At 70.3% G+C, this 57,671-nt stretch carries 46 protein-coding genes, 2 tRNA genes and 1 pseudogene (1 of these 49 running past the window's edge); 26 read left to right on the top strand and 23 right to left on the bottom strand.

Annotated elements, in window-relative coordinates; genetic code table 11:
• From D7318_RS29195 to D7318_RS29185, 3 genes are all read left to right on the top strand, one after another.
• On the top strand, positions 1 to 158 hold the 3' end of the coding sequence (locus D7318_RS29195; protein ID WP_120700244.1) for a hypothetical protein. The gene continues 799 nt to the left of window position 1, outside the view; 158 of the gene's 957 nt are visible here — the last part of the coding sequence; its start codon lies off the left edge, out of view; it ends in the stop codon at positions 156 to 158.
• Between the two features lie 58 nt (positions 159 to 216).
• On the top strand, positions 217 to 1,086 hold the full coding sequence (locus D7318_RS29190) for an NAD-dependent epimerase/dehydratase family protein (protein WP_120700257.1): 870 nt from the start codon (positions 217 to 219) through the stop codon (positions 1,084 to 1,086).
• A 119-nt stretch (positions 1,087 to 1,205) separates the two neighbouring features.
• Entirely contained in the window at positions 1,206 to 3,383 is a 2,178-nt protein-coding gene (locus D7318_RS29185) for an NACHT domain-containing protein (RefSeq protein ID WP_120700243.1), read from the top strand.
• A 52-nt stretch (positions 3,384 to 3,435) separates the two neighbouring features.
• On the opposite strand, the gene D7318_RS33125 is transcribed toward D7318_RS29185, so the two are convergent.
• Genes D7318_RS33125 through D7318_RS29170 form a run of 3 tightly spaced genes read right to left on the bottom strand, consistent with a single transcriptional unit; the run spans position 3,436 to position 4,785 of the window.
• Complete coding sequence (locus D7318_RS33125; RefSeq protein WP_230424203.1) at positions 3,436 to 3,753, bottom strand: TetR-like C-terminal domain-containing protein; 318 nt, start codon at positions 3,751 to 3,753, stop codon at positions 3,436 to 3,438.
• A 20-nt stretch (positions 3,754 to 3,773) separates the two neighbouring features.
• Positions 3,774 to 4,154 carry a VOC family protein gene (locus D7318_RS29175; protein WP_120700241.1) on the bottom strand — a complete coding sequence of 127 codons (381 nt, stop codon included), beginning with the start codon at positions 4,152 to 4,154 and terminating at the stop codon, positions 3,774 to 3,776.
• A gap of 10 nt (positions 4,155 to 4,164) precedes the next feature.
• Positions 4,165 to 4,785, bottom strand: coding sequence for a TetR/AcrR family transcriptional regulator (locus D7318_RS29170; protein WP_120700240.1), 621 nt, complete (start codon positions 4,783 to 4,785; stop codon positions 4,165 to 4,167).
• 78 nt (positions 4,786 to 4,863) lie between these two features.
• On the opposite strand from D7318_RS29170, the gene D7318_RS29165 reads away from it, so the two are divergent.
• Together D7318_RS29165 and D7318_RS29160 are read left to right on the top strand one after the other, a co-directional pair.
• Positions 4,864 to 5,757, top strand: a complete 894-nt coding sequence (locus D7318_RS29165; protein WP_120700239.1) for an SDR family NAD(P)-dependent oxidoreductase — start codon at positions 4,864 to 4,866, stop codon at positions 5,755 to 5,757.
• A gap of 116 nt (positions 5,758 to 5,873) precedes the next feature.
• Positions 5,874 to 6,818 (top strand): serine hydrolase domain-containing protein, encoded by a 945-nt coding sequence (locus D7318_RS29160; RefSeq protein ID WP_120700238.1) that lies wholly within the window; start codon positions 5,874 to 5,876, stop codon positions 6,816 to 6,818.
• Positions 6,819 to 6,952: 134 nt separating this feature from the next.
• Here D7318_RS29160 and D7318_RS29155 read toward each other — a convergent pair whose 3' ends face one another.
• The 8 genes from D7318_RS29155 to galU all read right to left on the bottom strand — a co-directional run bounded on the left by D7318_RS29155 (position 6,953) and on the right by galU (position 12,367).
• The gene (locus tag D7318_RS29155; RefSeq protein WP_147437868.1) at positions 6,953 to 7,207 is read right to left on the bottom strand and encodes a hypothetical protein; all 255 of its coding nucleotides are present in this window, start codon (positions 7,205 to 7,207) and stop codon (positions 6,953 to 6,955) included.
• Between the two features lie 201 nt (positions 7,208 to 7,408).
• Positions 7,409 to 7,482, bottom strand: a tRNA-Ala gene (locus D7318_RS29150).
• 55 nt (positions 7,483 to 7,537) lie between these two features.
• Positions 7,538 to 8,470, bottom strand: coding sequence for a divisome protein SepX/GlpR (gene sepX, locus D7318_RS29145; protein WP_120700256.1), 933 nt, complete (start codon positions 8,468 to 8,470; stop codon positions 7,538 to 7,540).
• A gap of 117 nt (positions 8,471 to 8,587) precedes the next feature.
• Positions 8,588 to 9,208: a GNAT family N-acetyltransferase gene (locus D7318_RS29140; RefSeq protein WP_408055553.1), complete on the bottom strand. Its 621-nt coding sequence runs from the start codon at positions 9,206 to 9,208 to the stop codon at positions 8,588 to 8,590.
• Positions 9,205 to 9,696: a MogA/MoaB family molybdenum cofactor biosynthesis protein gene (locus D7318_RS29135; protein WP_120700236.1), complete on the bottom strand. Its 492-nt coding sequence runs from the start codon at positions 9,694 to 9,696 to the stop codon at positions 9,205 to 9,207. Before D7318_RS29135 ends, D7318_RS29140 begins: the two co-directional genes overlap by 4 nt.
• Positions 9,693 to 10,175, bottom strand: a complete 483-nt coding sequence (moaC, locus tag D7318_RS29130; protein ID WP_120700235.1) for a cyclic pyranopterin monophosphate synthase MoaC — start codon at positions 10,173 to 10,175, stop codon at positions 9,693 to 9,695. The genes D7318_RS29135 and moaC overlap by 4 nt, the downstream gene beginning before the upstream one ends.
• Before the next feature lie 22 nt (positions 10,176 to 10,197).
• Entirely contained in the window at positions 10,198 to 11,463 is a 1,266-nt protein-coding gene (glp, locus tag D7318_RS29125) for a molybdotransferase-like divisome protein Glp (protein ID WP_120700234.1), read from the bottom strand.
• On the bottom strand, positions 11,456 to 12,367 hold the full coding sequence (gene galU, locus D7318_RS29120; RefSeq protein WP_113687714.1) for a UTP--glucose-1-phosphate uridylyltransferase GalU: 912 nt from the start codon (positions 12,365 to 12,367) through the stop codon (positions 11,456 to 11,458). The genes glp and galU overlap by 8 nt, the downstream gene beginning before the upstream one ends.
• A gap of 128 nt (positions 12,368 to 12,495) precedes the next feature.
• On the opposite strand from galU, the gene D7318_RS29115 reads away from it, so the two are divergent.
• Entirely contained in the window at positions 12,496 to 13,140 is a 645-nt protein-coding gene (locus D7318_RS29115; protein WP_268987369.1) for a 5-formyltetrahydrofolate cyclo-ligase, read from the top strand.
• 1 nt (position 13,141) lies between these two features.
• On the opposite strand, the gene D7318_RS29110 is transcribed toward D7318_RS29115, so the two are convergent.
• Complete coding sequence (locus tag D7318_RS29110) at positions 13,142 to 15,934, bottom strand: penicillin acylase family protein (RefSeq protein WP_120700233.1); 2,793 nt, start codon at positions 15,932 to 15,934, stop codon at positions 13,142 to 13,144.
• Positions 15,935 to 16,153: 219 nt separating this feature from the next.
• Between D7318_RS29110 and D7318_RS29105 the strand changes: the two genes are divergently transcribed.
• From D7318_RS29105 to mscL, 5 genes are all read left to right on the top strand, one after another.
• Positions 16,154 to 17,668 (top strand): potassium/proton antiporter, encoded by a 1,515-nt coding sequence (locus D7318_RS29105; protein ID WP_230424200.1) that lies wholly within the window; start codon positions 16,154 to 16,156, stop codon positions 17,666 to 17,668.
• A gap of 114 nt (positions 17,669 to 17,782) precedes the next feature.
• Positions 17,783 to 18,193, top strand: a complete 411-nt coding sequence (locus tag D7318_RS29100) for an FmdB family zinc ribbon protein (RefSeq protein WP_120700231.1) — start codon at positions 17,783 to 17,785, stop codon at positions 18,191 to 18,193.
• Entirely contained in the window at positions 18,190 to 19,038 is an 849-nt protein-coding gene (locus D7318_RS29095; RefSeq protein WP_120700230.1) for an S-methyl-5'-thioadenosine phosphorylase, read from the top strand. The genes D7318_RS29100 and D7318_RS29095 overlap by 4 nt, the downstream gene beginning before the upstream one ends.
• A gap of 246 nt (positions 19,039 to 19,284) precedes the next feature.
• Positions 19,285 to 19,842, top strand: coding sequence for an RcpC/CpaB family pilus assembly protein (locus tag D7318_RS29090; RefSeq protein WP_120700229.1), 558 nt, complete (start codon positions 19,285 to 19,287; stop codon positions 19,840 to 19,842).
• A gap of 138 nt (positions 19,843 to 19,980) precedes the next feature.
• Complete coding sequence (gene mscL / locus D7318_RS29085; RefSeq protein ID WP_230424194.1) at positions 19,981 to 20,496, top strand: large conductance mechanosensitive channel protein MscL; 516 nt, start codon at positions 19,981 to 19,983, stop codon at positions 20,494 to 20,496.
• Positions 20,497 to 20,552: 56 nt separating this feature from the next.
• Here the strand turns inward: mscL and D7318_RS29080 are convergent, their stop codons facing one another.
• Positions 20,553 to 21,224 (bottom strand): AMP-binding protein, encoded by a 672-nt coding sequence (locus tag D7318_RS29080; protein WP_120700252.1) that lies wholly within the window; start codon positions 21,222 to 21,224, stop codon positions 20,553 to 20,555.
• Positions 21,225 to 21,313: 89 nt separating this feature from the next.
• Here D7318_RS29080 and D7318_RS29075 point away from each other — a divergent pair, with 89 nt between their 5' ends.
• Positions 21,314 to 22,390, top strand: coding sequence for a P1 family peptidase (locus tag D7318_RS29075; RefSeq protein WP_120700228.1), 1,077 nt, complete (start codon positions 21,314 to 21,316; stop codon positions 22,388 to 22,390).
• Positions 22,391 to 22,525: 135 nt separating this feature from the next.
• On the opposite strand, the gene D7318_RS29070 is transcribed toward D7318_RS29075, so the two are convergent.
• The 3 genes from D7318_RS29070 to D7318_RS29060 form a co-directional block, all read right to left on the bottom strand.
• The gene (locus D7318_RS29070) at positions 22,526 to 24,052 is read right to left on the bottom strand and encodes an MFS transporter (protein WP_120700227.1); all 1,527 of its coding nucleotides are present in this window, start codon (positions 24,050 to 24,052) and stop codon (positions 22,526 to 22,528) included.
• A 148-nt stretch (positions 24,053 to 24,200) separates the two neighbouring features.
• A complete protein-coding gene (locus D7318_RS29065; RefSeq protein WP_120700251.1) occupies positions 24,201 to 24,848 on the bottom strand; it encodes a TetR/AcrR family transcriptional regulator in 648 nt (215 codons plus the stop codon).
• A 310-nt stretch (positions 24,849 to 25,158) separates the two neighbouring features.
• A complete protein-coding gene (locus D7318_RS29060; protein WP_120700226.1) occupies positions 25,159 to 26,172 on the bottom strand; it encodes a sigma-70 family RNA polymerase sigma factor in 1,014 nt (337 codons plus the stop codon).
• 451 nt (positions 26,173 to 26,623) lie between these two features.
• Here D7318_RS29060 and D7318_RS29055 point away from each other — a divergent pair, with 451 nt between their 5' ends.
• The 7 genes from D7318_RS29055 to D7318_RS29025 all read left to right on the top strand — a co-directional run bounded on the left by D7318_RS29055 (position 26,624) and on the right by D7318_RS29025 (position 34,131).
• Positions 26,624 to 28,081 (top strand): FtsW/RodA/SpoVE family cell cycle protein, encoded by a 1,458-nt coding sequence (locus tag D7318_RS29055; protein ID WP_120700225.1) that lies wholly within the window; start codon positions 26,624 to 26,626, stop codon positions 28,079 to 28,081.
• A gap of 57 nt (positions 28,082 to 28,138) precedes the next feature.
• Positions 28,139 to 29,356 carry a M20 metallopeptidase family protein gene (locus D7318_RS29050; RefSeq protein ID WP_120700224.1) on the top strand — a complete coding sequence of 406 codons (1,218 nt, stop codon included), beginning with the start codon at positions 28,139 to 28,141 and terminating at the stop codon, positions 29,354 to 29,356.
• 204 nt (positions 29,357 to 29,560) lie between these two features.
• Entirely contained in the window at positions 29,561 to 30,961 is a 1,401-nt protein-coding gene (egtA, locus tag D7318_RS29045; protein ID WP_120700223.1) for an ergothioneine biosynthesis glutamate--cysteine ligase EgtA, read from the top strand.
• Positions 30,958 to 32,277: an ergothioneine biosynthesis protein EgtB gene (gene egtB, locus D7318_RS29040; RefSeq protein ID WP_120700222.1), complete on the top strand. Its 1,320-nt coding sequence runs from the start codon at positions 30,958 to 30,960 to the stop codon at positions 32,275 to 32,277. The genes egtA and egtB overlap by 4 nt, the downstream gene beginning before the upstream one ends.
• Positions 32,277 to 33,029 carry an ergothioneine biosynthesis protein EgtC gene (egtC, locus tag D7318_RS29035; protein ID WP_120700221.1) on the top strand — a complete coding sequence of 251 codons (753 nt, stop codon included), beginning with the start codon at positions 32,277 to 32,279 and terminating at the stop codon, positions 33,027 to 33,029. The genes egtB and egtC overlap by 1 nt, the downstream gene beginning before the upstream one ends.
• Positions 33,030 to 33,061: 32 nt before the next feature.
• On the top strand, positions 33,062 to 34,030 hold the full coding sequence (egtD, locus tag D7318_RS29030) for an L-histidine N(alpha)-methyltransferase (protein ID WP_120700220.1): 969 nt from the start codon (positions 33,062 to 33,064) through the stop codon (positions 34,028 to 34,030).
• A gap of 28 nt (positions 34,031 to 34,058) precedes the next feature.
• Positions 34,059 to 34,131, top strand: a tRNA-Arg gene (locus D7318_RS29025).
• 372 nt (positions 34,132 to 34,503) lie between these two features.
• On the opposite strand, the gene D7318_RS29020 is transcribed toward D7318_RS29025, so the two are convergent.
• The 6 genes and pseudogenes from D7318_RS29020 to D7318_RS35070 all read right to left on the bottom strand — a co-directional run.
• The gene (locus D7318_RS29020; protein WP_120700219.1) at positions 34,504 to 35,613 is read right to left on the bottom strand and encodes a hypothetical protein; all 1,110 of its coding nucleotides are present in this window, start codon (positions 35,611 to 35,613) and stop codon (positions 34,504 to 34,506) included.
• Between the two features lie 89 nt (positions 35,614 to 35,702).
• Positions 35,703 to 37,784, bottom strand: coding sequence for a methyltransferase, FxLD system (gene fxlM, locus D7318_RS29015; RefSeq protein ID WP_120700218.1), 2,082 nt, complete (start codon positions 37,782 to 37,784; stop codon positions 35,703 to 35,705).
• A gap of 26 nt (positions 37,785 to 37,810) precedes the next feature.
• Positions 37,811 to 39,073 (bottom strand): lanthionine synthetase C family protein, encoded by a 1,263-nt coding sequence (locus D7318_RS29010; RefSeq protein WP_120700250.1) that lies wholly within the window; start codon positions 39,071 to 39,073, stop codon positions 37,811 to 37,813.
• A complete protein-coding gene (locus tag D7318_RS29005) occupies positions 39,070 to 42,141 on the bottom strand; it encodes a lantibiotic dehydratase (protein WP_120700217.1) in 3,072 nt (1,023 codons plus the stop codon). Before D7318_RS29005 ends, D7318_RS29010 begins: the two co-directional genes overlap by 4 nt.
• An 85-nt stretch (positions 42,142 to 42,226) precedes the next feature.
• Positions 42,227 to 42,406, bottom strand: a complete 180-nt coding sequence (locus D7318_RS29000) for an FxLD family lanthipeptide (RefSeq protein ID WP_120700216.1) — start codon at positions 42,404 to 42,406, stop codon at positions 42,227 to 42,229.
• A gap of 73 nt (positions 42,407 to 42,479) precedes the next feature.
• A pseudogene (locus tag D7318_RS35070) lies at positions 42,480 to 42,590 on the bottom strand (ATP-binding protein); the annotation flags it as partial.
• Positions 42,591 to 42,823: 233 nt separating this feature from the next.
• Between D7318_RS35070 and D7318_RS28990 the strand changes: the two are divergent.
• Positions 42,824 to 44,107: an XRE family transcriptional regulator gene (locus D7318_RS28990; protein ID WP_120700215.1), complete on the top strand. Its 1,284-nt coding sequence runs from the start codon at positions 42,824 to 42,826 to the stop codon at positions 44,105 to 44,107.
• Positions 44,104 to 44,643, top strand: coding sequence for a GNAT family N-acetyltransferase (locus D7318_RS28985; protein WP_183091659.1), 540 nt, complete (start codon positions 44,104 to 44,106; stop codon positions 44,641 to 44,643). Before D7318_RS28990 ends, D7318_RS28985 begins: the two co-directional genes overlap by 4 nt.
• A 106-nt stretch (positions 44,644 to 44,749) precedes the next feature.
• Here the strand turns inward: D7318_RS28985 and D7318_RS28980 are convergent, their stop codons facing one another.
• Entirely contained in the window at positions 44,750 to 45,943 is a 1,194-nt protein-coding gene (locus tag D7318_RS28980) for a DNA cytosine methyltransferase (RefSeq protein ID WP_183091660.1), read from the bottom strand.
• 236 nt (positions 45,944 to 46,179) lie between these two features.
• Between D7318_RS28980 and D7318_RS28975 the strand changes: the two genes are divergently transcribed.
• The 5 genes from D7318_RS28975 to D7318_RS32515 all read left to right on the top strand — a co-directional run bounded on the left by D7318_RS28975 (position 46,180) and on the right by D7318_RS32515 (position 57,235).
• The gene (locus D7318_RS28975) at positions 46,180 to 48,261 is read left to right on the top strand and encodes a hypothetical protein (RefSeq protein WP_147437866.1); all 2,082 of its coding nucleotides are present in this window, start codon (positions 46,180 to 46,182) and stop codon (positions 48,259 to 48,261) included.
• Positions 48,262 to 49,242 carry a hypothetical protein gene (locus D7318_RS28970; protein ID WP_120700212.1) on the top strand — a complete coding sequence of 327 codons (981 nt, stop codon included), beginning with the start codon at positions 48,262 to 48,264 and terminating at the stop codon, positions 49,240 to 49,242.
• Between the two features lie 23 nt (positions 49,243 to 49,265).
• A complete protein-coding gene (locus D7318_RS28965; RefSeq protein WP_147437864.1) occupies positions 49,266 to 54,713 on the top strand; it encodes a DEAD/DEAH box helicase in 5,448 nt (1,815 codons plus the stop codon).
• Between the two features lie 126 nt (positions 54,714 to 54,839).
• Positions 54,840 to 56,387, top strand: coding sequence for an AAA family ATPase (locus tag D7318_RS28960; protein ID WP_120700210.1), 1,548 nt, complete (start codon positions 54,840 to 54,842; stop codon positions 56,385 to 56,387).
• Positions 56,388 to 56,479: 92 nt separating this feature from the next.
• On the top strand, positions 56,480 to 57,235 hold the full coding sequence (locus tag D7318_RS32515) for an HNH endonuclease (protein ID WP_147437862.1): 756 nt from the start codon (positions 56,480 to 56,482) through the stop codon (positions 57,233 to 57,235).
• Positions 57,236 to 57,671 lie beyond the last annotated feature (436 nt).

The raw sequence follows: 57,671 nt of genomic DNA, 5'->3' as shown, positions 1-57,671 counted from the left end.
ACGCCCTGATCGCCCCCGCGGCGAACGACGGCTGGGAGGAGTACTGCGCGCTGAACCTCACGAAGATCGACGAGGCCCTGACCCTGGCCGCCCGCCTGGGCTTCGGGTTCTGCGAGGCGACGGAGATATACAGCGGCTTCTCCGGCACGCTCAACTGACCGGTGTGTGGTTGGGTGGCACCTGCTCGAACCACTGCTCGTGAAGGTGCGTGATCGCATGTCCCGCGTTGCTGTCACCGGGGGGAGCGGCAAGCTCGGCCGCGCTGTCGTCAAGGAGTTGCTCGACCACGGCTGGGACGTGGTCATCCTCGACCGGGTCGCCCCGGCCGAGCGGCTCTGCCCGTTCGTCCGCGTCGACCTCACCGACTACGGCCAGACCGTCGGCGCGCTGACCGGCGTCGACGACCGCTACGACCGCGTGGACGCCGTGGCCCACCTCGCCGCCGTGCCCGCGCCCGGGCTCGTGCCCAACACCGCCGTGTTCGGCAACAACATCCTGGCCACCCACCACGTCTTCTCCGCCGCCCGCGTCGCCGGCATCCGGAACATCGTGTGGGCGTCCAGCGAAACGGTCCTCGGCCTGCCCTTCGACACGCCCCCGCCCTACCTCCCGGTCGACGAGGAGTACCCGGGCCGCCCCGAGAGCAACTACTCGCTGGCCAAGCACCTGGAGGAGCACCTCGCCGACCAGCTCTGCCGCTGGGACCCTGAGTTGAAGATGATCGGCCTGCGGTTCTCCAACGTGATGGAGGTGGCCGACTACGCCGCCTTCCCCGCGTTCGACGCCGACCCCCGCCTGCGCCGCTGGAACCTCTGGTCGTACATCGACGCGCGGGACGGCGCCCAGGCCGTGCGGAAGGGCCTGGAGTACGAGGGCACCGGACGTGAGGTCTTCGTCATCGCCAGCCCCGACACGGTGATGTCCACCCCGTCCACCGAGCTGGCCGCCGCCGAGTTCCCCGGCGTCGAGATCCGCGGCACGCTGGGCACCCACGAGTCCCTGATGTCGACGGCGAAGGCCCGCCGCGTCCTCGGCTACGCCCCGACCCACACATGGCGCGCCCACGTGGACGACGCGACGGCCTGAGCCCCGGCCCCCTGCCCACCGGCGGCCCACCGGCCCACCGGCCCGATCGAGGGTGCCCGGGGCGATACCGACGGGCGATGGGGAATCATGGAAGGCATCGCGTCCGGAGGGGGGACGAGGTGGGGAAGCCGCCCGCGCGGAATCTGGTCTCGGGCCACGTGCGCAACGTCGTCCAGGCCGATCAGATCCATGGTTCGATCCACTTCTCCGACCGGCTCCGCGGCGCCGCGCGGGAGCGGTCCCGGCGATCAGCCGAGTCGGTGTCAGCGGCCGACGCGCTGGCGGACGCGGTGGCGAAGGAGTGGGACGACGCCGTGCGCGACCGACGGCTCTATCCCTCGGTCGACGTGCGTTGGAGCTGGCGCCGCCGCCCGGCGCGAGGCCCCGCAGTCGGCGCCCCCTTCGAGCCGTTACCCTTCGCCGACCTGCCCGCGAGGCCCACCTGGGAGAAGGGCGGAGGGCTCGCCGATCTCCTCCCCGTCTTCGCCGACCTGCGCTCCGGCCGCCTTGTCGTCCTCGGCGACGAGGGAAGCGGCAAGTCCACTGCCGCCATCCTGACCGTGCGCCAAGCGCTCGCCGAACGTCGCAAGTTGACCGATCCCGACCGGCGCCTGAGCTTCCCCGTGCCGGTCCTGCTGTCCTTCACAGGGTGGGAGCGTGACCGTCGGCATCTGAACGACTGGCTGGTCGGGCAGTTGGAGACGCGATACCCGTTCCTTCGCCGCCGCGCTTTCGGGCGTGAGGCGGCCCGCCGGTTGGTCGACGACGGCAGGATCGCGCTCTTCCTGGACGGATTCGACGAGATGGCGCCCGAGCTGGGCAAGGCAGCCCTGGAGGCGATCGACCGAAGCGCGACGTACCGGGTGGCGATCTTCTCCCGTACCGAGAAGTTCGAGGCCATCCGCGCCGGACATCTGCGGGGAGCCGCGGAGCTGGGCATGCTGCCGGTGCGCCCCGAGGACGCGGTCGCCTATCTCAGCCACTGCCACGGCGGCCAAGGCCCCGAGCCATGGAAACGGCTGCTCTCCCACCTGGCCGAAGCGCCCCACGGCGATCTCGCCCGAGCCCTCGACTCGCCGCTGATGGTGGCGTTGGTCTGCGAGTCCTTCCCCGACCCCACCGTTCCCGACCTGCTCACCCGTGGCCGATTCACCGGGCGTGAGCGCGTCCTTGACGATCTGCTGAGACGGCGAGTGGACATGGCGTACCGGCCGCGCCCTGGCCCGTCCCTCGTGCGGCACGAATCGGCGAAGGCACGACGCTGGCTGAGCCACATGGCCGCGGAGATGACGCGGCGGGGCACCTACAGCCTGGACTGGCGGCGCCTGCACTGGTGGACGTCGCCACTTCCCCGCATCGCCGTCGTCGCGGCCATCGGCGCGTGCGTCTCCGCGCCATGCGGCGCGTTGATCTTCGGCCCGGGCGACTACAGGGCCATGGGCCACACCGGTCCTGGCTTCGGCGCCGGGTACGTGGGAGCGCTCGGCCTGGTGTTCGGCCTGCTGGTGGCAGCCGCGTCCGAGTCCCGCGACCCCCGCTCCGCCCGGCTCGGACGCTTCCTCACCCGCGGCACACCGCGACGGAGAACCAACCCGGTGGTGGGACTGCTGATCGGCCTCGCGGTGGCGATCGCGGTCGGCAACCAGAGCCTCTACCCCTGGGGCCTCGCGGCCGGGCTCGCGGTCGGCACCCTGGCCGCGTTCGACGCCGCGCGCGTCCACCCCGACCCCGGCAGGACGGTGTGGTCGCGGCTCAGGGCCCTGTGTTCGCGCGTCGCGCTGCGCACCGGATGCGCGGCGGGCATGGCGATCGGCCTCGCGTACGGGTTCACCAAGCACCTCGGCTACGGCCTCACGGCGGGGATCGTCGGCGGGTTCGCGTTCGGGGCCATCGTCGGGGCCGCCCGGCTCTCCCTCCGCGCGAGCACACCCGCGGACCCCGGCACCTCGTGGACCCGTGATCTGCGGAGCTCCATCGCGTTCGGCGCGGTGGCCGGGCTCTGCCTCGGGCTGGCCTTCGGCTACGGCAACGCCCGTGTCGCCGGCTGGGAGGCGGGAGTCATCTCGGCCATCGGCCACGCGATCCCCATCGGCCTCGCCAGCATGACCGCCGTGTCCGACACCGTGCGGACCATCCTGGTCTTCTTCCAACTGCGTGCCCGCGGCCTCTTCCCGATCCGGGGGATGCGCTTCCTCAGGGACGCCCACGAGCGTGGCATCCTCCGCGCGGAGGGAACCACCTACCAGTTCCGCCATGCCCGCCTCCAGGACCGGCTGGCGGCGGACGACGCGGACTGACGCACCGCGCGAACGGAGCTGGCCCGTCCGGCCGTTCAGGCCGTCCCGTCGTTCAAGCCGTCCCGTCGTTCAGGTGGGCGAGCGCGGTGATGATGCGCTCGGCGGTGTCCTCGGGCCAGGGAAAGGCGACGCTGATGGCCCGTTGGTGGGCGAATCCGTGCAGCCCCAGCCACAGCGCGATCGCGTCGCGTGACAGGTCGGTGCTGGTCGCCTGTCCCGCGGCGACGCAGTCGCCCAAGGCCTCGCTGACGATCGAGAGGCTCGCCGTGCCGAGCCCGGTCAGGTCCTCCTCCGATCCCGACCCGGCGAGCGACCGAGCGCAGCGTGATGGCGCGTTCGTCCCCGGCCTCGTCGAACACCGCCGCCTCACCACCCGGTGAGCCCTCCGTGTCAGGGCCAGACGTTGGCCCGTTCCCTGAAGTCCTCGGGGTCGGTCTCCACGGGCAGCACACACAGCAGGTGACCGCCGGGTGCGCGAAGCACCTGGCACTCCTGCCACCGCGAGACACGTTCGGCGCCCAACGCGACCAGCCGCTCGGTCTCCGCCTCGAGGTCGTCGGTCTCGATGTCCAGGTGCATCCGGGGCGCGTCGTCGACCGCCTGCACGGCGGCGACAAGACCCGGCAGGGCCTGATGAAGCGTGGTGAACTGCGGCTCCGGGGCAAACGTTTCGGCCCTGACCCCCAGAGCCGCCGACCAGAAGGCGACCGACCGCTCGGCCTCGGCCTCGGGCGCGTCGATGAGAACGGCGTACACACGGCTCCTGTGCATGCCAGGCAACCTACCCGGACACGTCGCCTTCCATGGCTGGCGGGTCGGCCCGCATCGCGCGCGCCGCGGCGTCCAGATAGCCGATGAGGTCGTCGACGAGCTGTTCCGGGCTCGCATGGCCCTTGCCGTCCGACGCGAGGTGCCCGGCGGAGGCGAGGTCGGCCGCTCCGTGGGCGAGGGCCCGCACGAGCGAGGCCAGCCGAACGGGATCGCCCGCGGGAAGGGCACCCGCCTCCTGCGCGGCGGAGACGATGCCGGTCAACAGGTCCTGGGCCGCTTCCGCGGCGACCCCGAGCTCCGCCGAGCCGACCGACCACCTGCCGAACACCAGCTTGAAGCGCGCCGGATGGTCGCGCGCCCAGGCGATGTACACGTGCATCGCCGCGCGGAGCAGGGCCCGCGGCGAACGCGTGCGCTCCGCGGCGGCCGCCAGCAGCGCGGCCTGGCGTTCCAGCTCGCGGGCGGCGACCGCGGCGAGGAGCACCTCCTTGCTGGCGAAGTGCTTGTACGGGGCGTTGTGCGAGACCCCGGTCCTGCGGCCGACCTCGCGCAGCGTCACCGACTCGACACCCCCCTCGTCGAGCAGCGCGGCAGCCGTGTCGACCAACGCCTCGCGCGTGCCTGATGCCATGAGGCCATGCTAAGCGCGGTTGACGTTGTCAACCTCCTCCCTTAGGTTGACAACGTCAACCTAAGGGAGGCATCGATCATGCGACAGCAGAACCCCGTGCGGCAGCGGGCGGTGGTCACGGGCGCGACCAGCGGCATCGGCGAGGCGATCGTCCGCCGCCTCGCGGAGGGCGGCGCGACCGTCGTGATGGTCGGCCGCAGCGAGGAACGGCTCGACCAGGCCAGGCAACGCGTCCACGCCGCCGTCCCGCACGCCGACCTGACAACGGAACGCGCGGATCTCTCGCTCCTCAGCGACGTCCGCGCTCTGGCCAAGCGCCTCGACGAGCAGGAGCCGCCGACCATCGTGATCAGCAACGCGGCCGTCATCGCGCCCGTGGCGGAGGTCACTTCGGAAGGTCTCCAGCGGATCCTGGTCACCAACCACCTCGCCCCGTACCTGCTGCTGCGCTCGCTCGTCGCGACGGTCGGCGAGCGGCCCGCGAGGTTCGTCGTCGTGGGAGCCTCGCCGAGCGTGCTCACCAGGGCGCCGGTGGACCTCGACGACCTGTCGTGCACGACGGGCCGCGGCCTCGGCCCCATCCCGAGCTTCCGGCCGTTCGTCAGCTACGGCCGGACCAAGAACATGAACGCGATGTTCGTCTACGCCCTCGCCGAGCGCCTTGCGGGCACGCGCATCACCGTCAACGGCGTTCATCCGGGCATCATCAAGGGCACGCGGCTCGGCCTTGACGCCCAGCGGGGTACGTTGCGGCTCATGACCCTCGCGGTCCGCCCCTTCTCCGGCAGCCTGGAGGCCGGAGCCGACACCCCCGTCTGGCTGGCGACCTCCCCCGAGGTCGAGGACGTGAGCGGCCGCTTCTTCGTCAAGCGCGCCCAGGTCGCCACCGCCCCCCACACCACCGACCCGGCCCGCCTCGACCGCCTGTGGGAGGAGAGCGCCCACCTCACAGGGCTCCCGACGGGCCTGTGACGGGTGAACCTCCGTTCCACCGTTGCCCGCGAGAAGGAGCCGGGCGCGGCTCCCCTTGGCTTTTCCTCGCCGCCGCGGCGGGTCAGCGGCACGTGGGAGCCGCTTACCGTTGCCGCATGGAAACGATTGACGGCCTTTCCGGTGTTGTTCTGGTGACCCGTGGCGGAACGACTGTCCTGCGGGCCGCCGCCGGTGCCGCGAACGCCGACACCGGGACGGCGTGTACGCCGGACACCCGGTTCCAGATCGCCTCGGTGAGCAAGCAGTTCACCGCCGCGGCGGCGATGCTCCTGGTCGAGGAGGGAGAGATCGGCCTCGACGAGCCGATCTCCCGGCGGCTGGCCGACTGCCCCGAGCGCTGGCGCGGGCTGACCCTGCATCAACTCCTCACCCACACCTCGGCCATCGGCCACTGGAGCGACCTCCCGGGCTTCGACGTCGACCGGCCGGGCGACACCCGCGACATCCTCGACCGGTTCTCGAGCCTGCCGCTGCGCGGCACACCCGGCAGCACCTGGCACTACAGCTCGCCCGGGTACCTGCTGACGGGGTGGATCATCGAGCGGGTCAGCGGGCAGGGCTACGCCGACTTCCTCACCGAGCGGGTCCTGCGGCCCCTCGGCATGACGTCGACGAGTGTCGGCGAGGCCCCGTCCGAGGGGGCGGCTCACGGCTACCGGCGCGGTCGACGCGTGGACGCGCCGGAGTTCGCCGCCCTACCGGGGCCCGGCGACCTCTGGTCGACGGTCGACGACCTGGCCCTGTACACCGCCGCCTTCAACGCCGGGCATCTCCTCACCACCCGCTCGCGCGAGACGATGATCGCCCCGCACGTGCCCATGGACGGCGCGATGGCCGCGAGCGGCTGCGGCTACGGATACTTCCTCGGCACACTCGCCGGCCACCCGGCACGCTTCCACGCCGGCGACAACCCGGGATACCAGTCCTTCCTCGCCTGGCTGCCCCACCTCGACACGACGGTCGCGCTCCTGTGCAACGACGAGGAGACCGACATCGAAGCCCTCCTGCGCCAGCTCATACCAGCGGCGATGCACGGCTGACGCCCGCGCCCCGAGTGACACCCCGCACGCGGCCGCCGAGCCATCCAGCCCGGGGCCAACGCCGCGCGGGCCGAGGACCGTGGCGGTCGCGGTACTTCCCGCTGTACGGCATGGCCCGCTCGGGCAGGGGGGCGTCAACGCTCGACGTCGGGGGAGGGCTCGATGACGTCAGCCCAGACACGGCCGCTCCAGGGGTTCCCGCCGACTCCCAGATGTGCTGCGACGACATCGTTGAGCGACTTCGCACGATCGATGTCGACGGTGTCTTCGAGCCACCACAGAGAGTCGCACTCGACGCAGAGCAGGAAGGAGGACACACCGTTGGACGTGAAGCGATACGACCGCAGCCACTCCTGCCCGCAACACGGGCAGACCAGTCGTGATGACACACCACCCACGCTACCGGGGTGCCGCACAGCCCTTCCCGCCCTTTCCCCCGAGCGGCAGGCCCGGGCAGGCACGTCGACGACGCAGCGGCAGCACTGGCGAACGTCCGACCGGCTCAACGGACCGGGGACCGGCGGCTGACCCCACCCACACAAAAGCCCCCGCCGACCGGAGTCAGCGGGGGCTCACAAGGTGCCAGGCGGTGGACCTGAGGGGATTTGAACCCCTGACCCCCTCGTTGCGAACGAGATGCGCTACCAGGCTGCGCTACAGGCCCTTGCGACTGACGAAACTGTAGCACCCGGTGCGCCGCGGGCCGAAATCTGTTCCCGTCACTCCCCCGCGGCCCTGCGGCGGTCCTCCTCGGCGTACTGGTCGAAGAGTGGCGTGCGCTGTGGGGCCTTCGGGTCGGCGCGCGGGGTGGGCGGGGCGGGGGGGCCGCCCGCGGTGGTGGAGCGGGCCGCGCTCCACGTGTCCGGGGCGTCCAGGTCCACGCCGCGGGTGGTGCGGGGGGCGACGGGGGCGCTCACATATGTCGGGAGCGGCACCGGGGCCGGGTCCCAGCTCTCCGGCTCCTCCGTGACCGCGGCCGGGGCGCGGCGGCGCTCGTGGTCGACCCACTCCGCGTGGTCGGTCTGCTCGACGATCCGCGCCGATGGCTGCTCAGGAACGGCCGACGCGCTCTTCTGTGTGCGCTCGCGCAGGCGGCGGGCGGCCTCCTCGGCGCGGCGGCGGTCGAGGGCCACGGCGTAGCGGCGGCGCTCCTGGCGGCGGACGTGCACCACGTACGCGATGAGCAGCGCCGCGGGGATCGCGGGGAGCCACAGGAAGCCGGGTCCCGTGGAGAGTGTGAAGATCCCGCCCAGCGTGAACGCCAGCAGGAGCGCCATGGTGGTGCGCCGACGGCGCACAAGGACCTTGGTGCGCGGGGTACGGAGGTTCGGGGTGGCGGCGGGCTTCGGCGCGGTGACGGGCTTGGCGAACGCGCGGACATCGGCGCTCGGCCGCCCGGCCCCGCCCTCGTCGACGCCGGGGTCGCCCGGCGTGCTGTCGTCGTGCTCGTCGCGGGGCGCGTCGAGGTCGTCCTGGGCGGTGGCCTCGGCCTCCTGCGCGCGTCTGCCGCGCGTCAGCAGGCGGATGGCCGTGCTGAAGCGCTCCGTCGGGCGGGCCTCGTTGAGCTCGTCCTGTCGGCGGAGCCACATCGGCACGAGATAGGCGGCCCAGGCCCCGACGATGACTGCGAAGATGAGGCCACTGCTGCTCACGCTGACACCGTAGAGGGATCCGCGTGAGTCCATCTGCCAAATTGGGCGGTGTGTCGCACGATCAGGCCGTCATCCCGGGTATTTCTTCGTATTGTTATCTAAAATCGAACACGCATTTTATTTCTGGGCGGCGTTGTCCCTGACCCAGCGGGCCAGCAGCCCCTGCGGGACCTCCTCCGCCGTCAGCGCGAAGACGAGGTGGTCGCGCCACGCGCCGTCGATATGGAGATAACGCGGGCGCACACCCTCTTCACGGAATCCCAGTTTCTCCACGACGCGGCGGCTCGGGCCGTTCTCCGGGCGAATGCAGATCTCCACGCGGTGCAGCCCGAGGGCGCCGAAACAGTGGTCCGTCGCCAGCGCCACCGCCGTCGGGATCAGGCCGCGCCCGGCCACCGCGCGGTCGACCCAGTATCCGATGTGCGCCGAGCACATCGAGCCCCAGGTGATCCCCGCCACCGTCAACTGCCCCACCAGGCGCCCCCGGTGCTCCACCACGAACGGCAGCATCCGGCCCGCCTGCGCCTCGCCCCGCAGGTGCCGCACCATCTGCCGGAACGTCGGCCTGCGCGCCGCCAGATGACCGGCGGGCGGCGGGGGGATGGTGGCCTCCCAGGGGCGCAGCCAGTCGCGATTGCGCTGGTTGACCTCGCGCCAGGCGCGGTGGTCGCGCTGCCTGATGGGGCGGAGCGTGACCTCGCCGTACCCCAGCTCCACGGACCACGGGTGCGCGTTCACGGCCGGTGATCGCCGCCGTTCATCTGGTCAACGGCGTGCCGCAGGAGCGGGCGCAGCACCGCGAGGCCGTCCTTCACGCCGCCGGTGGAGCCCGGCAGGTTGACGATCAGGGTGCGGCCGGCGACCCCGGCGAGTCCCCGTGAGAGGGCGGCCGTCGGCACCTTGGCCAGGCCCGCCGCGCGGATCGCCTCGGCGATGCCCGGGATCTCGAAGTCCAGGACGCGGCGCGTCATCTCGGGCGTGCGGTCGGTCGGCGAGATGCCGGTGCCGCCGGTGGTCAGCACCACGTCGTAGCCCTCCTGGAGCGCCGCGCGCAGCGCCTTCTCGACGGGCTCGCCGTCGGGGACCACGCGCGGCCCGTCGGCCGCGAAGCCCAACTCCCCGAGCGCGGCGACGAGAAGAGGCCCCGTGGTGTCGGCGTAGACGCCCGACGAGGCTCGGTTGGACGCGGTGATCGCCAGGCCGCGGTACGGGGGAGGGCCGCTCATGAGGAACGGCTCCAGTCCCCCGACCTGCCGCCCGACTTCTCCTCGACCCGCACCTCCGTGATGACGGCGGCCTTGTCGACCGCCTTCACCATGTCCACGACCGTCAACGCGGCCACGCCGACCGCCGTCAGCGCCTCCATCTCGACCCCGGTGCGCCCGGTGGTCCGCACCGTCGCGGCGATCTCGACGGCGTCGTCGGCGACGTTCAGGTCCACCGTGACGCCGGTGATCTCCAGGGGGTGGCAGAGCGGGACCAGCTCGGGCGTCCGCTTGGCGCCCATGATCCCGGCGATGCGCGCGGTCGCGAGCACGTCGCCCTTGGGCAGCCCCTCGCCGCGCAGCAGCGCGACCACGCGGGGGGCGACCAGGACCCGGCCGGTGGCTCTCGCGGTGCGGGCGGTGATGTCCTTGCCCGACACATCGACCATCCGGGCGGCGCCGGAGTCGTCGAGATGTGTGAGGTGCGGGGTGCTGCTCATGAGCAGTAACGGTACCCCTCGCTCAGCCCAGCAGCACCACCGTCAGGACGGCCCCTGGCTCGGCCGCGGTGGCCGCCTCGGGGATCTCGATCAACGCGTCGGCGCGGGCGAGCGACGCCACCAGGTACGAGCCGGAGCCGCCGACCGGCGCGACGGTGCCCTCCTCGGCGGAGTAGGTGCCGCGCAGGTACTGGCGGCGCCCCGGCGGCGAGGTCAGCGGCGCCTCGCACACCAGGCGCGCGGTGACCCGTGGCCGGTCGAGCGCCTCGGGCGCGTGCCCCGCGAGGGCGCGCAGCGCCGGGCGCACGAACAGCTCGAACGAGACGTACGCGCTCACGGGGTTGCCCGGCAGGCCGAGGAGCGGGACGCGGTCGGGGCCGAGCAGGCCGAACGCCTGGGGCTTGCCCGGCTGCATGGCCACCCGGCGGAAGTCCACCTCGCCGGCGAGTGCCTCCTTGACCACGTCGAACGCGCCGACGCTCACGCCGCCGCTGGTGACCACGAGGTCGGCGCGCACCAACTGCTCGTCGAGGGCGGCGCGCAGCGAGGGCGCGTCGTCGGCGACGGCCGCGACCCTGTAGGCCACCGCCCCGGCGGCCTGGGCGGCCGAGGTGAGCATGAACCCGTTCGAATCATGGATCTGGCCTGGGCCGAGTGGCCGCCCAGGGGCGGTCAGCTCGCTGCCGGTCGAGAGGACGACGACCCGGGGGCGCGGGCGGACGAGCGCGGTGGCGTGGCCGAGGGCGGCGAGCAGGCCGAGTTGGGGAGGGCCGATGACCGTGCCCGCGGTGAGCGCGATGGCGCCGGTGGCCGCGTCGCTGCCGCGGCCGTTGATGAAGGCGCGGGCCGGTGCGCCGCGGTGGACGCGCACCTCGGGGCCGTGCTCGCGCCGCCCGTTCATGCCGGTGGCGGGCCCGCCTCCCGTGCCGCCGTCGGTCCACTCGACGGGGACGACGGCCTGCGCGCCCGGGGGGATCGGCGCGCCGGTCATGATGCGCGCCGCCTCGCCGGGGCCGACGGTGGGCAACGTGTCGCTCCCCGCCGCGATGTCGCCGACGACGCGGAGCACCGCGGGGTACTCATCGGTGGCCGTCTCGACGTCGGCGGTGCGCACGGCGTAGCCGTCCATGGAGCTGTTGTCGAACGGCGGGAGCGGGGCGGTGACCACCACGTCGTCCACCAGGACGCAGCCCGCGGCGTCAAGGAGCGGCAGCTCGATGGGCTCGAGGGGGCGCATGGCCCCGAGGATGTCGTCGCGGTGCTCCTCAACCGACCAGGTGTCATTCAACGTGCGGCATCTCCTCGCTGACGTACTGCCGCAGCCAGGAGCGGAACTCCGGGCCGAGGTCGGGGCGTTCACAGGCCAGCCTGACGATGGACCGCAGATAGTCGGCGCGGTCGCCGGTGTCGTAGCGGCGGCCCTTGAAGACCACACCGTAGACCGGAGCGCCCGCCGCGGGGTCGCTCGCCATGGCCTGGAGCGCGTCGGTCAGCTGGATCTCGCCGCCGCGCCCCGGCGGGGTCTTGTCGAGCACCTCGAAGACGCTGGGGTCGAGGACGTAGCGGCCGATGATCGCGAGGTTCGACGGGGCGTCCGCGGGGTCGGGCTTCTCGACCAGACCCGTCACGCGCATGACACCGTCGGCGACGGGGTCGACGGAGGCGGCGCCGTAGAGGTTGATCTGGGAGGGGTCGACCTCCATGAGCGCGATGACGCTGCCGCCGTGCTCGGCCTGGGCCTCGATCATGCGGGTCAGCAGCGGGTCGCGGGGGTCGATCAGGTCGTCGCCGAGGAGGACGGCGAACGGCTGGTCGCCGACGTGCGGCTCGGCGCACATCACGGCGTGGCCCAGGCCCTTGGGGTCACCCTGGCGGACGTAGTGGATGGTGGCCAGGGCCGTGGACTGCTGGACGCGGCGGAGGCGTTCCTCGTCGCCCTTGCGGCGGAGCGCGTCCTCCAACTCGTAGTTCCGGTCGAAGTGGTCCTCGACGGGACGCTTGTTGCGGCCGGTGATCATGAGCACGTCGGTGAGCCCTGCGGCCGTCGCCTCTTCCACCACGTACTGGATCGCGGGTTGGTCGACGACCGGCAGCATCTCCTTGGGGGTGGCCTTCGTGGCGGGCAGAAACCGTGTGCCGAGCCCGGCGGCGGGAATGACAGCCTTGCTGATCCGGGGGCGTGGTGACGTCATGCCGGTCACTTTATCCATCTAGTGTGCGGGCACCGGGCAAGCCAGGGTATGCGCCGTGTTACGGGCGCGTCGGCCCAGGTCGGACGGGCGATCGGGGCCGGGGATCGGGAAGGGAGCGGGCGCGGAACGTGGATGACGTCGCGACATGGAAACGGTCGGTCAGGCGGGATCTGCTCGCGGTGCGGGCGGCGATGGCGGACGACGAGGTGCGGCAGGCGGCCCAGGCGCTGGCGGCGCGCGCCCTCGAACTGCCCGAGCTGGCCGCGTTGATGGGTGGGGGCGCGGGTGAGGGCGAGGGCGGCGGCGGCACGGTCGCCGCGTATGTCTCGGTGGGGAGTGAGCCGGGCACGCTCGCGCTGTTGAACGCGCTGCGCGAGCGGGGCGTGCGCGTCCTGCTTCCGGTGCTTCTCGCCGACGACGACCTGGACTGGGCGGAGTACGAGGGCGCGGGGCGGCTCGTGGAGGCCGAGCACGCCGGGCGCATCCGGCTGTTGCAGCCGAGCGGGCGGCGGCTCGGCCCGGGGGCGGTGACCGAGGCCGCGGTGGTGCTGCTGCCGGGGCTCGCCGTGGACCGGCGCGGGGTGCGGATGGGGCGGGGCGGCGGCAGCTACGACCGGGCGCTGGCGCGCCTGGCCGAGGCGGAGGCGCGGCCCGCGCTCGTCGCCGTCGTCTACGGGCACGAGGTGGTCGACGAGCTGCCGCACGAGCCGCACGACAGGCCGGTGCACGCGGCGCTCACTCCGGAGCGCGTGCACCGGTTCGCGCCGGCGTGAATCACTCCTGCTCGGCCGCCGCCGGGGTGAGCGTCAGGGTGTGCTCGGCGCTCTCCTCGACGGCGTCGCGGCCGTAGGCCCACGGAAGGTACTCGCCGTCCGCCCAGAGGTCGGTCTGGTCGGTGTAGTTGTCGTGGTAGGCGTGGCCCGACGCGCCGGTGAGGTTGATCCACAGCGACTCGTCGAAGTTGTCGAGGCTGACGACCATGCGCATCGAAGGGACCCAGGTGATGTCGTAGCCGCCCGCGGCGTTCCAGCCGCTCGCGTCGACGGCGTCGGCGCCGCCCGAGAGGTTCCAGGGGCCTCGGTTGAGGAGCCACTGGACGGGCCCTGGGCCCTCGGTGCCCAGCGTCTGGTTGTTGAGCATCAGGCGGTGCAGGCGGCCCCAGCTCCAGGTGTCCATGTCCTTGCCCAGCTCGGCCGTCAGCTCGTAGCGGGCGTCGCGCATGGCGCGGGCGAGAAGGTCGTCGCGGTTGTCGACGGCGGGCTGGGTGGTGGTGCCCTGCGCCTGCCACCACACGTTGTCCGGGTCCTCGATGATGCCGCGGACCACCTCGAACCACCGGTCGCCACCGTCCGGTTGCGCGGTGTCGCGGGAACGCTCGCCGCACTCGGTGATCAGCCGCTCGCCGCCGTCGAGGTTCTCCAGGGGCTGGGACTCGTCGGCGGGCGGGACGCGCAGGCACTGGCCCTCGACGCGCAGCTCCTTGGGGAGCTTGTTGCCGAACGCCAGCTGGAGGACGTTGCGCCACACGGCGTTGTAGTAGGCGGCGGCGGCCGAGTCGGCGTCCTGGGTGAAGTCCCAGCCCTCGAGGAGCTGCTGGGCCTCCCTGACGTACTCGTCGCCGATCTCGACGTCGAGCAGGTAGGGGACCAGCGTCTCGGCCATCTCGTTGCTGTTGTCGAGCTGGATGGACTGCATGTCGCCCATCGAGATCTTGCCGCCGTCCTCGATGGTCGCCAGGAGCAGCTCCTCGATGCGCTGGCTGCGCGTGCCGTAGCTCCAGTCCTCCGTCAGCGCGTAGTCGTACGTGTCGGGGTCGACGACGGCCTGGTTGGCGGTGACGATGTAGCCGCGCTCGGGGTTGAACTCGCGGGGCAGCTCGTCCTGCGGGATGAAGTCGACCCAGTCATAGGCCGAGTCCCAGCCGGGGGAGGGGTAGCGCCCTTCGCCCTCGCCCCTGATGGGGATCAGGCCGGGGGCCTGGTAGCCGATGTTGCCCTCGGTGTCGGCGTAGACGAGGTTCTGGGAGGGGACGGCGAAGTCCTGGGCTGCCGCGCGGAACTCATCCCAGTTGGTCGCGGTGTTGAGGGAGAAGACGGCGTTCATCGTGCCGGTCGGCTGGAGCGCGGTCCACGTCAGCGACACGGCGTAGCCCTCGCCGCGGTCGGGCGCCGATGAGTCGACGGGCGCGCTGTCACCCACATCGGCGAATTCCTCGCCGCGATCGGAGATGATCGGGCCGTTCTCGGTCTCACGCACGGTGATCTCGCGCGGCTCGCCGCCCGCGACCGCGATCACCTCGGTGCGCGTGTCATAAGGGATCTGCTCACCGTCGTGCAGATAGTTGCCGTCCTCGAGCTTTTCGAGTCGCAGGTCGCTCACGTCCGCGCCGAGGTTGGTCAGGCCCCAGGAGATGTCCTGGTTGTGGCCGATGATCACGCCGGGCATGCCGGAGAAGGAGAAGCCCGAGACGTCGAACGGGCACTCGGCGCTGACCTCGGAGCAGTGCAGCCCCATCTGGTACCAGATGCCGGGCAACGAGGGCGACAGGTGCGGGTCGTTGGCCAGCAGCGGGGAGCCGGTGGTCGTGTAATCCCCGGACACCACCCAGGAGTTGGAGCCGATGCCGCTGCCGTTGGTGCCCAGCAGGGCGGGGATCTCGTCCAGCGTCTCGGAGACGGACGCCAGCTGCGTCGCGGCGCCGCCGAGCGCGTCGTCGGGGCTCTCGTAGCCGATCTCGCTGCCCACGCCCTCGGGGTCCTCGCCGATCCCGTCCCCGAGCCCCTCGCCCGGCAGGCCCGAGCCCGGGGGGGGCGTTCCGATGCCGTCGCCCTCCAGGCCGTCGGTCCCGTCCGCGTCGTTCTCGGTCACGATCGGTCGGTTCCGGTCGTACGGGTACTCGGGGTAGAGCTGCTCGATCTCCTCGGGGCTGAGCCGTTCGGCCAGCAGGGAGCGGTCGATCTCCTCCTGCATGTTCCCGCGGAGGTCCCAGGCCATCGCCTTGAGCCAGGCCACCGAGTCGACCGGGTCCCACGGCTCGGGCGCGTAGTCGTTGACGAAGCCGAGCGCCGCGTACTCGACGGACAGCTCGGGGCCGTCGCGCTCGGCGAGGTAGGCGTTGACGCCGTCCGCGTAGGCCTGGAGATACGCCTTGGTCTCGTCGGTCAGGAGCGTGTCGTACTCCTCCTGCGCGACCTGGCGCCACCCGAGGGTGCGCAGGAAGGCGTCGGTCTCGACCTGCCCGTCGCCGAACATCTCCGAGAGCCGCCCCGAGGTCATGTGGCGGCGGACGTCCATCTCCCAGAAACGGTCCTGCGCGTGCACGTACCCCTGCGCGAGGAAGAGGTCGTCGGCGCTGTCGGCGTACAGCTGCGGGATGCCGTTGCCGTCCCGGGTGACGGTCACGGGCGCGGACAGGCCCTCGATCGCGATCTCTCCCGAGACCTGCGGAAAGGACGCCCGCACGGTACTCACGCTCCAGTAAGCGCCGTAGCCGATTCCGGCCAGGAGCAGCACGACGAGAGCGATCACGGTCAGACGACCGCGTCGCCTGGGCTTCTTGGCGGGCATCTCTGTCCTTCAGAGGGCAGCTGAGCGGTAGGAAGCAACCATAGACATACGGCCACTGGGGTGAGCCTACGGGGAGTCACACGAGCAGGCCGCTGCGTTCATATGATGGTAAATTCGGTGCAAACGGCGTGAATTGCCGTACCTGTACGCTGCGTCCGGCCCCTCGGCCACCTCACGTTCACCCGGTTCACCCGGCCGCACCGGCGAGAGGATCCGCCCCTGACTGTCGACCGCCTCAACGAACTCCTGTTCGCCGGCGCCCTGATCCTGCTCCTCGCCGTCGCGGCGGTGCGGCTGACCTCCCGCACCGGGCTGCCCTCGCTGCTCCTCTACCTCGCCATCGGCATCGCGCTCGGCGAGGGAGGGTTCGGGGTCGACTTCAGCGACGCGGAGCTGACCCAGGTCATCGGATACGCGGCGCTCGTCGTCATCCTCGCCGAGGGCGGCCTCTCCACCCGCTGGCGCGACATCAGGCCCGCCATCCCGTCCGCCGCCGTGCTCGCCACGCTCGGCGTCGGCGTCAGCGTAGGGGTCACCGCGGCCGCGGCCCACTTCCTGGTCGGGCTCGCCTGGACGCCCGCGCTGCTGATGGGCGCGGTCGTCTCGTCGACCGACGCCGCGGCCGTCTTCTCGGTGCTGCGCCGCGTCCCGCTGCCGAGGCGGCTGACGGGCACGCTCGAGGCCGAGTCCGGCTTCAACGACGCCCCGGTGATCATCCTCGTCGTCGCCTTCTCCGACCCGCACCACACCACCACGTGGTACGTCCTGCTCGGCGTGATGGCCCTTGAGCTGGCCATCGGCCTGGTGATCGGCCTCCTCGTCGGCCGCGTCGGCGCGCTGGCGCTGCGGCATGTGGCGCTGCCCGCGTCGGGGCTCTACCCCATCGCCGTGCTCGGCTTCTGCGTCCTGGCGTACGCGGGGGGCGCGCTGGCGCACGGCAGCGGCTTCCTCGCCGTCTATGTGGCGGCGCTCATGCTGGGGAACGCCGGGCTGCCGCACGGCCCGGCCACCCGCGGCTTCGCGGACGCGGTGGCGTGGGTGGCGCAGATCGGCCTCTTCGTGCTGCTCGGGCTGCTGGTCAACACGGGCGCGCTGTGGCCCGCGCTGGTCCCGGCGCTCGTCGTCGGGGGCGTTCTCACGCTGGTGGCCAGGCCGTTGTCCGTGGTGCTGTGCCTGCTGCCGTTCCGCCGGGGCTGGCGCGAGCAGGCGCTGCTTTCCTGGGCCGGGCTGCGCGGCGCGGTGCCCATCGTGCTCGCGATCATCCCGGTGGTCGGCGGGGTCGAGGACAGCGAGCGCATCTTCAGCATCGTCTTCGTGCTGGTCGTCGTCTACACCCTGGTGCAGGGGCCCACGCTGCCGTGGCTGGCCAGGCGGCTGCGGATCACCGACGACGAGCAGACGGTGGACGTGGACATCGAGTCGGCTCCGCTCGACCGGCTGCGCGGCCATCTGCTCTCGGTGGCGATCCCGTCGGCGTCGCGGATGCACGGTGTGGAGGTCCGCGAGCTGCGGCTGCCCGCGCAGGCGGCGGTGACGCTGGTGGTCAGGGGCGGCACGAGCTTCGTGCCCGAGCCCTCCACGGCGCTGCGGCGCGGCGACGAGCTGCTCGTCATCGCGACGGACGAGGTGCGGGACGCGACGGAACGGCGGCTGCTCGCCGTCGGGCGCGGCGGCAAGCTGGCGGGCTGGCTCGGGCAGCGCGGCAGCACGGGGCTGCGGCGACCGCGGGAGTGAGCGGCGGTTGGAGTGGGGGGCGGTGGAAGGGAGGGGCAGTGGACTTGGAGGGCCGGAATGCTGCACGATGGACCGTCGTTAGCACTCCATGACCATGAGTGCCAGGAGGGTGACGTGCCGACGTATCAGTATCAGTGCACCGAGTGCCACGAGGGCCTTGAAGTGGTGCAGAAGTTCACCGATGACGCCCTGACGGTGTGCCCGGCGTGCCAGGGGCGGCTGAAGAAGGTGTTCTCGGCCGTCGGCATCGTGTTCAAGGGCTCCGGCTTCTACCGGAACGACAGCCGTAGCTCGTCGTCCTCCGGCAGCCCCGCGTCCTCGGGCGGCAAGAAGGGCGGCTCGGAGTCCTCCGGGGCCTCGTCCTCTTCTTCCTCTTCTTCGTCCTCCTCGGACTCGTCGTCCTCTTCTTCTTCGTCGGGGTCGTCCGGGTCGTCGGGCTCCTCGTCCGGGTCGTCGGGGTCGTCCGGGTCGTCGAAGGGGGCCTCGTCGGGCTCGTCGTCGAGCGCCGCGGCCTCTGCCGCATGAGCCAGGGCGCCCTCGACGGGCGAGGGGCCGAGATCGGCGTGATCGGCGGGTCGGGGTTCTACGCGTTCCTCGACGATGTGACCGAGGTCACCGTGAACACGCCCTATGGCGAGCCCAGCGACGCGCTGTTCGTGGGCGAGATCGCCGGGCGGCGGGTGGCGTTCCTGCCGCGGCACGGCAGGACGCACCGGCTGCCGCCGCATCGCATCAACTACCGGGCGAACCTCTGGGCCCTGCGCTCGCTCGGCGTCCGGCAGGTCCTCGGCCCGTGCGCGGTCGGCGGGCTCACCGCGGAGTACGGTCCCGGCACGCTGCTGGTGCCGGACCAGCTGGTGGACCGCACCAAGGGCAGGCAGCAGAGCTTCTACGACGGTGAGACGCGCCCCGACGGGCAGCAGTCCAACGTCGTGCACGTGTCGTTCGCCGACCCTTACTGCCCATCGGGGCGCGAGGTCGTGCTCGCGGCCGCGCGGGACCACGGCTGGGACGCGGTGGACGGCGGCACGATGTGCGTGATCGAGGGGCCGCGCTTCTCGACGCGGGCCGAGTCGCGCTGGCACGCCGCCCAGGGGTGGTCCGTGGTCGGCATGACCGGGCACCCCGAGGCGATCCTGGCCCGTGAGCTGGAGCTGTGCTACACGTCCGTGAACCTGGTCACGGACCTGGACGCGGGCGCCGAGGTGGGTGAGGGCGTCTCGCACGCGGAGGTCCTCGAGGTCTTCGCGGAGAACATCGGGCGGCTGCGCGACGTGCTGTTCGACGTCGTGGGCAGGCTGCCCAAGGACCGTGACTGTCTGTGCCCGACCGCGTTGCTCGGGCAGGACCCGGGGATCGCGCTGCCGTAGCCCGCCGCGATGGGGCGGGGCCGGCTCCCTCACTCGATCGGGTGAGGGAGTTTTCCACAGGCTGGGGGTTGTCCACAGGGCCCGGCGGGATCGTGGGGAAGCGGGCACGGTGGTGCCATGCAACGCGTCACGACGTCAGGTCAGCGGCCCTCGGCCGGTCCCTCTTCCTCCGCGTCCTCCTTCACCATGCCCGGCTCCATGCCCGGCTCCACGCTTGCCTCCGTGCCCGGCGCCGCGGGCGTTCCCATGGGTGTTCTCCCGGCCGTCACGCCGTCCGTTCCCGTGCCCGATTTTCCGCCGGTCCGCCCGCGGGGCGCGCGGTGGTGGCTGCCGCGCGGGCCGCGTCGACGGCGGCGGCGGGCGCTCGGCGCCGCGCTCGCGGTCATGACGGCGGTGCTCGCGCTGCTGCTGCCCGGCGTGGGTGGCTCGCGCGACGGGTCCGCGGCGGGCTCCGTCGCAGGTGAGCGGGCCGCCACCGCGGGGTCGGAGCCCTCGGCCGCGCCCGACGACCTCGTCATGGCGCCGGTGCGCATCGCCGACGCGGAGGCGGTGCGGCTGCTGCGGCCAGGGGACCGCGTCGACGTGCTCGCGGCGCGGGCCGGGCCCGACGCCGGTGCGGCGGCGCGGGTGGTCGCGCGCCGGGCGCGGGTCGCGTCCGTGCCGGGCGGCGGGGCGGCCGAGGGGGCGTCCGCCCCCACCGACGGCTCGGGCGGCGCGCTGGTGGTGCTCTCCGTTCCCCCGGCCACGGCCGCGGAGTTGGCGGGCGCGGCGGCCGCCGCGGAGCTGGCGGTGACCCGGTGGTGAGCGTCCGCCGGGGCCGCTCGGTCACCGGGGGAAGATCATCGGGGTGGTGGCCGGATTGGACAGCCCTACGGCGCCTGTTGCAGCGTGGTCCGCTGCGGCTCCGCGGCAGGCGCGGAGCCCGGGACGAGAGGCGGATCGGTGACCGAGCGCAAGGGCGTCGTGGCGGGGGCGAAGGAGACGCTGGCGGGCTTCCGCGCCTTCCTCCTCCGGGGGAACGTGGTGGAGCTGGCCGTGGCCGTCGTCATCGGCGCCGCCTTCACCAACATCGTGAACTCCGTGGTGGAAGGCATCATCAACCCCCTGGTCGGCGCCTTCGGCACCCAGGATCTCGACGCCTACCAGTCGTGCCTGCGGGGCCCGTGCGAGGTGAACGACGCGGGCCAGATCGTGAACGGCATCCCGATCCGCTGGGGCTCGGTGCTCAGCGCCTCGCTGACCTTCGTGATCACCGCGGCGGTCGTCTACTTCCTGATGATCATGCCCCTCACCCGGTACATGGCGCGGCGGGCGGCCAAGGCGCCCGCGGAGCAGCCGCCGGAGACGGAGGTGCAGCTGCTCGCCGAGATCCGGGACGAGCTGGTCGCCCAGCGGCGGGCCAGGGAGGCGGCGGTGGCCGTGGGCCCGCAGCGCTCGGTGGAGCGGGACAGGGAGTAGCGGGACAGGGGGTAGTGGGACAAGGAGCGGCGGGACCGGGGGCAGGGCGCTCGCGATCAGAGGTGGTGCGGGGGCCGCTCGCGCAGGAAGCGGGCCAGGTCCCCGGAGCCCGGGTCATCGGGGCTCTCGTCGCCCCAGCCCGGGTCGGTGTCGTCGCTCGACGGGCGCTCCAGCGGGTCGTCGAAGTCCAGTCGGCTCGCCGGGTGGGCGGGCGACCGGCCGGGCCGGGCGTGGTCGTTCATATGGCCAGGATACGGCCGGGGCGGCAGCGTCTCGGCGGCCAGCGCCTCGTGCCACCAGCGGTCCCGGCCCGGCTGCCACGGCACGGGCTGGGCCAGCTGCCGCACCACGAAGACCCGCTCCACATCGGGGCAGCCGGTCAGGGCACGGTCGAGCGCCGCCTTGACGCCGTGCACCCGCCCGTCGACCAGGCAGGCGTCCGCGCTGACCAGGACCCGGGCGCCCGAGCTCTGGATCCGCTGCCGGATCAGGCTGGGGTGCCGCCCGACGGGCAGCGAGACGCGCACGGCCGAGAGGCTGACACAGGCGAGCGTCACGGTCACCGACTCGAGGCACATCGGCAGCATGACCGCCACCGGGTCGCCGGGCACCACGCCCAGCCGGGCCAGGGCGTGGGCCGCCCGTTCGCCCTCGCGCACCAGTTGCGTGTGGTTGAGGACGTCGGTCGGCCCGGAGCCGCTCCCTCTGCCCTCGTGATCTCCGGACATGACGCGCAGCATCCCGGTCGGCGATTGACGATCGATAAACGTCCGGTGGACGGGCCGGTCGCGTGGGGGACCCGTGGTACGGATGTGCCATGGATCGAGCGACATCGGCGGTCGCGGGCGAGCGCGACGCGCTCACGGACGTGGCCGGGCTACGGGTGGGGCACGCCCAGCGGATCGGGGGTGGCTGGCTGACCGGGACGACGGTGGTGCTGTCGCCCGAGGGCGGGGCGGTGGCGGCGGTGGACGTGCGCGGCGGCGGCCCCGGCACGCGGGAGACGGACGTGCTCGACCCGCGGAACCTGGTGGAGCGCGTGGACGCGGTGCTGCTGAGCGGTGGCAGCGCGTTCGGGCTCGACGCGGCCTCGGGAGTGATGGCCTGGCTCGAGGAGCGGGGGCGTGGCTTCCGGATCGGGCCCGAGCCATGGCAGGTGGTGCCGATCGTGCCGGGCGCGGTGCTGTTCGACCTGGGGCGCGGCGGGGACTGGCGGGCCAGGCCGGACGCGGCCCTGGGCCGGGCCGCCGTCGAGGCCGCGGCGGCCACGGGCCCCGGCGCGGCCGTCGCCCAGGGGAGCGTGGGCGCGGGGACGGGCGCGGTCGCCGGCGGGTACAAGGGCGGGATCGGCACGGCCAGCGCGGTGCTGCCCTCGGGGGCCACCGTGGCGGCGCTCGCCGCGGTGAACGCCGCCGGCTCCCCGGTCGACCCGGCGACGGGCGCGCTCCACGGCGAGCCGGGGCGCGTTCCGGCGGCGGCGACGCATGCCGAGGCGGCCCGGCGTCTCGATCGGGCGATGGCGGCCACCGCCACGCGGGCGGCGGGGGAGCGGCCTCCGTTGAACACCACGCTGGCCGTCGTGGCCACCGACGCGGCGCTGTCCGTCGCGCAGGCGCGGAAGCTCGCGGGCACGGCGCACGACGGGCTGGCCAGGGCGGTGCGGCCCGCGCATCTGATGACGGACGGCGACACGGTGTTCGCGCTGGCCACGGGGGAGCGCCCTGGGTCGGGCGGGGGGTCGCCGATCGAGGTGGCGCTGGCGTTCAACGGGCTGCTCGCCGCGGGGGCCGATGTGCTGGCCCGCGCGGTGGTCAAGGGGCTGCTCGCCGCCGAGGGCGTGGAGACCCCGGGTGGCGTCTTCCCTTCCTACCGGGAGCTGTACGGCGACCGGTGACCCCGGAGCGTTCGTGCGCGTCCGGGGACACCGGCTCTTCCATCGTGTGGCCGTCCCCGTCCCCCCGGCAACCCGGACGGCGAAGCGCCCGGCCCCGCGAGGGGGTCGGGCGCTTCGAGAGGGCCGGTCGGCGCGTCAGTGCGCCATCACAGGGACGACCGTGTCGGCCTCGGCGCCCTCGCCTCCGGCCGCGACCTGGGCGTGGCCGCCGCCCTTGCGGTTGATGAGGACGGCGGAGATCACGGCCGAGCCGAGCAGGATGAAGAAGCCCCACCAGACGGCGGCCGTGTAGCCGTGCACCATCGACTCGAACGTCAGGGTCTGCTCATCGGTGGCCCCGGCGATGTGGTCGGTGAAGTACGCGGTGGTCGCGCTGGCCGCGATGGTGTTCAGCAGTGCGGTGCCGATGGCGCCGCCGACCTGCTGCGACACGTTCACCATGGCCGAGGCCACGCCCGCGTCCGACGGCCGGACGTTCTCGGTGGCCAGGCTCATCGCGGGCATGAACGCCGTGCCGAGCCCCAGGCCGAGCAGCACCATCGACGGCATGAGGACGCTGGTGTAGGAGCTGTCCAGGTTCATCCGGGTGAGCACCAGCATGCCCAGGGCGGCGGTCAGGAAGCCGGGGACCATCAGGTTCCGCGGGGCCACCCGGGTCACCAGGCGGGCGCCGATCTGCGTCGAGCCGATGATCATGCCCGCCACCATCGGCAGGAATGCGATACCGGTCCTGACCGGTGAGTAGTCGCGCACGATCTGGAGGTAGTAGGTCACGAACAGGAACACACCGAACATGGCGATGCTCGCGAGGCCCAGGGCGGCGTAGGAGCCGCCTCGGTTCCTGTCGGTCAGCACCCGCAGCGGCAGCAGCGGGGACTTCACCCGGGCCTCCACGATCACGAACAGCGCGAGCAGCACGACGGCCGAGACGAACATGGCGACCGTGCCGACCTCGGTCCAGTCCTCGTGCTCGGCGCGGGCGAACCCGTAGACCAGGGCGACCAGGCCGAGCGAGCCGAGCACCACGCCGGGGATGTCGAGGGACGAGCCGTCCCTGGTGGTGTTCGGCTCCCGGATCACCAGCACCGCGCCCAGGGCGGCCACGGCGGCGAAGGGGATGTTGACGAAGAACGTCCAGCGCCAGTCCAGGTAGTCGGTCAGCGCGCCGCCGAGCAGCAGGCCGACCGCGGCACCGGCACCGGCGATGGCGCCGAAGACGCCGAACGCCTTGGCCCGCTCCTTGGCGTCCGTGAACAGCACGGTCAGCAGCGACAGCGCGGCGGGTGCCAGCAGCGCGCCGAACACACCCTGGAGGGCGCGGGAGGCGTACAGCATGGCTTCGTTCTGCGCGGCGCCACCCAGCGCGGAGGCGAGCGCGAAGCCGATCAGGCCGATGATGAAGGCCCGGCGCCGCCCCCACAGGTCGGAGATGCGTCCGCCGAACAGCAGCAGACCACCGAAGGCCAGGGCGTAGGCGGTGATGATCCACTGCCGGTTGCCGTCGGATATGCCCAGGTCGCTCTGGGCCGATGGCATGGCGATATTCACGATGGTGGCGTCGAGCACCACCATGAGCTGCGCCAGGGCGATGAAGATCAACGCCTTCCAGCGCGAGGGGTCGAGAGCGCTGTGAGCTTTGCTCACGGCGGTTTCTGGTGGCATGGAAGCAGCTACCTCACGTGACGATTGGTGCAAAAAGGATGGGCGAGAACGTCTCGAAGGGAGGACTCGGCGCCCGGGGGAAACTCAGCGTCGCGGTCCTGTCCGCGCCGAGGGTCCGGTCGGACGTCGGGTGGTGTTCAGGGCGTCGTCAGCAGAACTCTTCCTTGAGGTCTTCCAACGTGATCGCCGCGCCGGGAAGCTCGCTGCGCGGCGGGGTCCGCAGGCCGTCCAGGAAGATCTGGAGGTGGCGGCGGGCCATGGTCGTGTCGCTGCCATGGGTCCCGGGAACGGGGAGGGTGAGCCGGGCCACCGCGACCAGCAGGTCGCCCGCCCCGACATCGCGCCGCAGCTGCCCCGAGGCGTGTGCCCGGTCGATCAGCTGCTGCGTGATCCTCTGCATGCGATCCCTGCTGGCCAGCAGTCGCGGATCCTCGTGGTCGAGGCCGAAGCTCAGCATCGGGCACAGGCCGCCGACGCGCTCCTCGGCCGCGTGCAGGATCATCGACCTCAGGGCCTCGAAGGGGTCATGCTCGGTCTCCAGCGTTTGTTGAGCTCGCCCGACGATGCGCTCGTTCACGTAGAGGAGCACGTGGAACAGCAGCGACTCCCGGTCGGGGAAGTGCCGGTACAGCGTGGCATTCCCGACGCCGGCGCGTCGAGCGATTTCGTCCAGGGGCACGTGTGGCCCCTGGTCGACGACGGCCTCCCGGGCCGCGGCGAGGATACGCTCGCGATTGCGCACGGCGTCCGCGCGCGTCCGCGCGCGCAGGCCCCTGCTCGTCGAGGTCGCACCCATGGTCGTCACTCCCGGGGATCTGAACGCCTCCCGGCGCTCCGGTGAACAACCGGGGATGGAGTCCCCGGTTGAGAACACTCTCCAAAACGGAGAAAGCTTCCCCGGTTATTTCGGGTGCTGATGTGTTCCGCGTCACATCGGCGGCGCCAGGGGGCGCGCTGCCTCCGGGGCGCCCCCTGGCCCGGCCCCCGAGACGCGGAAGCGGCCGGGCCCGGCGCCCTCACCGGCGCCGGGCCCGGCCGCTGCTTCCATGGATCCGATTCCATGGATCCGACCCCACGTCGGACCACGCGTCCGACCGCGTGTCGGATCAGGCGGCGGCGTCGAAGCCCGAGTCGTTCGCCATGCGCTTGAGCTCGAGCAGCGCGTGCTTCTCGATCTGCCGGATCCGCTCCCTGGTGAGCCCGTGCTGCTTGCCCACCTCGGTCAGCGTGCGCTCCCTGCCGTCCTCGATGCCGTACCGCGCCCTGATGATGGCCGCGGTGCGGTCGTCGAGGCGGCCGATGAGGTCCTCCAGACCCTCGCGCCGCATCATCACCATGACCGACTGCTCGGGCGACGCCGCCGAGGTGTCCTCGAGCAGGTCACCGAACTGGGTCTCGCCCTCGTCGTCCACCGGCATGTTCAGCGAGACCGGGTCGCGCGCCCAGTCCAGGACGTCCTGGATGCGCTCGGGCGTCGTGGCCAGCTCGCCCGCGATCTCCCCGGGCTCGGGCTCGCGGCCGTGCTCACGGTTGAACTCCCGCTGCACGCGCCGGATCCGGCCCAGCTCCTCGACCAGGTGGACGGGCAGCCTGATGGTCCGCGACTGGTCCGCGATGGACCGCGTGATGGCCTGGCGGATCCACCACGTCGCATACGTCGAGAACTTGAATCCCTTGCTGTAGTCGAACTTCTCCACGGCCCTGACCAGGCCGGCGTTGCCCTCCTGGATCAGGTCGAGCAGCGGCAGGCCGCTGCGCGGATAGCGCCGGGCGACGGCGACGACGAGCCTGAGGTTCGCGCGGATGAACGCGTCCTTCGCGCGCTCACCCGCGGCCGCGAGCGCCTCGAGCTCCTCGCGGGTCGCCGTGGCCGCCGCGCCACCGGCGGCCGGCTCCTCCTCGCCCCGCAGAAGGCGCTCCGCGTACAGCCCCGCCTCGATCGCGAGAGACAGCTCGACCTCTTTCGCCGCGTCGAGCAGCGGGGTCCGGGCTATCTCGTCGAGATACATCCCGACCAGGTCGCGCTCCGTGGCATCGCTGCCCACGCTGGAACGGACACTGCCCGTCGCTTCGACACTGTCATCGGTGTCCGGACGCCGGGCGACGGCACGGGTTGCCATACGTGCTCTCCCTTGCGAAGTGATCAGAACGGATCGGAGCGGGGTGCCCCCTTGGTTTCCCGCGTCCGTAACGAATCAACGACGGGAATCCGGACAGAATTCCCAAGCGGTGCATCTTTTTTCCCCGGTGCAGTATCCTGCCCCGCCGCACCGCTCCCGCTGTCTCTCCCCCGGCCTCTCCCCGCATGTCCCCACATCCCTGAAGACGAACGAATCGCGCGGTTAGTTGCTTCCCGTTGTTTCCGCTTCCCCCGGTTCCGCCGGTTCTCCCCGTTCCCCCCGTTCCCCCGGTTACGTCCGGGTACCCAACGCCCTGCCCCCCATGCGACCGCGGTGCTCTGGTGGGCCCGCCCCGCCGCCTGTAGGTTTCCCGTCAGCGCCTGCCCCGTCGGCTGGGGAGCCCCGGGGGCGCCGGGGACGGGGGCGAGGACGGGACAGGGGGCGGGACCTCATGGCCAAGCGCGAGGAAGGCCGCGACGGCGCCGTCCGGCGTTGGGTCGCCCACCGCCGCAACACCGAGCTGGCCCTGATCGTCTTCGCGATCGCCATCGTCGCGTTCGGGCACTCGGCCGCGAACCTCGCCATGGAGGAGGAGCTGCCGACCGGCCTGCTCGCCCACACCGCGGGCCTGGGCGCGCTCGCCATCGCCGCGCACCTGGCCGTGCGCCGGTTCGCGCGGTACGCCGACCCGTTGATCCTGCCGGTCACCGTGCTGCTCTCCGGGATCGGCCTGGTCCTGCTCGACCGCCTCGACCACGCCTACGCCCAGCAGTACCCGCCGGACAACTACCAGTCCGCGCCCGCCGCCCCCGACCAGGTCATCTGGACGGTCGTCGGCGTCGGGCTGCTGATCGCCACGCTGGTCGTGCTGCGCCACCACCGCGTGCTCCAGCGGTACACCTATCTCGGCATGGCCGTCGCGATGCTGCTGCTGATGGCCCCGGCGTTCTTCGGCGCGGACCAGTTCGGCGCGAAGCGGTGGATCACCGTGGGGCCGCTGTCCGTCCAGCCCGGCGAGTTCGTCAAGGTCATGATCGTGATCTTCTTCGCCAGCTACCTCATGGCGAACCGCGACGCCCTCGCCCTCGTCGGCCGCCGCTTCCTCGGCCTCGCCCTGCCCCGCGGGCGCAACGCGGGACCCGTGCTGCTCGTCTGGGCGGTCAGCCTGGTCGTCCTCTTCTACGAGCGCGACCTGGGCACGTCGTTGATCTTCTTCGGGGTCTTCGTCCTCATGCTCTACGTCGCCACCGAGCGCACCAGCTGGGTCGTGCTCGGCGGCCTGATGGCCGCCCTCGGCACCGTGGTCGTCGCCGCGACGCAGCCGCATGTGAAGGGTCGTGTCCAGGCGTGGCTCGACCCGATGGCGATCTTCCTGCCCGAGGGCGAGCGCCCGCCGGGGCTGATATCGGACCAGTCGGCGCAGGCGCTCTTCAGCTTCGGCGCGGGCGACCTCACGGGAACGGGCCTGGGCGAGGGCCACTCGTACCTGATCGGCTTCGCGGGCCGCAGCGACTTCATCCTGGCCACGGTGGGCGAGGAGCTCGGCCTGGTCGGCGTGACGCTCGTCCTCCTCCTCTACGCGCTGCTGATCCAGCGCGGCATCAGCGCCGCCCTGTCGGTCACCGACCCGTTCGGCAAGCTGATGGCGATGGGCCTGTCCGCGGTGGTCGCGCTTCAGGTGTTCATCGTCTCGGGCGGCGTCACCGGGCTGATCCCGCTCACCGGCAAGGCGCTGCCGTTCCTCGCGCAGGGCGGCTCGTCGACCGTCGCCAACTGGCTGCTGGTCGCGCTGCTCATCCGCGTCAGCGACAGCGCGGGCAAGTCGAGCACCGAGCCCGCGGGCAACGCCACCATCCTCACCCCGGTCATCGCCGACCCCCTCCTCCCGCCCCGCACCCCGCGCCCCTGATCCCCCGCACGCCCGCTCAACCCCCCTCGCACCGCCGCATGTTGGAAGGACCCGACCATGCACCTCGCCGACGACGCCCGCGCCATGACCGACGACCTCGTCCAGCTCCGCCGCGCGCTGCACGCCATCCCCGAGGTGGGCCTCGACCTGCCACGCACCCAGGAGGCCGTGCTCGCCGCGCTCGACGGGCTGCCGTTGGAGATCGGCACAGGGGCGGGCCTGACCTCCGTCACCGCCGTGCTGCGCGGCGCGCGCCCCGGGCCGACCGTGCTGCTGCGCGGCGACATGGACGCGCTGCCGGTCACCGAGCGCACGGGCCTGCCGTTCGCCGCCGAGGCCGACCGCATGCACGCGTGCGGCCATGACCTGCACACGACGATGCTCACAGGGGCCGCCCGCCTGCTCTCCGCGCACCGGGACCGGCTCGCGGGGAACGTCCTGTTCATGTTCCAGCCGGGCGAGGAGGGCTTCGACGGGGCGGGGCACATGATCGCGGAGGGGTTGCTCGACGCGACCGGGGAGCGCCCGGTGGCGGCGTACGCGCTCCATGTGATGTCGCACACCTGGGAGTCGGGCGTCTTCACGGCGCGCGGCGGCCCGGCGATGGCGGCGTCCAACGTCCTCGAGGTCACGGTCAACGGCGCGGGCGGCCACGGCTCGGCCCCGCACCGCGCGAAGGACCCGATCCCGGCGGCGTGCGAGATGGTGACCGCGCTCCAGACGTGGATATCGCGGAGCTTCGACGTGTTCGACCCGGTGATTCTGACCGTCGGGACGTTCCACGCGGGCACGCAGTCGAACATCATTCCCGACAGCGCGACGTTCCGCGCCACCGTCCGCAGCTTCTCCGACGAGGCGCGCGCCCGGCTGCGCGAGGGAACGGTCGCGCTGTGCGAGGGCATCGCGGCGGGGCACGGGCTGACGGCGGACGCGACGTTCTTCGAGCAGTACCCCGTCACGGTCAACGACCCGGCCGAGACCGCCTTCGCCGCGGGGACCGTGCGCGAGGTGCACGGCGAGGAGCGCTACGCGCCCATGGAGAACCCGATCCTCGGCTCGGAGGACTTCTCGCGGGTCATCGACGCCGTGCCCGGCGCGATGATCTTCCTGGGGGCCACCCCGGCGGGCGCCGACCCCGAGGCCGCCCCGGCCAACCACTCGCCGCTGGCCGCGTTCGACGAGGCGGTGCTGCCCGACGGGGCGGCGCTCTACGCGGAGCTGGCCGTGCGGCGCCTGTCCGCCGCTGCGCCGAAGGAGGCGCCCGCGGCGGCCTGAGGCAGCCTGAGGCGGCGCCCCCTCCCTCTCCTCCGCCGCCCCCTCCTCCGCCACGTCCGCCGCCACCCGGCTGGCCCCCCGTCGCTGCGCGGGGCACGCTCTTCCGCCGTAGCGTGAATCCGACATACCGGGAGATTCTTCCTCTCTCGGTGTCGCTGGTCGGAGCGAGCGCGACGGCGGAGACAGCGGAGGAGGGTGGCGGACATGGCGTGGCAACCGGGCCTCGGACCCGCGGCGCACAAGACACCGAACGCGCCGGGGGACGCGCCGGCGGAGGACGAGGGCGCGCGCGCCGGGCAGGCGCTCCTCGGCGAGCGCGAGGCCGAGGCGTACCTGCGGGCCGCGTGCTTCACCGCCGGCCCCCCTGGCCGCACCGGCGTCGAGCTCGAGTGGCTGGTCCGCGACCCCGCCGACCCCGGGCGGCTCCCACCACCCGGGGTGCTCGACGCCGCCCTCGCCCCCCTCGCCGAGCCGGGCGCCCTCCCCGGCGGCGGCCGCATCACACGCGAGCCCGGCGGCCAGATCGAGCTGGCCAGCAGCGCCTCCCCGACCCTCGCCGACTGCGCGAAGGCCGCCGCGGCCGACATCGCCCAGCTGCGCGCCGCCCTCGCCGACGCGGGCCTGGCCGCCGTCGGTCTCGGCCTCGAGCCCCGCCTCACCCCGCCCCGCACCCTCGACCACCCGCGCTACCGCGCGATGGAGGGCTACTTCGACCGTTTCGGACCCGCGGGCCGCGTCATGATGCGCGCCACCGCGTCCGTCCAGATCAGCCTGGAGGCGGGCGACGAGAGCGACGGCGTCACCGGCTACCGCCACCGCTGGCTCCTCGCCCACCGCCTCGGCCCCGTGCTGGTCGCCGCGTTCGCCAACTCCCCGCTGTGGCGCGGCCGTCCGACCGGCTGGAAGTCGACGCGGCAGGCGCTGTGGGCCCGCATCGACCCGGGCCGCACCCGACCGCCCGACCCGGCCGAGGCCACCGGCGACGCCCTCGACGCCGCCGACGCGCGCGACGCCCCCGAAGGGAGCAACCCCCGTGCGGACTGGGCCCGTTACGCCCTGGACGCCCAGCTGCTCTGCGTCCGCCGCACCCCGCCCGCGCCGTGGGCCGCGCCCCCGGGGCGGACGTTCCGCTCGTGGCTGCGCGGCCCGTTCGGCGAACGCCCCCCGCGCCTGGCCGACCTCGACTACCACCTGACCACCCTCTTCCCGCCCGTACGCCCGCGTGGCTGGCTGGAGTTGAGGATGATCGACGCCCAGCAGGGCGACGACTGGACCGTCCCGCTTGCCGTCGCCACCACCCTGCTCGATCACCCCGACGCCGCACGCGCCGCGTGGGAGGCCACCGAACCCCTCACCGGTGGGCGCCCGTTGCCCCGCCCCGACCTGTGGCTGCGCGCCGCCCGACTCGGCCCCGCCGACCCGCCGCTCGCCACCGCGGCCCACGCCTGCCTCGCCGCCACGGAGAGCGCGCTGGCCCGCGACCCCGCCTGCGCCGAACTGCGCCGCGCCGTCGCCGACTTCACCGAGCGTTACCCAGCGCGCGGCCGGTGCCCGGCCGACGACCAGCTCGACCCGTTCGACCAGCGCGAAGGAGCCAGGCGATGAGTGAGCACACCCTCGCCCCGGAAACGACCGTCATCCCCGTCCGCGAACGGGCCCGCATCGCCCTGTCCACCGCGCGCCGCCGCACCCAGGCCCTCACCGACTGCCTGCCCGAGCCCGAACTCACCGCGCAGCACTCGCCGTTGATGTCCCCCCTGGTGTGGGACATGGCGCACATCGGCAACCAGGAGGAGCTGTGGCTCGTGCGCCGCGCGGGCGGCAGGCCCGCGCTCCGCCCCGATCTCGACCCGCTCTACGACGCGTTCAGGCACCGCCGCGCCGACCGCCCCGCGCTGCCGCTGCTGCGCCCATCCGACGCCCGCCGCTATCTCGCGGGCGTCCGCGACCAGGCCCTCGACGTGCTCGCCTCCGCGCCCGACCCGGGCGACGGCTTCCTGTTCGGCATGATCGCCCAACACGAGCAGCAGCACGACGAGACCATGCTCGCCACCCACCAACTGCGCCGCGGCGCCGCCGTGTTGAACGCGCCACCCCCGCCGCGCACCGCGCCCGCCACCCCGCTGCCGCGCGAAGTCCTCGTCCCCGGAGGGCCGTTCACCATGGGCGCCACCGGCGACCCCTGGGCCCTGGACAACGAACGCCCCGCCCACCCCGTCGACGTCCAGGACTTCTGGCTCGACACCGTGCCCGTGACCAACGCCGCCTACCAGGAGTTCATCGACGACGGCGGCTACGACGACCCCCGCTGGTGGCAGCCCGACGGCTGGCTGCACCGCAAGCGCGCCGACCTCGCGGCCCCCGCGTTCTGGCGCCGCGACGGCTCGGGATGGGTGCGCCGCCGCTTCGGCGTCACCGAGCCCGTTCCGCCGGACGAACCGGTGCTGCACGTCTCGTGGTTCGAGGCCGACGCCTACGCCCGCTGGGCCGGGCGGCGGCTGCCCACCGAGGCCGAGTGGGAGAAGGCCGCCCGCCACGACCCCGCCACGGGCCGCTCACGGCGCTACCCCTGGGGCGACGACGCGCCCGACCCCGCGCACGCCAACCTCGGCCAGCGCCACCTCAGGCCCGCCCCCGCCGGGTCCTACCCCGCGGGCGCCGCGCCCTGCGGCGCCCGCCAACTCCTGGGCGACGTATGGGAGTGGACCGCCACCGACTTCACCGGCTACCCCGGCTTCGCCGCGCACCCCTACCGCGAGTACAGCCAGGTGTTCTTCGGCGCGCTCCACAAGGTGCTGCGCGGCGGCTCGTTCGGCACCGACCCCGTCGCGTGCCGGGCCACCTTCCGCAACTGGGACTTCCCCGTCAGACGCCAGATCTTCGCGGGCTTCCGCACCTGCCGGGGCGCGGAGCCGGGCTGATGTGCCGCCACCTGGCCTATCTCGGCCCGCCGCGCCCGCTCGCCGAGCTGCTGACCGACCCGGCGCACAGCCTCTACGAGCAGTCCTACGCGCCGGCGCACGCCCCCCAGCAGGCGGAGGCGCCCACGGTCAACGCCGATGGCTTCGGCATCGGCTGGTACCCCCCGGGCAACGGCGCGGGCCCGGTGCGTTACCGCCGCTCCGTGCCCATCTGGGCCGACGCCAACCTGCCAGGGCTCGCCGCGGTGATCCACAGCGGGGCCGTTCTCGCCGCCGTCCGCGCCGCCACCCCCGGCACCAGCCACGACGAGGCGGCCTCGGCGCCGTTCGCGCTCGGCCGCTGGCTGTTCAGCCACAACGGCTCGGTGCCGCGCTGGGAGTTGCTGCCCGCCGACACCGACGAGCCGCTGACGGCCGCGGAGTTGCTCGGTATGGAGGCCCGCAGCGACTCCGCCCTGCTGTGCGCGATGACGGCGCGCCGCCTCGCCGTGGGCCGCCCGCTCGGCGAGGCGCTCGCCGACGTCGTCCGCCGCACCACCACCGCGCGCCCCACCGCGCGCCTCAACCTCCTGATGACCGACGGCCACGCGATCGCCGCGACCCGGCACGGCAACAGCCTCTGGTACCGCGCCGTGTCCGACGAGATCACCGTCGCGTCCGAACCCGCCCCCGACGAGCCCGGCTGGCGCGAGGTCCCCGACCACTCCCTGCTCCTGGCCACCACCCGCACCACGGAGATCGAGCCCCTGTGACCGTGTGACGTTCGAGTGAAGGGATTTCCCGGATGCGCATCACCCTCGACAACCGCCTGCCCGCCGACCACGCGGCCCGCGCCCTGCGCGCCGACGCCGGGACCGCGTTCACCGAACGGCCCCGCACGCTGCCGCCCAAGTGGTTCTACGACGCCCACGGCAGCGTCCTGTTCGACCGCATCACGCGGCTCCCCGAGTACTATCTGGCGCGCGCCGAGAAGCAGATCCTGCGCGCCCACGCCGCCGAGATAGCCGAGCTGACCGGCGCCCGCACCCTGGTCGAGCTGGGCTCGGGCACCTCGGAGAAGACCCGCGTCCTGCTGGACGCCCTGACCGAGGCGGGCACGCTCAAGCTCTACGCGCCGGTGGATGTGAGCGACACCACCCTCGAGGGCGCGGCGGAGAGCCTGTGCCGCGACTACCCCGACCTGTCGATCGCCGCGACGGTCGCCGACTTCGAGACGGACCTCCCCCTGCCGGGCGCGGGGCCGCGGCTCGTGGCGTTCCTCGGCTCCACCCTCGGCAACCTCACCCCGGACCAGCGCGCCGCGTTCCTCGCGCGCCTGCGCTCCGTCCTGACCCACGAGGGCGACGCGCTGCTCCTTGGCGTCGACCTGGTGAAGGAGCCCTCGGCGCTGATCCGGGCCTACGACGACGACCAGGGCGTGACGGCGGCGTTCAACAAGAACGTCCTCCGCGTCCTCAACCGCGAGCTGCACGCGACGTTCGACCTGGGCGCGTTCGACCACAAGGCGATCTGGAACGCCGAGGCGGAGCGCGTGGAGATGCGGCTGCGCGCCCGCGTGAGCCACTCCGTGGAGATCCACGACCTGAACCTCACCGCGGAGTTCGGGCGCGGCGAGGACATCCTGACGGAGATCTCGGCCAAGTTCCGGCGGGAGCCGCTGACCGAGGAGCTGACCCGCGCGGGCCTCCCCCCGACCCACTGGTGGACCGACCCCCAATCCCGCTTCGCCCTCCTCCTGACCACCCGCACATGACCGACCCCGCTACACTGGGCCGAGCCCGGCCTCAGTAGCTCAGGGGATAGAGCACCGCTCTCCTAAAGCGGGTGTCGCAGGTTCGAATCCTGCCTGGGGCACGTGTGTGAACGCCCCGGACCGGGACCGGTCCGGGGCGTTCGCGTGCGTGGTGCGTGAACGGACGGGGAGTTGATCTCCCGAACATCGCCCGACGGATCGACATCACCCGGCACGGGCCCTCCCGTGTTGTCGGGCTCGGGCTCCCCCTCGAAAGTGGCGTCTCTCGCGGTGGCGCGAGCACGCGGTACGAGCCGGGCCGTTGATCAGCGCGCCCTGGAGGACGCCCGCCACCCGGCACGCGTACTGATCTGGCGCGTGCGGAGGCTCACCGCGGCGCAGATGCCCAACGGCCCGGCGTCCGTCCTCACCGCACAACCGTCGAACGCACGTCGGCGCTGACCACCGCCTCGCCCTCTCCGTGATGGGTCACGTCAGGGATCGGAAGAACGCGCCAGGCTTTCCCGGACCACAAGGTTGCTGGTGTGCAGGGCCGCCGTCAGCTCCCCTCGCAGCTCGTCCGAGAGGATTCCTGAGTTGAGGCCGCAGGCGCGTACCAGCGCACGGCAGTCCTCCGCCTGCCGTTCCGTGGCGAGCGCGGTGAACAGCGGGTGCGCCAGAGTCTCGCGTGCCGCGTAACCGTCCTGGGCTTCCACCGTCCTGTGGTGGAGATCTTCGACGACGCGGTGCGCGGCGGGCGAAGTGGCCGAGTCGATCAGGCCGAGAACCGTGAGGCCGAGTCGGATGGCGAAGACGGTCATCCCAGGTTCGGCCTGCCGCTCAAGAAAGGCGGTGACCAGGTCCGCCAGTTCCCCGTCGGCCGACTGCCCGGCGTCGCGGCGGCACAGGACCGTCAGACAGGCCGTGACGTCCTGTTCCCATCGGTCGCCGGGCAGCGTGGCGGCGAGGAGAGCAGCGGCTGCTTCCGTTTTGCCCGCGACGAGCGCGGCGAGTACGGCCACCTGACGCCCGTCGAGCATCCGTTGCCCCACTCCGCGGTGAGCCTCGATGTGCGCCAGGGCCTCGCTCCAACGGCCCTCGGTGGTGAGGCTGCGGGTGCCGTCGGCGAGGAGCACACGCCACAACCACCCCCGGACCTCGTGGTGGTCCTCGTCGGTCGAGGTGAGATCCGCCGGGACCGCGATGCCTTCGAACCGCGCAGCCGCGCTCGCTTCGACCGCCTCATGGAGGGCAAGCAGTCGTCGACGTCCCTCGTCCGCGCGGCCGGCGCGAATCCGAAGGCGGGCGAGGTTGACGACCGGTTCGAGACCTCGGATCGCGCTCATGCCGGGCAGGGGGCAGGCACGGAGGTAGGCGGCGGCGTGCTGGTGGCACATCTCGCGCGCCAAGTCGGGAAGACCAAGGTCGGAGGCGATGAGCGCCGCCTGGTTGTAGACGGCCGATGCGAGACCCTGGTCGCCCTGCCGCACCGCGCTGTCAGCGAGTTCGACGAGGCTCCGCACACGTTCCCGCAGGGGCAGGCACGCGGGGCGGAAGCGGGCGACGAGCGGGAAGCGCCGGGCTATGGGGCCGTGCGGGTCCATGTTGTCCCCCGGGGTGGGAGTACGGGCTTGCTGTGGCGACGGTGCCCGCCGCCGGGCGCTGGCGGGCACCGATCACTACACCTCAGGTGTCACTGCCAGTCGACGACGATCCGGTTCAGCAAGGTGTCGAGGGCGAAGAGACCGGGGCGCTGTTCGATTGCCGGGGCGTCCAGGGCCTGGATCTCGAACGTGGCCTCTCGACTGCGGAATTCCTGGTCCCAGGTGCGGATGGCGTCGGCCACCCTCGCGGCCAACGCGTCGCTGCCGGGGCCGTGGCCGATGACTCCGAACTCCCAGAGCTTGTCGCCCTCCGGTGTCTTCCTGTCCGACGGGCGCCTGGCCAGGTAGGTCAGGGCTCCCTTGTCGACGGTGGCGGTGGACGAGGGGTAGGGGTCATCGGTGAGCAGGCCGCCCTTGGCGGTTTGCGGGAACAGCATCCGCATCAGGCCGGAGGGGAGGGAACACGTGACGAACAGCTCCATCCACTCCGGCGACTCCATGGCGCGGACCGTCATCCCGGTCCACTCCTCAACGCGCGGCTGATCCAGGACACCGGCGAGGGCGTCAGCATCCAGGCTGAGCCCGGCCGGGGCATGGAGCCGGACGGTGCCGTCGGCGCTGAGCGGGATGATGCGGCGGTCGTCGTCGGCGATGCCGCGCCGGAGCGGCATGAAGGTGTTCATCTCGCTGCCGAGGGACAGCCATCGGCCGTCGCGCTGCTCGTAGGCGACCGAGCGGCACACCGTGCCCTTGAGACGCTGGGGAACGAGCAGTCGGCCGCCGGGCGCGAGCTGCTCCAACCAGGTGTGCGGCACGCCGTGCGCGCCCACCGTGGCGACGATCCGGTCGAATGGTGCCCCTTCGGCGAAGCCGAGGGCGCCGTCGCGGGTCACGGCTGTGACGTTGGTGATCCCGGCGGCGGCGAGGTGCGCTCGGGCGCCTTCCACGAGGTCGTCGTCGACATCGAGGGTGGTCACCCGTCCGCCCGCGCCGACCAGATGGGCGAGCAGACCGGCGTTGTAGCCGGTGCCGGCGCCGAGTTCGAGGATGTGCTCGCCGGGCTGGGCGTCGAGCTGGTCCAGCATGAGGGCGACGACGCCTGGCTGAGAGGCGCAGGAGATGGACGTGCCGTTGGCGTCGTACTTGATGTGCACCGGCGCGTTGGCGTACGCGTCTTCGAGTGAGGCGTCAGGCACGAACAGGTGGCGCGGCACGCTCCGCAACGCGTCCTCGACGGCGGGAGTGCGGGCATGCCCGTCCGCCTGGAGCTGGTCGACCAGAGAGTTGCGGAGGCGCTCGGCGTCCGCCGTGGGTGTGGCGATCGTGTCGGTCTTCACCGCGCCGACGCTATCGGCGCTGGGTGTCGCCTCGGTGCGCGACGCGGTGGGTTCACTCGTTCCCATGACTGCCTCTCGTGCGATGGTGAACAGCGCGTTTTGGTCGTCCCGGAGGAGACCAGCGCGGTTGGCGTGAAAGATCAGATGGTGGGCGAGGATGGCGCGCAGGCCCCGGGTGAGCACGCCTCCGCTGGCGAGGTCGGCGAGCGTGGCCCCGGCGCTTTCGAAGGCGATCACCCACCCCTCGTGGCCATGGAGCGGGCCGTCCGGACGGCAGAGGCTGCGGGCATCGGCGGACATGAGCTTCCGTACGGCCGGGGCCAGTTCGCCCCGGCGCTCGGGCGGTAGGGGATGGAGGGCCGGCCGAAGGGCGACTACCTTGGCCCACACGTCGCCCTGCTCGAACCAGTCGAGCCCGGCGCCGCGCATCATGGCGCTCGCCAGCAGGACGACGGTCTCCCGTTGGCCCAGGCGTTTCGGTCCTGGTGAGTAAGTGAGCAGATGGCGGGAGTCGTCGTGGAACAGCGCGTGGGCGGCGTCCATGCCGTCCGAGCCGCCGAACGCCTCGGCCTCGGGCCCGTAGACCTGGGGCAGGCAGGACACGGCCGAGCCGTCGCGGACGAGATCACCCAGCAGCGCTTCGACCGCGGGTGACGGCTTGTCGGCGCGGTAACGCAGCGGCCAGGGCTGCTTGTTCATGAACCACCACCCGGTGAGCTGCCCTTCGGCCTCGGCCTCGACCAGGGTGGGACCGATGCGTTCGACGACGGCGCGCCGGGCGGTCTCGCGGTCGCGAAAGGTGATGCTGTGCTGCTGCCAGCGATGGGGAGGCATGGGGAGTTCCTTCGGCCGGTGGTGGATCAGGCGATGAGCAGGCAGGTGTCCCAGGCCGACCTGGCTGGAGTGACGGTGGTGGGCGCGAGGAGCGCCAGGGCTGTGCCGGCCGCGCCGTCGAGGAGTCCGGGGCCCTGCTTCTCGTCTTGAACGAGCGCGCCCGCCACGTGCTCGGGGTCCGTGCCCGGCGAAATGACCGCGGCCAAGGGAACTTGGAGCGCGGCACGGAGCTGACCGACCGTCGTGGGGTGCGCGTCTTCAGCGACTCGGGCGGCGACATGAGCGAGACCGGCGAAGCCGTGGCACAGGCCGCTGTCGGTCATGGCCCTCAGCTGGTCAGGATCGGCGAGGGCGGCCACGAGCGCGTTCTCCGCGTCGATCTGGCGGTTCGTGTCGCCGAGGGCGAGGGCGGCGAGTTGTTGGGCGCGCGCGAGGCCGGCGGTGCCATAGCACCAGGACGGCCGCCGAGGCCGGTACGGGGCAAGGCGACCGTTGCGCAGCTCTTCCCGGGCGACCCAGTACGGCCAGGCCGCTGCGCCGCCCGTGCATTCCCGCCAGCGGTCCAGCCAGGCCAGGATGGTGCGCAGCGCCGCATGGTGGCCGTTGACGAGGGTTCCGTTCCGTGCGGCGAGTGCGAGGAGCGCCAGCACGCCGCCGATGCCGTGTGCCATGCCGGTGTTGGCATGCCCGCCGGGGAATCGGTCGTCGGGTCTGCCGGAAGGTCCCGTCGGCGTCCACCAGCCCGGCAGGCGCGCGTCGTTGTGGGTGATCGGTTCGGTGAGGCGCACGCAGTAGTCGAGAACCGCGCGTTCGGTCGGGCCGTCGGGGCCCCGGCGCAGAAGATGGGCGCCGTATCCGGTCAGTCCCCGGATGGCGTCGAACTCGGCGAGCTGCGGCAGAGATCCGGCGTCGATGCGACGGTGCGCGGTATCGAGACGGCGCCTGACGTCCACGACGATCTGCCGGTCCAACGTGTCCAGGGCGCGTCGGTAGGAGCCGGGAAGGTGATCGGCGGCGCAGGCCAGGGCGTGGGCGAAGGCGGGCATCCCGTAGAAGGGATGACTGTGGGGGCCACTGGTGAGCGGCTGGCCGGAGGCGGCGGCGAGCCACTCGTGGGCGTGCCGCCACGGCCCCATACCGCGCGCGGCTCGTTCGATGTGCAGAAGCGCGATGCCGGGCAGGCCGTAGGCGAGATGCTGCCGGTGTTTCCGCAGGCCCGGGACCGTACCTGGGTCGGCGAGCTGGGAGGCAACGGCGTTGACCAGGCTGAGCGCGAAGCGGGCGGTCACGTCGGCCTCCCGGTGGTGCGTGCGGTCCAGGCCAGCGCTGCGGCACGCGCGAGGTGGAGGCACACCTCTTCCTCGGGGAAGTTCACGGCGACGTGGCGTACGAAGTGGACGTGCAGCAGGGAGGTGAGGACATCGTCGAGGACGATGCCCTGGGTGTCCGGGCCGGGAAGGTGCTTCCGGTACGCGGCGAGCGCCTCGTCTCGCCTCGCCCACCCCGACGCGACGGTGCCTCCGCCCGGCACGTCGCGCAGCGCCGCCCAGTCGTCCGACGGGTCGGCGAGCCGTACGACCTCGGTGAACTCCGCCCGCGGCACGGGCACCGGGGCAGCCGGCGGGATGTGGTCGATCAGCCACCGCGTCCCGGCCTCGACGCCACCGAGGAAGGCGGAGGAGATGGCGACGGTGTGGGCCGCCACCAGCGCGCGTCGGCCCGGACGTCGTGGCTCGGTGAGCTGGGCCAGGACAGCGCGCGAGTCCGCCCGGAACACCTCTTCGGCCGCCTCCCAGGCGGCGCCGGAACCCCAACGGCCCATCTCGCGGTAGGAGGTGAGGTAGCGCAGGTCTGCCAACAAGCCGGCGCCCCGCAGGTCGTCGGCCCAGGCGCTCACCGTTCGGGCCGTGTCGGTGAAGGCTCCCAGCTCGCGGAGCCCGATGCGAACGCGGAGATGCTGAGCCGGGTCTCGGAAGCGGATGAACCACCATGGCGGGTCGCCGAGTTGTTCGAGGAGACGGGGAACGTGCCGGGCGAGCAGCACGTCCTGCCGCCGAGGATCGCCGTAGAGGGCGGCCAGAAGCACTGAGGATCCGGCGGGCATCTGCACCTGAGCTGCGGAGAGGTTCCGTGCGAGGGCGGGGGCGGGCAGCTCCGGCCACGCCGGCGGGCGTGCCGCCTTGAGCGGCACCACGAACTCGTGGGCTCGCCCGCCGCACCAGCCGTATGCCTCCGGCTCCGGAGCCTCGACGAGTACGGCGAGTCCCGAACGGTTGAGGTGCTGGCGCAGCAGCGTCCGGTGGCCCGCCTCGTCGAGGTCGAGGAACAGGCGCCGGTCGCCCTCGACGAGATGGACGCGGCGGGGCAGCCGCCACCGGGCCCTCCAGTTGCTGAGCGCCGCCTCCCACTCGGACCGAAGGCAGCCACGGTCCGGCCACTCGGCTGCCTCCACCCGCCAGCGCGCCGGAGCCAGTACCGTCCGCCCATGCCGCAGGCGCGGAAGGTAGGGCATCGCCGCGGCGGCGCCCCAGTCGAACACAGTGACCTGCGCGCACTGGGCGCGGGACAGCTCGCTGAGGAAGCGCGCCAACGGCGGGGTGTGCGTGTGCGGGTTCAGCGCGTTCATCCCGACGGCTTCGACGCGGTGGCCCCGCTCCGGGGCGGCCAGGTACATGCGGCGGCCGTCGCACCCCACCGCCAAGTCATCCGGAGTGAGGACGGCGTCCTCCGGGGCGCGGTGCTCTTGGAGGCTGATCAGGGTGGGCAGGACCCGCGGGGCGCGGGTGACATGTGCGGTCTCGGCGCTCAGCGGGGGGAAGGACAGTTGCGCGGGCACCGTGCCGCCGTCCGCGACCGGGAGGTCCGACAGCTCCGCAGCCAACGCCTCTCGGTCGTCCGGAGCCAGCACGCCGAGGAACCGGCCCGTGGAGACACCGGCACCACGGGTGACACTCACCACCTCCAACCGAAACCGCCCCTGCCGCAAGGCGTCCAGGCTGGCCGCGTGCACCCGGACCCCGACCTCCAAGTGGGGCGGCAGCCGAGGCTCGTCGGGGCCGACGTCCAGGGCCTCGATCACCTCGTCGGTGAGGACCACATCGTCCCTTCCGTCGAGCGCGGCGGCCTGCGCCAAGCGCACGAGGACGTCATCCCGCGCGGAGATCCGGGGGCGCCGCGCGCCGGCCGGAGTCCCCGGGTAGCCGTCGGGATAGCCGGTACCACTGTCCGCCACGACTTCGGCGAGCGGCACCAGCGTGCCGATCCCGTACCGCTCGTAGAACCGCTGGTGGTATTCGTTCCACGCGGCGGTCCCGTAAGGTCGAGCGCTCACTCGGGTCAGGACAAGGACGGCGCGCTCGATCTCCCTGGCCACCTCATCCGGCAGGACGATCCGCGCGTCCACCCGCAGGTCCAGCGCCAGGGGATGACGGCGCAGACCGGGAACGATGGCCCGCATCCGCTCCGCTGCCCGTTCCCGGCCGCCGGGCGAGCCGCACGTGTCCAGGGCCTCCCGGACAGTGTGCAGTTCGGAGATCTGGACCACGTCTCCCGCGCTCACCGCGTCGAGTTGCCCGAGCAGATATCCGAGCGCATCGGTCTCGGTGCTCGGCGCGTGCAGGCTGGTGATCAACACCCGCCTTCGGATCAGTTCTCGCAGCAGCCCCCTCGCCTTCTCCTGCCCGGCCTCGGGAAACTCCGCCCGGAGTGCGTCCCGCAGCGCACCAAACCGGATGGGTGCGTGAGCAGCGGCGAGGACCGCACGCACCGGTTGCGTCAGGGCCAGCGACGCCTCGACAGCACGAGACTGGTCATCCTGGGCATCGGACTGGAAGGGGACAATGAGCCGGTCGTCCCGGCTGGTCACGGCGCTGTTGACGACAACGGGCAGGCATTCCAGAAGCTCCGGGCGCGACTCCAGCCGCTCGACCACGGCAGCCAACCACTCGGCCCCCGCACGGGCGACGACCACGTGCTCCTCGCCCCAGTCCGCACGCGCCCGTGGACCGAACTCCGCAGTCGCCACGCCGGCGAACAGGCCGAAGGGCGTCGCCCGATGCTGGGCCCGCATCAGGTAACGGGCCACGGACAAGGCCGCCCGCCGGACATCCCGCCGGGGAGGGCGCTCGTTCACGCACAGGGCGTGTACCCGGTCGGCCAGCACCGGGCTGGAGTGCCGCAGCGCCTCCGCCAGGTCCCGGTCCGCCCAGACCTCCCGCAACCACGCCGCTTGAGCGGCCACTCCGTCGGGCGAACGTTCGTCGAGATCGGGACATGGGGGCACCGGCCGCGAAGGCCGGGCCACGGCGCGCACGAGGGCGGTGGCGCCGGCTCGGAACGTTGCGGGCGGAGCAGCCATCGATGACCTCCGTAGTTAACGGGACGGGCGGCTGGTGCCGCCGCGTCGGGACGCGGCGGCACCAGACCCACGGATGCGGTTCCGGTCAGGCGACGTTGGTGGTGCAGGCGCCGCAGGTGGACCCGCAGTTGTCGTCGGTCAGGTTGACCAGGCCCGCCGGGTCGGCGATCTCGACGAAAGAAACGTCCAGGTCGAACCCGTCCGGCGCCGCCGGGGCCTGCGGGCTTACCTCACTGCGGCTGGGAACTACGGTGCTGAGCGACATGCCTCACTCCTCGTTGTGGTGCGGTTGTTGTCGGGCGGTCGTGCCCACCAGGTGTCGCCGGGAGCTTCGCTCCTCGGACGGGCTCGCGGCCGATCTCGGCGGTGGACGGTTCGCACGGGAAGGTCTGGTGGTGGGCGGGATGGCCGACGGAGACGGCCTCGGTTGGCGTTCTCAGACTCGTCATGGGGATGGAGCCTCCGTGTGGTCTCGGTGCTTCGCCCACCCTGCGGACCCTCAGCGGGGTAAGCCGTCAACAGCCACCGGGACCGGTCGGGTTGCGGGCGGCCGACACCCACACAACCCCCTCCCACCGCCGCCCGGTAAGGGTGATCGGCCGCTTACCGAGCGGAGGCGCTAGGGTGATTTGACCTCCTCTTTACCTCGCTCTCAGGGGCGAGGTGGCGCTACCGTGCGGGCATGGACACCACGCGCAACACGGTCCTTGAGGCGTGGATGGCCGAACACGGGTACAGCTCCAACAGCCTTGCCGACGCGGTGAACAGCGCCATGGAGAGGCTGACCGGGCGACCCGGCGGACTCGACGGCTCATCGGTCCGGGCCTGGAAGGCAGGCCGGGTCACATGGCCGAAGTCGGTCACCCGTAAGGCACTTGAGGATGTCAGCGGCCTGCCCGCCGTCGCCTTAGGGTTCGTGCCACGGACGCGGCGAGCGACGACCGCCTCGGCCGTACCGCAGCAGGAGGACTCCGACATGAAGCGTCGAAGCCTCGTCGGCGGCATCGCCGCTGCCGCTGCCGCGGCAGCAGCCCCCGGCACCGCTTCGCGCCGCATCGGCATGAGCGACGTCAATCGCCTGAACCAGCGTTTCGCCGAGATCATCGCCAGCGACCACCGGCACGGTGGGCAACTCGGCATCGAGCAGCGGGCCGCCGCGCTCGCCGACGAGGCGCTCAACCTCCAGAACGCGGGGAGCGCCACCCAACGCGTGCGCAGCAGCATCTACGCCTCCGCGGCGGCCTTCCGTTCCTCGGCGATGTGGGCCGCCATCGACGGCCGGCGCTACGACATCGCCAAGGGACACATGCGCGAGGCACAAGCCCTCGCCGAGATGTCCGGCGACCAGGCGATCAAGTTCCGCATCTGGAGCCACGCGGGCACCATGTACCGGCACATGGGCCGTCCGGCCGACGCCATCGCCGCCAACGACGTGGCCCGCAACCTCCACCTCACCCGTCGCGATCCCCTGTTCGCCTCCCTCGGCCTGGCACGGCAGGGCGCCATCCACGGCACGGCGCAGGACCGCACCGGCGCCCGCCGTGCCTTCGGCCAGGCCCAGGAAGCCATGCTGCGAGCCGATCCCGCCGACCACCGGCCGGTGTGGTTGCTCGCCTTCTACGACCAGGCCGAGTTGGACTCCCTGGCCCTCTGCGCGCACCTGGCGCTCGGCGACTACCCGGTCGCCGAATACCACGCGCACCGCTGCCTGTCGGCCCTCCGCCCGCACATGGTCCGCTCCCGGGCCATCGCCACAACCCGGCTCGCCCATGCCCAACTCGCCCAGGGCGACGCGGACGCCGCCACGGCGACCGCGATCAACGTTCCCTCCGACGCAGCCACCCGGCACGCCCGAGTGTCGCGGATGCTCCAGGAGTTCGGCGCCGCGCTCCGGGCCAAGGCGCCTGGCAGCACCACCGCCCAGACCTGGACCGAGCACGCCGCCACCTGGAGGATGGCCGCATGACCACGGCACCCGCCATCGAACTGCGCACCTTCACCACCCTCGACCCCGTCCGCGGGGATCTTCTTGACGTGTATGCCGAGGTGCGCGCCCCTCTGCTCCACCTGCCGAACTACGCGGTCACGGCGTTCGGTGAGCGCCTCGACCGGCACGGCATCGAGCCGGGCTTCACGGCCGTCGTCGCCTACGCGGACGGGCAACCGGTCGGCTACGCCTACGGCAACACCATCGAGCACGGCGACCGCTACTGGCAGCGCACCAACCCGACGCCGCCGACGAAGTACACCGAACACCCGGCCGTAGCCCTGAAGGAGATCGGCGTCAGCCCGTCCTGGCGCAAGACCGGCACCGCGCGCCGCATCCACGATGCCCTCCTCGCCACCCGCGACGAGCCGTTCGTCACCCTCATGGTCAACCCGGTGGCTGGCGACGGGAAGGTCCACCAGCTCTACCGGTCATGGGGCTACGAGGACATCGGCCACAGCCAGCCGTCCCCCGCCTCGCCGGTCCTTACGGTGATGATCCGGCCCAGCCACTAAAACCCCGGGCCGCCACAGTCCGCCTTCCGGGGCCAGCGGCGCAGACGCTCCCCTTCGGCCGCAGGCTCGCCCAGCAACAAATTCCACAGAAAAAGGGCAGGGCCAGTCAGCCTCTCGTCGCCAACCGTCGGGGCGAAGGTCCAACCCCCTCGCCTGGATGAGCCTCCTTGGTACCCACGTGCGGTTGGTACGCCTCAGGGATCGGGACAGGCGCGACGGCACGCGGGACCCTCAGCTGACGCACGGGAAGCAAAGAAGGCGCTCCCGCCAACAGGCGAGACCTGGCTGACGCCCCGCCCAATTCAAGGTCTCTCACAATTGTCCGCCCCAGCACCTCTGCAAGTAGCGGGGGAGTCGCGTTACCCACCATCCGCCGACCGGCGCGGAACGGCTGATCGATGCGCCATTCATCAGGGAAGGTCTGCAAGCGCATTTGCTCACGTACAGAAAGGGGACGATTTTCCCAGTGAAACGGCCCGGTGCTCGGCCCGGGAGAAGCCGGCAGAGTCCAGGACGGTCGATCCTTGGCCAGCTTCAACAGGAACGACCAGTACCGGGTTCGCCAGCCGAAGAGTTCCTCACCGTTGCCACGGGCCGTGAGATGGAGATAGTTACCACCTTCTGGGATGGAGGGCAGTAGCGCTGCCCATTGCCCCGTAGCAACAGGCTTCTCATCCTCCTCAAGATCCCAAAGCACGTCCCAGGCCCGCATCGGGTTGCCTGCGTGGGTCGCCTCCGGCAGGTGAACCTCTGCACCGTCCCGATACGCAATGCCGATAGCCCGACGTCGACGCTGAGGCACCCCGTAGTCAGCTGCATCAACGACCTTGGCCACCATCCTGTAGGAAGTGCCATGCCGATCGTTGATACCCGCGAGCCCCTCGTCAATGACCTCGGAGGCATTCCCCTTCCCTCTCAGGAACCCCTCAACGTTCTCGACGAGCAATGCCCTCGGGAGGAAACTCTCAAGCAGGTCGAGCATCCCATGCACACACTTGGCTCGGTCGTCTTCCATGCCGCTGCGGGCAGTCGAAGCCCACTGCGCAGCCTTTGAAAACGGCTGACAAGGCGGCCCCCCCGCAATGAGGTCGAGTTCCCCGCGCTTCATCCCTAGCGCTCGGGGGGTAAGGTACTGGGCAGCAGTGTTGACGTCACCGTTGCCAAGCATGGCCCATCCCGGCCGATTGGCTGCGAGCACGGCCCTGGCGTCAGCGTCAACTTCCATGCAGGCGACGGTAGCCAGCCCAGCCCTCTCCAGACCCACGTCAAGGCCACCCGCTCCTGTGAACAGAGAGAGCACCTTCCCTATGGGCCGGGTTCGCGCTGACGATCGTGCGGCGGTCAACGGAGGCACTCCCCGAAGTAGTTTTGCTCAATGTCTTGACAGAGGGAGCTCACCGGAGAAAACCGCGGCTGTCAAGGCAGTTGGGCAGTTAAGCGGGCACAGACACCCAAGAATATCCGACATATGTTCGAAAAGCGACCAGTGTCCCACCGATGGGCTAACGTCTTCCTACGCAGACGAGGGGGTTGCCCATGGACTATGACAGCTGGAACAGAGTTCTCACGGAACACTTCTTCCCCCTCTGTGAAGCAGCAGCGCCTGTGTACTTGTCGGTAGACGATGCCCTGCTCACCGAACTGCTGACCAGTCACACCCAGACTGCCACAACGCTCCCGACTGCAGCCGAGAACTTCCAAACTGCCATCAGGAGCCGGGTCTTCGGGCGCGACCCCTTCGAAGGCATCGCCTCCCGTGCTCGCCGCTGGCGCCGACACGGGGCTGCGGGCAACCCGCCCTTCATCGCACTCCTCGCAGCAACAGTGCTCGCAGCCTCCAGGATGAACCGCTCCGACAACACTGCAGTCGGCAGGTTTTCGTACTACGGCCCGCTCCGCGAGCTGCTCGGGCTGTACGAAGGCTCCGGCATGCCGGACGGCTACGACGTGATCGTCCCCACCCTGTGGGATCACCTGAAGTGGTGGTTGACCGACCATGAACAGGGCCGCCGCGGCCTGCCCTCCGCTATTCCCCATCCGACCCAGGTCAACATCGGCTGGTCCCTGTCCCAAGCCGTTCTGGTCGGATCGGACCGCGCGCAAGTCGGGCTGTTCCTGTCAGCGATCGGAGCGCAGCCGGGGGATTCGGTCCCCGAAGCGGAACTCCTCGCCCGGTTCCAGGAATGGGTACGGCTCAACCGGCCCAGCCCGCGAATCCAGCGCGCTCTGGCATCGCCGGAGTTGCGACCGATCCTGGCGAGCATCCTGCAGCAGGAGCTCACCCACTACGACGGGCTCCCGAGAAACGCCGCTGGCTTGCCGTGTGTGCCCTTGTCTCTCACGACCGATGCCGGCGGCTTCCCGTACGGCATTGCAGCCCACATCCCCTCCCACCTCCGTCTCGAATCGCTCAGCCTGAACGGCGACGTCATCAGGGTACCCCCAGGCGCGGAATGGTTACCTCTTATGCCTCCGGACCAGAAACTCACTCCCGGATCGGCACTCGAACTGGCCGTCGACACCGCCACACTGATGCTCCCCGCTCGCGACCTCTACGTCCTCCAGGCCAACGACCTGGTCGGGAAGTGGACGTCCGTCAATACGGCGGAAATCGGGGTGCCCCATCGGGTATTGGTGAGGACTGCCTTCGCAGCGCAGGCCGAGGCGGTGATGCTTGCCTGTGGGTCAGACCCCGTACGTCAGCCCCGCAGAGTTCAGGTGCCGCCCGGCTGGACGTTGTTCAGCGGCTACACACCGACCCGAACCGCGGCGGCCCGAGGCGTCGTCGGCCCGCTGGCCCCACTGCACCAGCAGTTGGCCCGCCTGTCCGGCGGCCTCCGCATCGATGGCGGCAAACAGACCTACCTCCTCGGGTACGCACCCGACCTTGTTCTGCCGGCGACCCCCGATGACCATCCGCGCACCGTCACCATCGACGGGGTGCCGTTGCCGCCGGTTTCCCCTGTCTCCACAGACACGATCACGATCCGGCTAGCGGATCGAGTGCAGTCCGTCGGCGAGCACGAGATCGAGGTCGGGAATCGCAAGCTCACCTTCACCCTGGTCGAGCGCTACCGGGAGAGCGTTGCCCTGCCACTACTAGCACTACCTCCGAGGAGCGACAAGCTGGCCACCATCCCCAGCAGGATCCCGAACTCGGCAAGCCCGTCGACGCCCGCCCCCTGGCTGCCGCCTGGTCATTTGTCCGGCTCGTTCTTCGGAAGCTATCACCGCGACCCGCTTCCCTCGACGAGCCTCCTGCGCCTCGGCGGCTCGATCTACGCCCTGGGCAGGAATCGTCTCGCTGCCCAGCTCGTTCCCGAAGCGCCAGCCTGGATCGCCACCATGGACCACGTGCCTCACGCGATCGACATCGAACCGCTGCTCGTTGCTCTGCCTTTCCAAGCTCTATGGCTGCTTCAGGTGACCAGTTCCCAGAACGCCAGGGCCTGGCGGGCCCCGATCGTCAAAACCGGCTCGTCTGGCCTGTATGGCGCGCCTTCAGGGAGCTGGACAATTCTCAGCCGAGCCGACTGGCGCAGGCTGACCTCGGGAAACATCACCACCACCGCAGTAGCTTGTGCACAAGACTGGACCGACTACACGGCAGGGAAGTGAATGGTGCACGACGAGCTGCTCCTGTGGTGCTCCGAACGTGGCGCCGGGAGCTTCGATGCCTTCCGCGACACGTACACATGGCTGAGGAAGGGCAAGCAGGAGAGTTCCACGCTGGACTGGCGCATCGCGCTGTACAACCTGCAGGTTCTCGGCCATGTCGAAGTGGACTGGGAAGCCCGGATCTGGAGTGTGACGCCACCGGTCCTCACCACCTTGCCCAATTCCGGAGGCCACGCGCTCCTCGTGGGGCAAAGGCCGCTCTGGCTCATACAGCGGCTGGAACGGCTGCATGAAGACCCCGACCCTGACATTGCCGCCCTCGCGCAGTCCGTGGTGTCACTTCCGCCACATCGGCAGGACGACGGCCCGTCGGTGCGGATGGTGACACTAACGGATCCTGAGGAATGCCGCGCTCTCTGCGAGGTACTCGGCATCGCCTTCGAGGACCGTGCCGCGGATCAACTCGTTCTGCGTCTTCCCCGCTTCCAAGAAATGCTCACCGAGCGTGGCGTACAGCGGGGGCCCGGCGGCCTCGAGCCTCAGAAGATGTCCGAGGGGGGAAGTGACATCTGGACAGATGTCGAAGGCCACGGCGAACCACCTCTCCACGGCGCCTACCGATATCAGCGCTACAACACCCATCGCTATATCTACTGGATCGGCAAGAGCGGCTTCATCGCCGACAAACGCACGGTGGTATACGCGGAACTCGCGCGCGCAGAACGCTGGGTGCTGCGGTACAGCCCGCTGCGGCGGGAACTTTACGCCCCGAAACGCATGCAGCTACCGCATCTCCACGCCCGCGCCGCCGTGCTGCGCAGCGGGCTGCTGCCGCAACTAACCGCACTCGACCCGCAGACAGCGCCAGACCGGCAGTCAATCCCTGAGCACAAGAGCTACGTCAGATACGTGAACATTGACGAGGCATTCGCCACAAAATTGACCGAATCCCTATACCAGGAACTTCAGTTCGTCCCCTAAGTCCGGACCCCGTGAGGATCTTGATGTCTGGCATCTCCCCGTCGGCCGTCCACGGCCAACTTGCCGAGTACTTCCAGCGGTACTACGACACCGCCTACTCCCTTCGCGACTCTTCGGTGGGCGAGGAACTCAGAGAGCTACTCCGCACTCCCGGGGTCCTCTTTCAGGAGCCGTATCTGGAGCTTTTGCCTCAATACGTGCAGTCAGCCCAGACCCTGGAAGAGCTGACGGCGGAAATAGGACTTCCGGAGTTCGCCGGACTTCTAGGAGCCGGTCTGCTCCGGGGAATCCCCAGGCTCTACACCCACCAGGCGGAGGCGCTGAGGGCAAACAACCACGGACGGGACATCGTGGTGACGTCCGGAACCGGTTCCGGAAAGACCGAAGCCTTCCTCGTCCCGGTGCTAGCCAGACTGACCAATGAATCCCGTCAGTGGGCACCGGCAGGGCCCCAGGGTGCCGAGCAGCCTTGGTGGCGCACGTCACAGCACTGGCAGGCGCAGCGCCACGGAAGCGGTCGCCCCTCGGCCATGCGCGCCATGTTCCTCTATCCAATGAACGCGCTGGTGGAGGACCAGCTGATCAGGTTGCGACGCAGCCTGGACGCGCCGAACGTACGCGACTGGTTCGACAGGCACCGTGACGGCAACCGCTTCCACTTCGGACGCTACATCGGCCGTACCCCGGTTGCCGGCCCGCTGGAGCTAGCTTCCAAGCCGAACTCCTCCAAAATGAAGGAATTGCGCAGGACTCTGTCCTCGATGGAGGACCGAAGCCGCCAGCTGGAGCAGCGCATCGCGGACGGCCTTGTGGAGGACGAGGACGCCCGCTACTTCCTCCAGCGCCCCTTCGGAGCCGAGATGCGTTCTCGCTGGGACATGCAGGTCGCTCCGCCGGACATCCTCATCACCAACTACAGCATGCTCAACATCATGCTCACGCGCCGAGACGAGGATCCCATCTTCGATCGGACCCGTGACTGGCTGAAGAGTTCCAAGGACCACGTCTTCAGCCTGGTCGTGGACGAACTCCACATGTACAGGGGCACTCAGGGCACTGAGGTCGCCTACCTCCTACGCAAGCTTATCGACCGGCTCGGGTTGTCCACCGATTCCGACCAACTGTCCGTGATCGCCACCTCCGCCTCCATGAATCCGGAAAACCCGGTGGACCGGAAGTTTCTGAGTGACTTCTTCGGACGGTCAGCCGACCGCTTCTCCGTGCTGGTCGGTGAACGCGTCTGGACTAAGGGCAGGACCGATCTCATGCCCTGGGCAGACACCGTCGGCCAAGGAACAGGTGCCCTGCCGCCACTCCCTGACCGGCATGCGGCGCTCCAGGCCGCGTTCAGAGCGAGCGACGAGGACCACTCCCCTCGAGCGAAGCCGCTGACCGACGTGTCCGCCAAGCTCTTTCCTGGCCTCGCACCTGACAAGGCGCTGGCCGCTACCGACGCACTCATCTCGTGCCTCGACGGGGAGGCGGATGCCGGCTCGCGATTCCGGCTCCACCTGTTCTTCCGGAACGTCACCGGCATGTGGGCGTGCGCGGATCGCAACTGCTCGGAGGTCCAACCATGCACCGCAGAGTCGCCGGCGGAACGCCTGGTCGGAAAGCTCTACAGCAGGCCCAGGTATGCCTGTGAATGCGGCGCTCGCGTCCTGGAATTGCTGTACTGCGACACGTGCGGAGAGGTGTTCCTCGGCGGATTCAATTCTCCGATCATCGGCCACGATCCTACCAGGCGCTACCTGGTCTCCACCGCAACCGATCTCGAATCCCTCCCGGACAAAGCGCGCTTCGATCGCACCGCCGATGTGTACAGCATATTCCTGCCCACTGCGGGAGAACGCTCCGATCTCGACGTATCGCCGCACAAACATAAGGGTGGCCGACCGGGGGCAAAGAATCGGCCGGAATACACGTTCACCTTTGTTCCGGCCGTGCTGGATCCCGTGAGTGGCAAGGTTGGAAGCTACCCGGACAAGGAGAACAACGGATACCTGCTTGTGGCACAGAGCCAACCGCAGGGCCACCTCGGGAAGGTCCGCGCCTTTCCTACAGTCTGTCCCTGCTGCGGGGAAGACAAGGAGATCTTCAAGAACGTCCGCCAGTTCGAGGACCCGTCACGGTCCCGGTCCCCCATCCGCACCATGGGTACAGGTTTTGAGAAGTCCAACCAGGTCCTGACCGATGCCCTCAAGAGACAGCTGCAGACGAAGATCGTCGTCTTCTCGGACAGCCGACAGGACGCCGCCCGCATCTCCGCCGGCTTGGAGCGATCGCACTATCAGGACTTGGTCAGGCAGCTCGTGATCGCCGCCCTCGACCATCCGCAGGATCTCGTGGCCCTAGCGGCAGAGTCCTTCAAGGGGAACCAGGCAGGCCAAGCCGCGCTAGCCCAGCTCGCTGCGACTGGTTCACCCGAACTGGTCGCAGCAGTGGTCGCCATCGCTCATGACAACCTCACCCCCGAGCACGAACGCGTACTGGCGGACTACCGAGCCCAGCAGAAGGGCCCGACGCTTGTCGAACTCGGCAACGGAGTCAGCACGCAAGCAGTCACATACGGCGTGCATCCGGGTGGACCCTCGTTTTCGCTGAGCGCAAGCACCGAGTCACGGAGCTGGACCAATCTCTACGATTGGACCAGTGGCGGCCCCGTCCAACGGCCCGATGCTTCCCTCACCAACGATCTGCGCGTCCTGAGTTCCGAAATCCACCGGACAGTGCAGGCACAGGTCCAGCAGGCGGTCTTTGCGGGAGGCGGCCGCGACTTGGAGTCGCTCGGCATTGGCCATGCCGCTCAGGACGTCGCCTTCAAGAGCCGGCTGCTCGATGACGAGGTCTTCCGCCAGGCGTGCCTGTCCACGCTGAGGCTGCTGGGTGTGCGCCGCCAGTTCCAGGAGCAGCGGCCTGAGCCGCCGGCGAATCTGCACACGGCAGCGAGGAAATACATCAACGCCGTCGCACAACGTCACGAGGTATTCCCCGACGCGCTGGTCCAGGAGGTGAAGAATGCACTCGGTCTGAGCGACGCGGAGCCCCGGATCGAAGGGCAGAAGATCAGGATCGTCCTGGCCGGCGGGACAGAATGGCGCTGTGAACGCTGCACCAGAAGGCACCTGCACGGCTCCGCGGGCGTCTGTGCCTTCTGCCTCAGCTCACTTCTCGTTGCCCAACCCCTCGACCCGGATTCCGTCACCCTGGACGACTACTACACTTTCCTGGCCCGCGAGGCCGGGATCCCCTTCAGGCTCCACTGCGAAGAGCTGACGGGCCAGACCGACAACGATGACGCGCAAGCCCGGCAAGCTCTCTTCCAATCGGTCTTTCTGAGCGGGAAGGAGATCGAGTTGGTCGATGAGATCGACCTACTCAGCGTCACCACCACGATGGAAGCCGGCGTCGACATCGGCGCACTCCGCGCGGTGGTAATGGCGAACATGCCACCACAGCGCTTCAACTACCAGCAGCGTGTGGGCCGGGCTGGCCGCCGACTCGATCACCTCTCCATCGCCCTGACGCTCTGCCGTGGCACCAGGACCCATGACGACCACTACTTCCAGCACCCCTATCGCATCACCGGCGACCCCTCGCCGAGCCCATACGTGGATCTCGATCGCCTGGAGATCCTGCGCCGCTGCTATGCCGCTAGCCTGCTGACTCTCGCCTTCCGGTCCGTCGAGGGAACGTCCGGCTGGGATTCGGGACGCAATGTCCACGGGCCCTTCGGGACCGTCAGCGGATGGCCACTGGTACGGGATGACGTCCGCGCCTGGCTGGCCGGGAACGACATCGCTAAGAGACACGCGGGCCAGGTTCTCCTACAAGGGGCGTCTCCTGGCGCGCCTTCGGTGGATGACCTGGTCTCCTGGGCCACTTCCCGCCTCTACTCCGAGATCGAGGAAGTGGCGACGAACGCGCCGGACGCGGGTCCACTCAGCCAATCGCTCGCGGAGCGCGGAGTGCTCCCCATGTTTGGATTCCCCACCCGGGTCCGCAACCTGCATCATCAGAGGCCGCACGGACCGGAACTCACCGACGTCATCGACCGGGACATCGACATCGCCATCTCGGAGTGGGCGCCCGGCGGTGAAGTGGTCAAGGACAAGGCATTGCACACAGCAGTCGGCCTCGTGACCTACGAGCCTGCGGGCGGGCAGTGGCTGCCCGGCAAGGCTCCGGACAGTGATCGTCTCACGGTGGGAATCTGCGCCAAGTGCCTCTCCGTCAATCTCCGTGAATCCGAGCATTCGTGTCCTGTGTGTGAGGCCACCACAGGAGAAACCGGCGACTACCGGCAGCTCCCGTCGTGTCAGCCTCTCGGATTTCGTACCAGCTACACGGCTCAGGATTACGACGGAACCTTTGAGTTCACACCACGCGCGTTCTCCGCGCGCCTCACCCTCGACACGACATCAGCGCTCGTCCCACGCTGCACGCAGGCCGCTGAATTCAGGAGTGGCGAGGGACGCATTGTGGTGGTCAACGCAGGAACTGGCGAGGGATACCAGTTCGGCAAAGTCAAGGGACACGACGGTCTGCTGGACACGAAACTCCTGGCCGATGCCGACCGCGCGAGAGATCTAGGTCTGCCCACCCAGCCTTCGGTCAGCAACGAGGAGAAGCTGGCACTGGCCTCGGTGAAAATGACCGACGTTCTCTTGGTCGGCCTCCGCGAGCAACCCACCGATCTGGCTCTTGACCCGAGACGCATGGCCGCAAGGGCTGCCTGGCTTTCACTCGGCACCGTTTTCAAACTCGCTGCCGTCAGGCTGCTGGACATCGACGGAAGAGAACTCTCGGCGGGTCTGTACCCCGTCCGGGGAGAAGAGGAAGGAAGTGTCCAGGCAAAGGTCTTCCTCTCGGACACTTTGGAGAACGGTGCCGGATATTCGACCTGGCTGGGGAAGCGCCCTGCCGAATTCCTGCTCGCCGCGCATGAGGTCGCTGCCGATCTCACCCGCCACCGCTCCGGCAGCTTGGTAGCCGCGCCGTGCGACTCGTCCTGCTACGACTGCCTGCGGGACTACAGCAATAGCGCCTACCACCCGCTGCTGGATTGGCGCCTGGCCACGCAGATGGTCGAACTGCTCGATGGGGGGACCCCGGACTTCGCCGCTGAGGAGGTCTATGCGTTCGAGCGCGTCGAGCAGTTCGCCAGAAGCTTCTCGCACTGGAAGGCCGATTCCTCCCACGGCCTGCCAGTCCTGAAAGACATCCAGCATGATGATCTCGCTGTCCTCATCACTCATCCTCTTGAGTCCTGGACCGGTCCCGCCCGCTCGAAGCGTGTGGCCCGAGCACTGGCCTCACTGGAGGCAGAAGGCTTCGAGGTGTTCGAGTCGTTCGAGAACCCGGTCCTGGACAGCGAACCGCCACAGCGCGCGGTCGTCGCGGTCGATACGTTCGAGCTGCTTCGGCGGCCCGGCTGGATCGAGTCGAGACTACAGAGCCTATTCGACTGAACGGTCGAGTAGCTGGCAGGGCCCCCTTTTTCCTGGGTCCTGCCAAATACCACCGACTCTCCCGGGCTCGCACACCTAGCAGTTCGCTCCTATCGGTTCTGGTGGACATACGTCTGGAGTATACTGATGCATTTTCTTGTAGTGCCTCGCAGCGCGGGCTTCACCGTGCCGTCCAGTCTTCCGGCACTCGTCCTCCGGCGCGACTACTGGGATGATTTCGGATTCGAAACCATGTTCGACGCTTATCTGTATCCTTCCCAAACAGAGGCGTCCATCGACTTGGGATCCGTCAAGATCATAAAAAGAGGGCAGCGCGGCGGCCCCACCGAGATCCCCGAAAGTTTCGTCCAGCTCGATGACAGCTACTGCTCACTCGGGCAAGCATTTTCCTACTATGAAGCGCTGCACGGACTTCCAGATGAATTGCGCGACAGAATTCTGTTCGGGCTCCGCGATATCGCTATCGATCCCTCACTCAGGGAATCGTTCGCCAACGAGCCGGCGATGGCCGCCTCACTCCTGCGCTACGGGAACGCCGAACTCGCACTGAGAGATGCCACAGCCCTGTTCGGAGGATCGATAGCCCCACGGGACAGTGCGCTCGCGTTCACGTTCAGAACGAGTGTCGGAGGGGATCCCTTCTCCATTCACTTTGGTTTCGCAGACCGCCACCCCCTGCCAGGCCGCATCAACGTCGTCGTGGGTTACAACGGATGCGGAAAAACGCAGCTCCTCGCCAACCTAGCCAACACCGCGCATGCAGACCTCACCGACCGAGCTGACGAGGGCTTCATCCGGCGGTACGGAGAATTCCCCGAAGGAGCCGGTGCGCCACGATTCTCCTCGGTCATAGCCATTTCATACAGCGCTTTCGACACGTTCGACCTGCCGGGGAAGAACCGACAAGAAGAGGATCGGCTGGAATCCAGCGGCGAGGTCTCCGGATATACCTATTGCGGCCTTCGGAGATACGATCGCAGTCTTGGTCCCGACGCACCGCGCACCGGGGCACTGAAAGGTGCCGAGGAAATCCAAGCTGACATCATGTCCGCCCTCGTTAGGGCTAGTACGCCCGAGCGTAAACTGAGACTGGCAGCAGTCCTTTCTCCGCTGAGCCGAGAACCCTCGTTTAAACGGGTCGAGTTGTCCGACACCTTCGCCTTCGACAGCGATTCGTGGCGGGATTCCTTTTCTGGCCTCAGCACCGGACACAAACTCGTGCTCAACATTGTTGTGCAGCTTGTGGCCCACCTGGAGCCTGGATCACTGGTTCTCATCGACGAACCCGAATCCCACCTGCACCCTCCACTCTTGGCTGCCCTGCTCAAGAGCATCAACATATCCCTGGATCAGTTCAACTCCTACGCCGTGATGGCAACGCACTCCCCGGTCCTCCTCCAGGAAGTCCCCAGACGTTACGTCAGGGTCCTGCAGCGATTCGGAGGTCTCACACTCGTCGCCACTCCGGAGATCGAGACTTTCGCAGAAAATGTAGGACTGCTCACACGCCACGTATTCAACTTGGACAGCAGCGCGACCGACTATCACTCAACCCTCCGATCCATGCAGGAGAGTTTGCACCTGGATGAGATCATGGAACTGTTCGACGGCGAGATGAGCGCACAGTCCATTTCTTACCTGGCGAGCATCAGTCGCGATCGGCCGGGTAGATGATTCGGCTCCCCCGCCCGGACAGAGACCGCTTGGCCGATCTTGATCTCGCTGTGAGCCGGAGACGACCGTCCTCTCGACGTGTCCTCATGGGAGTGCGCACGGGAATCATCGACGCCTATGGCAACTACGAGGACGTGCTACGAGATATTCGCCGGTTTACGTCGCTTGCCCACGGTTCGGATGTTCTCACTAAAATCCTTCTGGGAAATTATGCGCTTCTGGACAGGGGTCGCCCCCTGGAAGATCTCAGAAACTCGATCTTCCGGACAGCCCTGTCCCGCAACTCTCGGTGCCCGCTATGCGAAAGAGCCCAGGTCTGCGCCCTCGACCACTTCCTTCCAAAGAATCACTTCCCGGAATATTCAATCCTAGCCGACAACCTTATCCCCGTTTGCGAAAGATGCAATCGACTAAAAGGAGATGAGTGCGACACGGTAGACGGGCTGCTCATGTTTCATGCATACTTCGACGAATTTCCGGACATCGAAATATTATTCGCGGAAGTGAATGTCGACAACGTCGTCTCAATCAGATATTCTTTGCATCCCTCCGATGAGATTGACAACTTCACCTTCGAGAGGGTCAAAAAGCAATTCAAGATACTTGGCCTTTTCGATTTCTATCAGATGGAGGCCGTGGCCGAGCTGACGGATCAAATTGATCTATACGATGAAACATATGACTCCTTTGGTGATTCAGGACTCTGGTCGACTCTTGGCGCCTTGGCCCGGGGGGCGGAGAGGAAGGGTATAAATCACTGGAAGGCGGCACTTTATCGCGCCCTATCCAGAAATGCAGAATTCTGTAGCGGCGGATATCGGAAGCTACTCGCAACGCCGATGAACTGACGGCGTCAAATCTGGCCGGCGTCCCGAGAATGGAAACTCCTTCATCTGACTCCGTGGCTTCAAACGCCTCCGCGTCCGTTAGGAGAGACGCGCAGACGTCCATGATTCCTTCCGAAAATTGGCCTCCTCATAGCCCACCAATAACTCGACTCATTGTGTTACTGAGAGCTCGTAACAGGATCGTGACTGGCTCTTCTGCAGGTTTCTCCAGCAGATGAGGCTGCAGGCCAACGAGATGATGAGTTGGAATCGAAATTCCCGCCGGACGCCGAGGTTCGTTTGCCCACGCACTTTATGTTCGCTACTCCCTCGCTAGCCTTGATCTTTCGCGAGGGTCCGCCGACGGAGTCGGTGGACCTCGTGCTTTCCGGAGCTGATGGCGGGCAGGCTGGTGACCCGGTTGTCGCGTCGGGTGGGCGCCGGGTTCCACTGCCCG

Origin of the sequence: Streptomyces radicis (assembly GCF_003626575.1) — a bacterium.
In the GTDB taxonomy this organism is placed as follows: Bacteria; Actinomycetota; Actinomycetes; order Streptomycetales; family Streptomycetaceae; genus Streptomyces; species Streptomyces radicis.
Note: the sequence above shows the minus strand (reverse complement) of the source record. Positions and strands in the feature narration are given on the sequence as shown.

Excerpts from the sequence above, each read along its gene's own strand:
- D7318_RS29190 (WP_120700257.1), top strand. The coding sequence starts at position 217 with ATGTCCCGCGTTGCTGTCACCGGGGGGAGCGGCAAGCTCGGCCGCGCT.
- D7318_RS29175 (WP_120700241.1), bottom strand. The coding sequence starts at position 4,154 with ATGCACAGGAGCCGTGTGTACGCCGTTCTCATCGACGCGCCCGAGGCC.
- D7318_RS29170 (WP_120700240.1), bottom strand. The coding sequence starts at position 4,785 with ATGGCATCAGGCACGCGCGAGGCGTTGGTCGACACGGCTGCCGCGCTG.
- D7318_RS29165 (WP_120700239.1), top strand. The coding sequence starts at position 4,864 with ATGCGACAGCAGAACCCCGTGCGGCAGCGGGCGGTGGTCACGGGCGCG.
- D7318_RS29160 (WP_120700238.1), top strand. The coding sequence starts at position 5,874 with ATGGAAACGATTGACGGCCTTTCCGGTGTTGTTCTGGTGACCCGTGGC.
- D7318_RS29135 (WP_120700236.1), bottom strand. The coding sequence starts at position 9,696 with ATGAGCGGCCCTCCCCCGTACCGCGGCCTGGCGATCACCGCGTCCAAC.
- moaC (WP_120700235.1), bottom strand. The coding sequence starts at position 10,175 with ATGAGCAGCACCCCGCACCTCACACATCTCGACGACTCCGGCGCCGCC.
- galU (WP_113687714.1), bottom strand. The coding sequence starts at position 12,367 with ATGACGTCACCACGCCCCCGGATCAGCAAGGCTGTCATTCCCGCCGCC.
- D7318_RS29110 (WP_120700233.1), bottom strand. The coding sequence starts at position 15,934 with ATGCCCGCCAAGAAGCCCAGGCGACGCGGTCGTCTGACCGTGATCGCT.
- D7318_RS29095 (WP_120700230.1), top strand. The coding sequence starts at position 18,190 with ATGAGCCAGGGCGCCCTCGACGGGCGAGGGGCCGAGATCGGCGTGATC.
- D7318_RS29090 (WP_120700229.1), top strand. The coding sequence starts at position 19,285 with ATGGGTGTTCTCCCGGCCGTCACGCCGTCCGTTCCCGTGCCCGATTTT.
- D7318_RS29080 (WP_120700252.1), bottom strand. The coding sequence starts at position 21,224 with ATGTCCGGAGATCACGAGGGCAGAGGGAGCGGCTCCGGGCCGACCGAC.
- D7318_RS29075 (WP_120700228.1), top strand. The coding sequence starts at position 21,314 with ATGGATCGAGCGACATCGGCGGTCGCGGGCGAGCGCGACGCGCTCACG.
- D7318_RS29070 (WP_120700227.1), bottom strand. The coding sequence starts at position 24,052 with ATGCCACCAGAAACCGCCGTGAGCAAAGCTCACAGCGCTCTCGACCCC.
- D7318_RS29065 (WP_120700251.1), bottom strand. The coding sequence starts at position 24,848 with ATGGGTGCGACCTCGACGAGCAGGGGCCTGCGCGCGCGGACGCGCGCG.
- D7318_RS29060 (WP_120700226.1), bottom strand. The coding sequence starts at position 26,172 with ATGGCAACCCGTGCCGTCGCCCGGCGTCCGGACACCGATGACAGTGTC.
- D7318_RS29055 (WP_120700225.1), top strand. The coding sequence starts at position 26,624 with ATGGCCAAGCGCGAGGAAGGCCGCGACGGCGCCGTCCGGCGTTGGGTC.
- D7318_RS29050 (WP_120700224.1), top strand. The coding sequence starts at position 28,139 with ATGCACCTCGCCGACGACGCCCGCGCCATGACCGACGACCTCGTCCAG.
- egtA (WP_120700223.1), top strand. The coding sequence starts at position 29,561 with ATGGCGTGGCAACCGGGCCTCGGACCCGCGGCGCACAAGACACCGAAC.
- egtB (WP_120700222.1), top strand. The coding sequence starts at position 30,958 with ATGAGTGAGCACACCCTCGCCCCGGAAACGACCGTCATCCCCGTCCGC.
- egtC (WP_120700221.1), top strand. The coding sequence starts at position 32,277 with ATGTGCCGCCACCTGGCCTATCTCGGCCCGCCGCGCCCGCTCGCCGAG.
- egtD (WP_120700220.1), top strand. The coding sequence starts at position 33,062 with ATGCGCATCACCCTCGACAACCGCCTGCCCGCCGACCACGCGGCCCGC.
- D7318_RS29020 (WP_120700219.1), bottom strand. The coding sequence starts at position 35,613 with ATGGACCCGCACGGCCCCATAGCCCGGCGCTTCCCGCTCGTCGCCCGC.
- fxlM (WP_120700218.1), bottom strand. The coding sequence starts at position 37,784 with ATGCCTCCCCATCGCTGGCAGCAGCACAGCATCACCTTTCGCGACCGC.
- D7318_RS29005 (WP_120700217.1), bottom strand. The coding sequence starts at position 42,141 with ATGGCTGCTCCGCCCGCAACGTTCCGAGCCGGCGCCACCGCCCTCGTG.
- D7318_RS29000 (WP_120700216.1), bottom strand. The coding sequence starts at position 42,406 with ATGTCGCTCAGCACCGTAGTTCCCAGCCGCAGTGAGGTAAGCCCGCAG.
- D7318_RS28990 (WP_120700215.1), top strand. The coding sequence starts at position 42,824 with ATGGACACCACGCGCAACACGGTCCTTGAGGCGTGGATGGCCGAACAC.
- D7318_RS28985 (WP_183091659.1), top strand. The coding sequence starts at position 44,104 with ATGACCACGGCACCCGCCATCGAACTGCGCACCTTCACCACCCTCGAC.
- D7318_RS28975 (WP_147437866.1), top strand. The coding sequence starts at position 46,180 with ATGGACTATGACAGCTGGAACAGAGTTCTCACGGAACACTTCTTCCCC.
- D7318_RS28970 (WP_120700212.1), top strand. The coding sequence starts at position 48,262 with ATGGTGCACGACGAGCTGCTCCTGTGGTGCTCCGAACGTGGCGCCGGG.
- D7318_RS28965 (WP_147437864.1), top strand. The coding sequence starts at position 49,266 with ATGTCTGGCATCTCCCCGTCGGCCGTCCACGGCCAACTTGCCGAGTAC.
- D7318_RS28960 (WP_120700210.1), top strand. The coding sequence starts at position 54,840 with ATGCATTTTCTTGTAGTGCCTCGCAGCGCGGGCTTCACCGTGCCGTCC.